General features: G+C 42.1%; 55 protein-coding genes and 3 pseudogenes. 53 read left to right on the forward strand and 5 right to left on the reverse strand.

Annotated elements, in window-relative coordinates; all coding sequences use genetic code 11:
- Positions 1–299: 299 nt before the first annotated feature.
- From DWW43_RS01415 to DWW43_RS01460, 10 genes and pseudogenes are all read left to right on the forward strand, one after another.
- Complete coding sequence (locus DWW43_RS01415; RefSeq protein WP_008402222.1) at positions 300–935, forward strand: CHC2 zinc finger domain-containing protein; 636 nt, start codon at positions 300–302, stop codon at positions 933–935.
- A 16-nt stretch (positions 936–951) separates the two neighbouring features.
- Positions 952–2,175 carry a virulence-associated E family protein gene (locus DWW43_RS01420; protein WP_119962648.1) on the forward strand — a complete coding sequence of 408 codons (1,224 nt, stop codon included), beginning with the start codon at positions 952–954 and terminating at the stop codon, positions 2,173–2,175.
- Between the two features lie 266 nt (positions 2,176–2,441).
- Positions 2,442–2,606: a transposon-encoded TnpW family protein gene (locus DWW43_RS01425; RefSeq protein WP_004853612.1), complete on the forward strand. Its 165-nt coding sequence runs from the start codon at positions 2,442–2,444 to the stop codon at positions 2,604–2,606.
- 112 nt (positions 2,607–2,718) lie between these two features.
- Positions 2,719–3,165: a hypothetical protein gene (locus DWW43_RS01430; protein ID WP_226801020.1), complete on the forward strand. Its 447-nt coding sequence runs from the start codon at positions 2,719–2,721 to the stop codon at positions 3,163–3,165.
- Positions 3,166–3,312: 147 nt separating this feature from the next.
- Positions 3,313–4,215 (forward strand): annotated as a pseudogene (locus DWW43_RS01435) (TraM recognition domain-containing protein); the annotation flags it as partial.
- A gap of 237 nt (positions 4,216–4,452) precedes the next feature.
- Positions 4,453–4,731, forward strand: coding sequence for a Maff2 family protein (locus DWW43_RS12230; RefSeq protein ID WP_347475237.1), 279 nt, complete (start codon positions 4,453–4,455; stop codon positions 4,729–4,731).
- A pseudogene (locus tag DWW43_RS01445) lies at positions 4,680–4,898 on the forward strand (SDR family oxidoreductase); the annotation flags it as partial. The gene DWW43_RS12230 and the pseudogene DWW43_RS01445, both read left to right, overlap by 52 nt.
- 92 nt (positions 4,899–4,990) lie before the next feature.
- The gene (trxA, locus tag DWW43_RS01450) at positions 4,991–5,296 is read left to right on the forward strand and encodes a thioredoxin (protein WP_008402246.1); all 306 of its coding nucleotides are present in this window, start codon (positions 4,991–4,993) and stop codon (positions 5,294–5,296) included.
- A gap of 12 nt (positions 5,297–5,308) precedes the next feature.
- Positions 5,309–5,629 carry a rhodanese-like domain-containing protein gene (locus DWW43_RS01455; protein ID WP_117808620.1) on the forward strand — a complete coding sequence of 107 codons (321 nt, stop codon included), beginning with the start codon at positions 5,309–5,311 and terminating at the stop codon, positions 5,627–5,629.
- 1 nt (position 5,630) lies between these two features.
- Positions 5,631–7,322, forward strand: a complete 1,692-nt coding sequence (locus DWW43_RS01460; protein WP_008402248.1) for an FAD-dependent oxidoreductase — start codon at positions 5,631–5,633, stop codon at positions 7,320–7,322.
- Between the two features lie 121 nt (positions 7,323–7,443).
- Here DWW43_RS01460 and DWW43_RS01465 read toward each other — a convergent pair whose 3' ends face one another.
- Positions 7,444–8,103: a Crp/Fnr family transcriptional regulator gene (locus DWW43_RS01465; protein ID WP_226801021.1), complete on the reverse strand. Its 660-nt coding sequence runs from the start codon at positions 8,101–8,103 to the stop codon at positions 7,444–7,446.
- Positions 8,104–8,221: 118 nt separating this feature from the next.
- Here DWW43_RS01465 and DWW43_RS01470 point away from each other — a divergent pair, with 118 nt between their 5' ends.
- The 20 genes and pseudogenes from DWW43_RS01470 to DWW43_RS01570 all read left to right on the forward strand — a co-directional run bounded on the left by DWW43_RS01470 (position 8,222) and on the right by DWW43_RS01570 (position 27,093).
- Positions 8,222–8,995 (forward strand): DUF134 domain-containing protein, encoded by a 774-nt coding sequence (locus DWW43_RS01470; protein WP_008402250.1) that lies wholly within the window; start codon positions 8,222–8,224, stop codon positions 8,993–8,995.
- A gap of 188 nt (positions 8,996–9,183) precedes the next feature.
- A complete protein-coding gene (locus DWW43_RS01475; protein ID WP_008402252.1) occupies positions 9,184–9,393 on the forward strand; it encodes a DUF6219 family protein in 210 nt (69 codons plus the stop codon).
- Between the two features lie 3 nt (positions 9,394–9,396).
- Complete coding sequence (gene bcp, locus DWW43_RS01480) at positions 9,397–9,852, forward strand: thioredoxin-dependent thiol peroxidase (RefSeq protein ID WP_008402253.1); 456 nt, start codon at positions 9,397–9,399, stop codon at positions 9,850–9,852.
- Entirely contained in the window at positions 9,852–10,601 is a 750-nt protein-coding gene (gene yaaA / locus DWW43_RS01485) for a peroxide stress protein YaaA (protein ID WP_008402255.1), read from the forward strand. The genes bcp and yaaA overlap by 1 nt, the downstream gene beginning before the upstream one ends.
- Positions 10,602–10,728: 127 nt before the next feature.
- Positions 10,729–11,136 carry a transcriptional repressor gene (locus DWW43_RS01490; RefSeq protein ID WP_008402256.1) on the forward strand — a complete coding sequence of 136 codons (408 nt, stop codon included), beginning with the start codon at positions 10,729–10,731 and terminating at the stop codon, positions 11,134–11,136.
- A complete protein-coding gene (gene rbr, locus DWW43_RS12370) occupies positions 11,129–12,310 on the forward strand; it encodes a rubrerythrin (protein WP_008402258.1) in 1,182 nt (393 codons plus the stop codon). Before DWW43_RS01490 ends, rbr begins: the two co-directional genes overlap by 8 nt.
- A gap of 27 nt (positions 12,311–12,337) precedes the next feature.
- The gene (locus DWW43_RS01500) at positions 12,338–13,282 is read left to right on the forward strand and encodes an L-lactate dehydrogenase (RefSeq protein WP_119962529.1); all 945 of its coding nucleotides are present in this window, start codon (positions 12,338–12,340) and stop codon (positions 13,280–13,282) included.
- A gap of 27 nt (positions 13,283–13,309) precedes the next feature.
- Positions 13,310–13,684, forward strand: coding sequence for a desulfoferrodoxin family protein (locus DWW43_RS01505; protein WP_044945872.1), 375 nt, complete (start codon positions 13,310–13,312; stop codon positions 13,682–13,684).
- A gap of 598 nt (positions 13,685–14,282) precedes the next feature.
- Positions 14,283–14,456, forward strand: coding sequence for a hypothetical protein (locus DWW43_RS12245; protein WP_226801022.1), 174 nt, complete (start codon positions 14,283–14,285; stop codon positions 14,454–14,456).
- Positions 14,457–14,840: 384 nt separating this feature from the next.
- Entirely contained in the window at positions 14,841–15,269 is a 429-nt protein-coding gene (locus DWW43_RS01520) for a GNAT family N-acetyltransferase (protein WP_117808618.1), read from the forward strand.
- Between the two features lie 32 nt (positions 15,270–15,301).
- Positions 15,302–15,430 (forward strand): annotated as a pseudogene (locus DWW43_RS01525) (linear amide C-N hydrolase); the annotation flags it as partial.
- 231 nt (positions 15,431–15,661) lie between these two features.
- Positions 15,662–17,764, forward strand: a complete 2,103-nt coding sequence (locus DWW43_RS01530; protein ID WP_243104370.1) for a LacI family DNA-binding transcriptional regulator — start codon at positions 15,662–15,664, stop codon at positions 17,762–17,764.
- A gap of 472 nt (positions 17,765–18,236) precedes the next feature.
- Positions 18,237–19,253 (forward strand): sugar ABC transporter substrate-binding protein, encoded by a 1,017-nt coding sequence (locus DWW43_RS01535; protein WP_119962531.1) that lies wholly within the window; start codon positions 18,237–18,239, stop codon positions 19,251–19,253.
- A 168-nt stretch (positions 19,254–19,421) separates the two neighbouring features.
- Positions 19,422–20,921 (forward strand): sugar ABC transporter ATP-binding protein, encoded by a 1,500-nt coding sequence (locus DWW43_RS01540; protein WP_008402270.1) that lies wholly within the window; start codon positions 19,422–19,424, stop codon positions 20,919–20,921.
- 1 nt (position 20,922) lies between these two features.
- Positions 20,923–21,942: a ribose ABC transporter permease gene (gene rbsC / locus DWW43_RS01545; RefSeq protein ID WP_008402271.1), complete on the forward strand. Its 1,020-nt coding sequence runs from the start codon at positions 20,923–20,925 to the stop codon at positions 21,940–21,942.
- A 21-nt stretch (positions 21,943–21,963) separates the two neighbouring features.
- A complete protein-coding gene (locus DWW43_RS01550; protein ID WP_119962532.1) occupies positions 21,964–23,442 on the forward strand; it encodes a glycoside hydrolase family 32 protein in 1,479 nt (492 codons plus the stop codon).
- Between the two features lie 21 nt (positions 23,443–23,463).
- Complete coding sequence (locus DWW43_RS01555) at positions 23,464–24,429, forward strand: carbohydrate kinase (protein WP_117808615.1); 966 nt, start codon at positions 23,464–23,466, stop codon at positions 24,427–24,429.
- Positions 24,430–24,626: 197 nt separating this feature from the next.
- The gene (locus DWW43_RS01560) at positions 24,627–25,004 is read left to right on the forward strand and encodes a hypothetical protein (RefSeq protein WP_119962533.1); all 378 of its coding nucleotides are present in this window, start codon (positions 24,627–24,629) and stop codon (positions 25,002–25,004) included.
- Between the two features lie 159 nt (positions 25,005–25,163).
- Positions 25,164–26,498, forward strand: a complete 1,335-nt coding sequence (locus DWW43_RS01565; RefSeq protein WP_119962534.1) for an ATP-binding protein — start codon at positions 25,164–25,166, stop codon at positions 26,496–26,498.
- Between the two features lie 109 nt (positions 26,499–26,607).
- Positions 26,608–27,093, forward strand: a complete 486-nt coding sequence (locus DWW43_RS01570; RefSeq protein WP_021944548.1) for a YaiI/YqxD family protein — start codon at positions 26,608–26,610, stop codon at positions 27,091–27,093.
- Positions 27,094–27,223: 130 nt separating this feature from the next.
- On the opposite strand, the gene DWW43_RS12250 is transcribed toward DWW43_RS01570, so the two are convergent.
- Positions 27,224–28,498 carry an ATP-binding protein gene (locus DWW43_RS12250; protein WP_243104371.1) on the reverse strand — a complete coding sequence of 425 codons (1,275 nt, stop codon included), beginning with the start codon at positions 28,496–28,498 and terminating at the stop codon, positions 27,224–27,226.
- A gap of 15 nt (positions 28,499–28,513) precedes the next feature.
- Complete coding sequence (locus tag DWW43_RS01580) at positions 28,514–29,248, reverse strand: LytTR family DNA-binding domain-containing protein (RefSeq protein ID WP_119962535.1); 735 nt, start codon at positions 29,246–29,248, stop codon at positions 28,514–28,516.
- 247 nt (positions 29,249–29,495) lie between these two features.
- Here DWW43_RS01580 and DWW43_RS01585 point away from each other — a divergent pair, with 247 nt between their 5' ends.
- From DWW43_RS01585 to DWW43_RS01630, 11 genes are all read left to right on the forward strand, one after another.
- Positions 29,496–29,696: a ferredoxin thioredoxin reductase catalytic beta chain gene (locus DWW43_RS01585; RefSeq protein ID WP_119962536.1), complete on the forward strand. Its 201-nt coding sequence runs from the start codon at positions 29,496–29,498 to the stop codon at positions 29,694–29,696.
- Positions 29,697–29,891: 195 nt separating this feature from the next.
- Entirely contained in the window at positions 29,892–31,166 is a 1,275-nt protein-coding gene (locus DWW43_RS01590; protein WP_117808612.1) for a substrate-binding domain-containing protein, read from the forward strand.
- A 94-nt stretch (positions 31,167–31,260) separates the two neighbouring features.
- On the forward strand, positions 31,261–32,769 hold the full coding sequence (locus tag DWW43_RS01595) for a sugar ABC transporter ATP-binding protein (RefSeq protein WP_008402285.1): 1,509 nt from the start codon (positions 31,261–31,263) through the stop codon (positions 32,767–32,769).
- A gap of 18 nt (positions 32,770–32,787) precedes the next feature.
- Positions 32,788–34,440, forward strand: a complete 1,653-nt coding sequence (locus DWW43_RS01600) for a galactoside ABC transporter permease (RefSeq protein ID WP_117808611.1) — start codon at positions 32,788–32,790, stop codon at positions 34,438–34,440.
- 243 nt (positions 34,441–34,683) lie between these two features.
- On the forward strand, positions 34,684–36,288 hold the full coding sequence (locus DWW43_RS01605) for a response regulator (RefSeq protein WP_119962537.1): 1,605 nt from the start codon (positions 34,684–34,686) through the stop codon (positions 36,286–36,288).
- A 19-nt stretch (positions 36,289–36,307) separates the two neighbouring features.
- Entirely contained in the window at positions 36,308–38,203 is a 1,896-nt protein-coding gene (locus DWW43_RS01610) for a sensor histidine kinase (protein ID WP_207665983.1), read from the forward strand.
- Positions 38,190–39,164 (forward strand): substrate-binding domain-containing protein, encoded by a 975-nt coding sequence (locus tag DWW43_RS01615; protein ID WP_119962539.1) that lies wholly within the window; start codon positions 38,190–38,192, stop codon positions 39,162–39,164. The genes DWW43_RS01610 and DWW43_RS01615 overlap by 14 nt, the downstream gene beginning before the upstream one ends.
- Positions 39,157–40,197, forward strand: coding sequence for a galactose ABC transporter substrate-binding protein (locus DWW43_RS01620; RefSeq protein ID WP_119962540.1), 1,041 nt, complete (start codon positions 39,157–39,159; stop codon positions 40,195–40,197). Before DWW43_RS01615 ends, DWW43_RS01620 begins: the two co-directional genes overlap by 8 nt.
- A 24-nt stretch (positions 40,198–40,221) precedes the next feature.
- A complete protein-coding gene (locus DWW43_RS01625; RefSeq protein ID WP_119962541.1) occupies positions 40,222–40,791 on the forward strand; it encodes a DUF6553 family protein in 570 nt (189 codons plus the stop codon).
- 212 nt (positions 40,792–41,003) lie between these two features.
- The gene (locus DWW43_RS12050; RefSeq protein WP_156782873.1) at positions 41,004–41,180 is read left to right on the forward strand and encodes a hypothetical protein; all 177 of its coding nucleotides are present in this window, start codon (positions 41,004–41,006) and stop codon (positions 41,178–41,180) included.
- The gene (locus DWW43_RS01630; RefSeq protein WP_119962542.1) at positions 41,173–41,496 is read left to right on the forward strand and encodes a type II toxin-antitoxin system RelE/ParE family toxin; all 324 of its coding nucleotides are present in this window, start codon (positions 41,173–41,175) and stop codon (positions 41,494–41,496) included. Before DWW43_RS12050 ends, DWW43_RS01630 begins: the two co-directional genes overlap by 8 nt.
- 71 nt (positions 41,497–41,567) lie before the next feature.
- Here DWW43_RS01630 and DWW43_RS01635 read toward each other — a convergent pair whose 3' ends face one another.
- On the reverse strand, positions 41,568–43,055 hold the full coding sequence (locus DWW43_RS01635) for a DUF1846 domain-containing protein (protein ID WP_119962543.1): 1,488 nt from the start codon (positions 43,053–43,055) through the stop codon (positions 41,568–41,570).
- A 111-nt stretch (positions 43,056–43,166) separates the two neighbouring features.
- A complete protein-coding gene (locus DWW43_RS01640) occupies positions 43,167–44,111 on the reverse strand; it encodes a GTP-binding protein (RefSeq protein WP_119962544.1) in 945 nt (314 codons plus the stop codon).
- A gap of 417 nt (positions 44,112–44,528) precedes the next feature.
- Here DWW43_RS01640 and DWW43_RS01645 point away from each other — a divergent pair, with 417 nt between their 5' ends.
- The 12 genes from DWW43_RS01645 to DWW43_RS01700 all read left to right on the forward strand — a co-directional run bounded on the left by DWW43_RS01645 (position 44,529) and on the right by DWW43_RS01700 (position 57,609).
- Positions 44,529–46,085 (forward strand): ABC-F family ATP-binding cassette domain-containing protein, encoded by a 1,557-nt coding sequence (locus DWW43_RS01645; protein ID WP_008402300.1) that lies wholly within the window; start codon positions 44,529–44,531, stop codon positions 46,083–46,085.
- A 64-nt stretch (positions 46,086–46,149) separates the two neighbouring features.
- Positions 46,150–46,740 carry a M48 family metallopeptidase gene (locus tag DWW43_RS01650; RefSeq protein WP_119962545.1) on the forward strand — a complete coding sequence of 197 codons (591 nt, stop codon included), beginning with the start codon at positions 46,150–46,152 and terminating at the stop codon, positions 46,738–46,740.
- Positions 46,741–46,766: 26 nt separating this feature from the next.
- Entirely contained in the window at positions 46,767–46,991 is a 225-nt protein-coding gene (locus tag DWW43_RS01655; RefSeq protein ID WP_117823027.1) for an aspartate dehydrogenase, read from the forward strand.
- A gap of 153 nt (positions 46,992–47,144) precedes the next feature.
- Positions 47,145–47,705, forward strand: a complete 561-nt coding sequence (locus DWW43_RS01660) for a GNAT family N-acetyltransferase (protein WP_119962546.1) — start codon at positions 47,145–47,147, stop codon at positions 47,703–47,705.
- Positions 47,706–47,716: 11 nt separating this feature from the next.
- Positions 47,717–49,237: a glycoside hydrolase family 32 protein gene (locus DWW43_RS01665; RefSeq protein ID WP_119962547.1), complete on the forward strand. Its 1,521-nt coding sequence runs from the start codon at positions 47,717–47,719 to the stop codon at positions 49,235–49,237.
- 231 nt (positions 49,238–49,468) lie between these two features.
- Entirely contained in the window at positions 49,469–50,224 is a 756-nt protein-coding gene (locus DWW43_RS01670; RefSeq protein WP_044945919.1) for an exodeoxyribonuclease III, read from the forward strand.
- 104 nt (positions 50,225–50,328) lie between these two features.
- A complete protein-coding gene (locus DWW43_RS01675) occupies positions 50,329–51,813 on the forward strand; it encodes an AAA family ATPase (RefSeq protein WP_119962548.1) in 1,485 nt (494 codons plus the stop codon).
- Between the two features lie 57 nt (positions 51,814–51,870).
- Complete coding sequence (locus DWW43_RS01680; RefSeq protein WP_119962549.1) at positions 51,871–52,668, forward strand: HAD family hydrolase; 798 nt, start codon at positions 51,871–51,873, stop codon at positions 52,666–52,668.
- 73 nt (positions 52,669–52,741) lie between these two features.
- Entirely contained in the window at positions 52,742–54,271 is a 1,530-nt protein-coding gene (locus tag DWW43_RS01685; protein WP_119962550.1) for a C69 family dipeptidase, read from the forward strand.
- A gap of 47 nt (positions 54,272–54,318) precedes the next feature.
- Complete coding sequence (locus DWW43_RS01690; RefSeq protein ID WP_119962551.1) at positions 54,319–55,674, forward strand: sodium-dependent transporter; 1,356 nt, start codon at positions 54,319–54,321, stop codon at positions 55,672–55,674.
- Positions 55,675–55,726: 52 nt separating this feature from the next.
- Positions 55,727–56,167 carry an SseB family protein gene (locus DWW43_RS01695; RefSeq protein ID WP_119962552.1) on the forward strand — a complete coding sequence of 147 codons (441 nt, stop codon included), beginning with the start codon at positions 55,727–55,729 and terminating at the stop codon, positions 56,165–56,167.
- A gap of 224 nt (positions 56,168–56,391) precedes the next feature.
- Positions 56,392–57,609, forward strand: coding sequence for an iron-containing alcohol dehydrogenase (locus tag DWW43_RS01700; protein WP_119962553.1), 1,218 nt, complete (start codon positions 56,392–56,394; stop codon positions 57,607–57,609).
- Positions 57,610–57,671: the final 62 nt, after the last annotated feature.

Below are 57,671 nucleotides of genomic sequence, written 5' to 3' on the forward strand. Positions count from 1 at the left end.
TAGTTTATAGAATCATTAAAACACAATAATTAGTCAAATTCCAGTTTGTAGGGAACAACAGATAAGACAATTTTATAATAAAACAGCGTCAGAGCATTTATGTGTAAAAAGCATGAATGCTCTTTTTTGTGCATTTATGGATAAAGAACAGGAAAGCAGCTTTTGGACAAGTTGTCCAGAAGTTCAAATAAAAATGAAGGAGGACACCTGATGTATAGCAAAAATGGTATTCCGTGGGTAAGACCACCCACACATGACAGAAAGCACAAAAAAGCAAGGGGAGAGGAATTGGGATAAGCATGAATGTATTTGCAGTAGTGAAAGAAAATGTCACTGCAAGGCAGGTGGCTATGCAGTATGGCATCAAAATCAACCGGAGTGGGCTGGCTTGTTGTCCGTTTCATAAAGACAAGACTCCCAGCATGAAGATTGATAAGAGATACTATTGTTTCGGCTGTGGAGATACCGGAGATGCGATAGATTTTGTGGCAAAATATTTCGGGCTTGCACCAAAGGAAGCTGCAATGAAGATTGCATCTGACTTTGGACTGAATTATGACGCAACCAACCGGGCACCACCGAAAAAGATGGCACCAAAGAAAACACCGGAGCAGATACTGGATGAAGAGCAGAAGCAGTGTTTTTGTGTTCTGTCAGACTATTATCATCTGTTAAGGAAATGGAAAACAGAATATGCACTGAAGAGCATGGATGAGGAATGGCATCCCTGCTTTGTAGAAGCTCTGCAGAATATCAGTAAAGTGGAATATCAGCTTGATACTCTCCTTGAAAAGGATATCCCTGACAGAGCTTCTGTTGTTTCTGACATTGGAAAGGGGGTGAAGTCGATTGCAGGAAGAATTGAAGAGTATCGGAGAAGTCAGGGCGATGCTGGAGAGCACAGAAAAGGGAGAAGTCAGGAAAACAGTCGGTAACTATCGTCTGATTTTGATGAATGACCCTAATCTGCAGGGTGCATTCCGTCTGAACATGTTTACGGATAAAATCGACATTACAAGGGATTTGGGATGGTATCGTGAAAGCGACAGCCTGACGGATGTTGATTTGAAATTCCTTGTTGTCTACCTTGAAAAGCATTATGGATTATCCAACGAAAAGCGGATTGAGGATGTGATAAAGGTCGTGGCAAATGAAAACAGATACCATCCGGTTCTTGACCGCATCAATTCCATAACATGGGATGGCAGGGAGAGGATACGCTATGCACTGCATCATTTCTTAGGGGCAGAGGTCAGTGAGTACACCTATGAGGTAATGAAGCTTTTTATGATAGGGACGATAGCAAGAATTTCATGCCCGGGCATCAAGTTTGAAGTAATGCTCTGCCTGGTAGGTGGTCAGGGAGCCGGTAAATCCACTTTTCTGCGTTTCCTTGTCATGGAAGATGACTGGTTTACGGATGACTTGAAGAAAATGGATGATGATAATGTATACCGAAAAATACAGGGGCATCTGATTATAGAGTTCCCTGAAATGGTGGCAATTCTCAATGCCAAGAATGTGGAAGATACCAAGTCCTTTATGAGCAGACAGAAAGACACTTACAAGACCCCATACGACAGGCATCCCAAAGACCACAAGAGGCAGTGCGTGTTTGCCGGTTCATCAAATTCGCTGGATTTCCTGCCTATGGACAGGTCGGGAAACCGAAGATTTCTGCCTATTCTTTGCAATATGGAAGAGGCGGAAACTCATATACTCGATGATGAAAAGACATCAAGGGAATATATCGACCAGATGTGGGCAGAGGCTATGGAAATCTACAGGAGTGGCAAATGCCAGCTGAGGCTTCCGAAAGAGATGGAAAAAGAGCTTTGTGAGTATCAGAAGCAGTTTATGCAGGAAGATACCAAGAAAGAGCTGATTCTTGACTATTTGGAGCATTACGAGGGAAGCATGGTATGTTCAAGGCAGTTATATTCTGAGGCATTGGGAAATGACGGAAATCCGGCACAATGGGAAATTCGTGAGATTAATGACATTATGAATAACTGCAGTGATTGGATTGCCTTTAGTAATCCAAGACATTTTCCTGAACCATACCGCAGGCAGAAAGGATGGGAGAAGCCTGACAACAGAGGTCAGGATTTTCAACCGATAACCAAGGAGCAGATGGAGCAGTTATCATTGCCACCGGAGTGGATGGAGAGATAAATGCCTGATAGGTTGTCGGCTGGTTGTCTATCCCGTTGCCAACCCCGTTGTCGGTTCTATGTTCTATAAAACCTTATATTTACTATGTTTTTAAGGGATATATATAGTTCTGACAACGAAAGCAACGGAATATTTGAGAAAAAGTAAATTTAGGAAAAGTAACTATAAATAAAAGGAATTGAGAGTTTTTAGAGGTCGGTTGTCAGCTTCCGGTTGTCAGCTGAAAGAGGCTCTTCCTTACCAGGCAGACATAAAGGAGAACACAAATGGAGAATAGAAAATCACACACACCGGTAGCACTCAGAAAGCAGATAGGTGGCACAATGTATGTTGTGAGAGTGCATTTCAATGAGGATGCCGAAGAAAGCATGAAGGACAAGATAAAGAGGCTGATTGAGAATGATGTTAGGGCAAATCAGCATACGGCATAGGTAGAAAAGCATATGGAAAACTTGCATATATTGTGGTATAATTAGTATGTTCAATAAGAGCGAAAAATAAGAATATTCTTAACAGATGAATTTATGGAAGGGGGAATTTATCATGAGGAAGAATGTAAAAATCATTGTTGGTGTCGTTGTGCTTATTCTTGTACTCGTTGTTGGTTCTTTTGTAGGACTCATAATTAACCGTACCAACGACCATAAATTTGGGAGATATGTATCAACGGAAGGTCCTTGGGGAATGACTGCCACCTGGGTATCGGAGGACAGTGCCAGTTATCTTGTCTGCAAGAAGGAAAACGATGAACCGTTTGCCAATGTTACAGCCTATTTTCAGGGTGTGGACGGTTGGCAGGCCTATGAGTTGAATAGCATCGATAGAATTGTTTATCTGGACATTGTAAAAGATGGCGTTGTTGTTGACGGCACCAGCGGCTATATGAAATTTGATGGAACTACATTTACTATTACAGATCTGGACAAAGATACCTTTGGTGCAGATGAATTTCATTATGTCATTACCGATAAGGAGTTCAGTCCCGAATAAAGTGTCAAACCTATTCCAGTTTGGGCATGAGGTTGCCGAAAATCAAAAGTGAATAAAAATGACTTTATAGCCATTGTGGAGAAATCTACAGTGGCTTTTTTCATGCAATGAAATGTATGGGTACTAAAAAGTCTTTGACATTTTGTTTCAGGTAAGACAGCCAAGAGTATTCTGGTTTCCTGTGGTGCGAGACTTGCACCATTTGACATCAAGGAAGTCAGGGAGATAACAGCATATGATGAACTCGACTTAGGGGACATCGGTAGAAGAAAGACAGCATTGTTTGTCATTATTTCGGATACAGATGATTCCCTTAATTTTTTGGTATCAATCATGTACACACAGCTTTTCAATCTGCTCTGTACGATTGCAGACGATGAATACCATGGAAAGCTCCCGGTACATGTTAGGTGTATCTTAGACGAGTTCACAAACATCGGACAGATTCCGAAGTTTGACAAGCTGATTGCAACCATACGAAGCAGAGAGATATCGGCTTCCATTATCCTACAGTCTAAGGCACAGTTAAAGTCAATTTATAAGGATAACGCAGAGACGATCGAGGGTAACTGCGATACATTTCTGTTTTTAGGTGGCAAGGAAAAGTCAACATTAAAAGATCTGTCGGAAGTGCTGGGTAAGGAAACTATTGACACATACAACACATCTGATACCAGAGGAACATCTCAGTCCTATGGTCTGAACTATCAGAAACTTGGACGAGAGCTTATGAGCCAAGACCGCCTGGCTCTTATGGATGGCGGCAAATGTATATTGCAGGTGCGTGGAGTAAGACCGTTCTTTTCAGATAAGGTTGATATAACCGCACACGAGATGTACAAAGAGCTTTCGGATTTTGACAAGAAAAATCAATTTGATATTGAGAAATATGTTTCCGAATATGGCAGACCGAAGTTTTCCAAGAAGGATAAGTTCATAGAACTTGACCTTACCGGAGTGAAGTATCCGGATGATCTGGTGAACTTTGCCATAGAGGAAGCCGGGATGATGAAGAAAGCAGAGCAAAACGAAGCAGCGGCTTTACAGTAAAAAGAATAAATGAGGGGAGAATCCTTCATGTGTGTATTTGCCGCTGCTCCTGATCTATCACCACAATAGACCGCTCTTATTATATCACGGAGGGTCGAAAAATAAGAGATTAAAAGGAGATTATTTATTATGAATTTACTTATGAATTATGCCATGACTGCCATGTCAGGCTCTAACTTACTTTCAAGTGTTGCGTCATTTTTTGCTTCACACAAGCTGCTTGCAAACCTGCTTATCCTGCTTGACTATACATCGTTCCTTACAAGCGGTGTATCAGCACTCAAGGTCGTTATCATTGCAGTAGGCGGTGGTCTTGCAGTTCTTGGCGTTGTAAATCTGCTTGAAGGTTATGGTAATGATAACCCGGGTGCAAAGTCACAGGGCATGAAGCAGTTTATGGCGGGTGCCGGTGTTATGCTGATTGGTGCGCTTCTTGTACCAAAACTTAAGGACCTTATCCCAGCAAAGGTATTCGTGTTAATGCTGTTGCACCTGGGATTACAGAAACTGATATGATGAAAGCTGTGCCAAAGGAAGTTATCGAACCTATGATTGAAAGAATTCCATTGCGTCGTCTTGGACAGCCAGAAGATATTGCCAATGCGTTTGTGTTTCTTGCTTCAGATGAGGCGAGTTACATTACAGGTGTTATATTAAGTGTAGATGGTATGGCAAGAAGTTAATTTAATGTTGTATGGTGATGTAATCACGGAAAACAAATGAAATTAAGACTATAATAAAGCTACAAAAAGAAAAAGATAAGGAGGACTGTAAAATGTCTGCTATTAATATCAATAAAAATAATTTTGAGAACGAAGTACTGAATTCCGATAAAACCGTTCTTTTAGATTTTTGGGCATCTTGGTGTGCGCCTTGCCGTATGGTAGTACCTATTGTAGAGGAGATTGCAGGTGAGCGTAGGGATATTAAAGTTGGAAAGATTAATGTAGATGAAGAGCCTGAACTGGCAAATAAGTTCAGTATTATGAGCATTCCGACTTTAGTGGTTATGAAGAATGGGAAGATTGTACAGCAGGTTTCAGGGGCGAGATCTAAGAATGCGATTTTAGAAATGCTTTAGAGAGGTGTGCTAATGGGATTTTTTAATTTCTTTAAACAGTCGAATATTAATCAAGGCATAGAAGAATATAAAAGGACTGCTGGTGCAGTTCTGCTGGATGTCCGTACTCCGCAGGAATATCAGGAAGGACATATACCAGAAAGTAAAAATGTGCCGTTGCAGCAACTAGACAATATTGTTTCTGTAGCGAAGAATAAGGATATCCCTCTGTTTGTATACTGTTATTCCGGTTCCCGGAGCCGTCAGGCAACTGGGATGTTGCAACGAATGGGATATTCTAAAGTAAATAATATCGGTGGCATTGCAGCTTACTCAGGAAAGGTGGAAAAATAAGATGAAGGTAATAATCGTAGGAGGTGTAGCAGGAGGAGCTACAGCCGCAGCAAGAATACGCAGACTGGATGAACATGCAGAAATTACTGTGTATGAAAGATCCGGATACATATCCTATGCGAATTGTGGGCTTCCATATTATATTGGAGACGTGATTACAGATCCGGAAGCACTTACACTACAGACACCAGAGAGTTTTTTTAAACGCTTCCGTATTAACATGAAAATTCATCATGAAGTTATCTCAATACATCCCGAATGTAAAACTGTTTCAGTGAAGAATTTAGAAAACGGTGAAATATTTGAAGAAAACTATGATAAGCTAATCCTATCTCCAGGTGCAAAGCCTACACAGCCGAGACTTCCCGGAGTAGGTATTGATAAACTTTTTACACTTCGTACTGTAGAAGACACTTTTCGGATAAAGGAATATATAAATAAGAATCATCCAAAATCGGCTGTATTGGCAGGTGGCGGTTTTATTGGTCTGGAACTGGCAGAAAATTTGAGGGAGCTTGGCATGGATGTTACGATTGTCCAGGGGCCTAAGCAGCTGATGAACCCTTTTGACCCGGATATGGCATCCATGATCCATAATGAAATGAGAAAGCATGGGATAAAACTGATACTGGGCTATACAGTAGAAGGATTTAAAGGAAATGACAACGGAGTGGAGGTTCTGTTGAAAGATAATCCATCCCTTCAGGCTGATATGGTAGTTCTGGCAATCGGAGTCACACCAGACACAGTATTAGCAAAAGAAGCCGGTCTGGAACTTGGCATCAAGGAAAGTATTGTAGTGAATGACAGAATGGAAACCTCTGTACCGGATATTTATGCTGCAGGTGATGCAGTTCAGGTAAAACATTATGTTACGGGTAATGATGCGCTGATTTCTTTGGCAGGACCGGCCAATAAACAGGGCAGAATCATCGCTGATAATATTTGTGGCGGTGATAGTCGTTACCTGGGCAGTCAGGGAAGCTCCGTTATAAAAGTGTTTGATATGATAGCAGCCACTACAGGTATCAATGAAACCAATGCCAAAAAGTCAGGATTAGAGGTAGATACAGTAATTCTTTCTCCTATGAGTCATGCCGGTTACTATCCTGGTGGAAAAGTGATGACCATGAAGGTGGTTTTTGAAAAAGAAAGCTATCGTTTGCTTGGCGCTCAGATTATTGGATATGAAGGAGTTGATAAACGTATTGATGTGCTGGCAACAGCAATTCATGCGGGGCTGAATGCAACCCAGTTGAAAGATCTGGATCTGGCATATGCACCACCTTATTCTTCTGCTAAGGATCCGGTAAACATGGCTGGATTTATGATAGACAATATTGCAAAAGGGACATTAAAGCAATGGCATTTGGAAGATATGGACAAGATTTCTAAAGATAAAGATGTGGAGTTGCTAGATGTGAGAACTGTAGGTGAATTCAGCAGGGGGCATATAGATGGATTCAAAAACATACCTGTAGATGAACTGAGAGAACGAATTAGTGAAATTGAGAAAGGAAAGCCTGTGTATCTGATATGCCAGAGTGGTCTGCGCAGTTATATTGCGAGCCGTATTCTGGAAGGAAACGGTTATGAAACGTATAATTTCTCTGGCGGATTCCGATTCTATGATGCAGTGGTCAATGACCGTGCGCTGATTGAAAGGGCATATGCATGTGGTATGGATTATTAAAAAATAATCACGATATTTTTATAATTTTCTTATAGCATAAAAAGATCCCCCATTTATTAGAATGACTTTCATAATTCTGATAAATGGAGGATTCTTCTTTATATGTTACAGAAAAACAGTTTTATGACCTTTGGAGTGTTTCCAGTCTTTTTGGATCAAGGATTGTGATTTTGCCCCGGGAGAGTTTGACGAGACCCTCGCCTTGAAAGTATCGAAGCATTCGAGTGATAACTTCCCTGTGGGAACCAAGATGGTTGGCGATAGTTTCGTGAGTGATTTTCAATTCATTTGTTTCTTCGATAGAGGTCTCTTCTAAAAGAAATGAAGCAACACGCTTATCCAAACTCTTCCACATGATTTGTTCAATCAGCCACATGACATCAGAAAAACGAGTAGCCATTAACTCATTGGTATAGTTTGCGACAGGAGCAGATTCATTCATGATGCCCTTATAGATTTCAGCAGGGATGATCCAAAGATCAGTATCTTTTTCTGCCTCAATGGTTACTTCAAATTGAATGGATCGTATGATACATGAGGCAGATAAAAGACATATATCCATATCGAACAGACGGTAGAGTGTAATCTCTCGTCCTTCATCTGATAATATATAAGTTCGAAGCTGCCCGGATTTAACCAGTAATAATCCGGTACAATCCATGTTCCCGTTGTGAATGATTGTTCCTTTTTTCACATGCTGTGTGATCAAATTGTCTGAAATTAGTTTTTTCTGTGCTGTATTTAAGTCATTCCATAGTGGAAAATAATTTTCGAAGCTCATAATAGTTATCTCCTTTATGAACATAGTATACTTGCTTTTTTAAGATGCGTCAATCGAATAATTGACATATGCCCTTTATAGGACTATTATATAAGAAAAGCGAGAAAGGAGCAATTTCATGCCGAGACCAGTAAAATGCAGAAAAGTCTGCCATTTCCCAAATGTTTTAGAATTCCTTCCGGCAGATGATACTGAGAAAAAAATGCCCATTGTTCTGACGGTAGATGAGTACGAGACAATCCGTCTTTTGGACAAGAAAGGTTACAGTCAGGAGCAGTGTGCGGAATCTATGCAGATCGCAAGAACGACGGTCCAACGGATTTACGAGATTGCCAGAAAGAAAATAGCAGATGCTCTCATTGATGGACATCCGCTTAAAATTGAGGGTGGGGATTTCATAATCTGTGACGGTCAGAGCAGCGACTGTAGCTTTGGAGGATGTTACAATCATGAGATTTATCAAAAATATGCAGTAGAAAAAGGAGAAGGTATCATGAGAATAGCAGTAACATATGAAAATGGACAGATTTTCCAACACTTTGGACACACAGAGACATTTAAGATTTACGATGTAGAGGAAGGAAAAGTGCTACATTCAGAAGTAGTAGATACGAATGGAAGCGGACATGGTGCATTGGCAGGAGTTCTTAATGCATTAAATGCCGATGTTTTGATCTGCGGCGGAATCGGAGGAGGTGCTCAGACTGCGTTAGCGGCAGCGGGTATTAAGCTTTTTGGCGGAGTTTCAGGAGATGCGGATAAAGCAGTAGAAGCTTTTATCAATGATACGCTTGATTATAATTCGGATGTGAAGTGTTCTCACCATGAGCACAACCATGAGGAAGGACATACGTGTGGTGAGCATGGATGCGGAAGCCATAGCTGTCATTAAGAAGAAAAAAATACAACACGAAAGGATGCGTCAAGGTAATGCCAGAATTATCGTGATACATCCTTTTGTATTTGGAATGATTATTTTTCTTTCACTACTTGTCGAAAGTAATGGATGGAATGTACAATATTGTTAATGATCCAGAGATATTTATTTTGGAAACAGCTTAATCAATTTGGAGGTATAAAATGAAAGCACATAAATATTGGTCAATCGGAGCAATAGTTACAATGGTTGGAACTTTTTATACAGGATATAAAGGGTTAAAAGCAGCACACAAATACTTTGCATTTGGCTCTCTGATATGCTTGATTATGGCAGTCTATTCTGGTCATAAAATGATTTCTGGCAATAAGAGGACAAGAAAACAGATGGGAATGAAAGAAGTGGAGGAATAAAATATGTTAGAAGTAGGAAAAAAAGCACCGGACTTTGAATTGCCGGATCAGAATGGAGAAATGCATAAATTAAGCGATTATGCAGGAAAAAAAGTGATCCTATATTTTTATCCAAAGGATAATACACCAGGATGTACGAAGCAGGCATGTGGCTTTTCTGAGCGTTATCCACAGTTTAATGAGAAGGGAGCTGTTATTCTCGGAGTGAGCAAGGACTCTGTAGCGTCTCACAAGAGATTTGAAGAAAAATACGGACTGGCATTTACGCTATTAGCAGACCCGGATCGTAAAGTTATTGAAGCATATGATGTCTGGAAAGAAAAGAAAAATTATGGAAAAGTATCTATGGGTGTAGTAAGAACTACTTATCTTATTGATGAGCAGGGAATCATTATAAAGGCAAATGATAAAGTCAAGGCGGCAGATGATCCTGAAAATATGCTTAAGGAATTGGCATAATGAAGATTATTTTATCACCTGCAAAAAAGATGATAGTAGATACCGATAACTTAGCACCGGTTGGACTGCCTGTCTATATTGATAAGACAGCAGAAGTATTAAACTGGATGAAAAGCAAATCAAAAGAAGAACTGAAAGCTATCTGGAAATGTAATGACAAGATTGCAGAGCAGAACTTTAACAGATTGGAAAATATGAATCTTTATAACGGGCTTACTCCGGCTGTTTTAGCATATGAAGGGATTGCATTTCAATATATGGCACCATCTGTGTTTGAAATCCAGCAGTTTGAGTATTTGCAAAATCATTTAAGAATCTTGTCTGCGTTTTATGGCATTTTAAAACCAATGGATGGTGTGACTCCTTATCGTCTTGAAATGCAGGCAAAGGTTGGAATTGGAGATGCAAAAAATCTGTATGAGTACTGGGGAGAATTGTTATACCGCTCAGTAATCGATGACAGTAGGATTATCATTAATCTTGCATCAAAAGAATACTCAAAATGTATAGAAAAGTATCTGACACCACAGGACAGATATATTACGATTGTATTTTGTGAGTTATCCGGAGATAAATTGGTAACAAAAGGTACCTATGCCAAGATGGCTCGTGGTGAAATGGTCAGATTCATAGCGGAAAATAATATTGAAAATCTGGTGGAGATTCAGAAATTTGACAGACTCGGATACTCGTTTAGGTCTGATTTATCTTCAGATTCAGAATATGTATTTGAACGCAAAATAAAATAGTTATTCAGGTAAAAGATGTTCAGTTTGGCAGCTTTTATAATAATGAGAATTATTACTATTTTTATTGACAACAGGATGATAGTGGCATATAATCCTTATTAAGAATTATTCCCAATAAGGAGGATGAATGACAAGAAGGAGAAATACCATTCAAAAAGATCTCGTAAGAAATACCGTATACGAAATGAGAAGACACGTTACGGCAAATGAAGTGTATGAATTTATAAAAGAAGCATATCCATCAATTGGAAAAGGAACTGTATATAGAAATCTTGATATATTGGTAGAGGAAGGTGCATTAAGAAAGGTTGAAGTTTTGAATGGACCGAACCGATTTGATTTTACATTGAAAAATCATTACCATGTAAGATGTATAAAGTGCGGTGAAATTTTTGATGTGGATATGGATCAAATACCGGATTTGCTGGAAAGAATTCATAACACTCATGGAATTGAATTTGTGGATTACGATATTTCATTTAAAGGCATTTGCCCGAAATGCAGGGAGAAGGTAAAGGAGGAACAGCATGGATAGGAAAGCAATGTATAAGTTGAGTTATGGACTGTTTATATTGACCGCTAAAGAAGCAGAAAAAGATAACGGATGCATCATTAATACAGCTATTCAGGCAGCTTCGGAACCAAACCAGCTAAGTATCTGTGTAAATAAGTCAAATTATACGCATGATATGATTCAAAGAACCGGAAAATTTACTGTATCAGTCTTAAGTCAGAAGGCACAATTTGAATTGTTCAAACATTTTGGCTTCCAATCAGGAAGAGATACCAATAAGTTTGAAACATTTGAGCAGTGTGCCAGAGGCACGAATGGTATTTATTATATTACAGAAGGTACAAATGCATACATTTCTGTGACAGTTACTAAAACAGAGGACTTGGGTTCACATACGATGTTTATTGGTGAGATAACCGATATGGAAGTTTTAAGCAATGTTCCTTCAGTAACATATGATTATTATCAGAATAATATTAAGCCTAAGCCACAGGAGGTTGGAAAAACAGAGGATGGTCAGACAATATGGCGTTGCAGAATTTGCGGATATGAATATGTAGGCGAGGAATTACCGGATGACTTTATATGTCCTTTGTGCAAGCACCCGGCATCAGATTTTGAAAAAGTAGTAAAGAAAACGGAGGTAAAAGAGATGGCAGAAAACAAATATGCAGGAACACAGACAGAGAAGAATTTACAGGAGGCATTTGCAGGGGAATCACAGGCAAGAAATAAGTATACCTATTTTGCATCTGTAGCGAAAAAGGAAGGTTACGAGCAGATGTCAGCATTGTTTTTAAAGACTGCAGATAATGAGAAAGAACATGCAAAGATGTGGTTCAAGGAATTAGCAGGAATTGGTGATACAAAGGAAAACCTGGCGGCAGCGGCAGAAGGCGAAAATTATGAGTGGACAGATATGTATAATGGCTTTGCTAAAACAGCTGAGGAAGAAGGATTCCCTGAGCTTGCAGCAAAATTCAGGGCAGTAGGTGAGATTGAGAAGCACCATGAGGAAAGATATCGTGCACTTCTTAAGAATATTGAAACTGCACAAGTATTTGAAAAGAGCGAAGTTAAGGTATGGGAATGCCGTAACTGCGGACATATTGTGGTAGGAACTAAGGCACCTGAAGTATGTCCGGTATGTAATCATCCACAGAGCTATTTTGAAGTACATGAAGAGAATTATTAAGGAGATGAGATTATTACGAAGAAGAAAGTGATTAATTCAAAAAAAGCAGTAATGATAGGCTGTGGCTTTGTTGGTTCTGCATCGGTATTTGCTCTGATGCAGAGTGGCTTGTTTACAGAGATTGTCCTTATCGATGCAGATAAGAACAAGGCAGAAGGAGAAGCGATGGATATCAGTCATGGTATTCCATTTGCGAGTCCGATGAAAATATATGCCGGAGATTATGATGATGTGGCTGATGCTGCAATTGTTGTCATATCTGCCGGAGCGGGACAGAAACCGGGAGAGACAAGGCTTGATCTCGTAAATAAAAATGTAGCAATATTTAAGTCAATCATTCCTGAAATAGCAAAGAGAAATTTTGCAGGTATCATGCTTGTAGTTGCGAATCCGGTAGATATCCTGACTCAGGTAGCCATAAAGTTATCAGGACTTCCAGAAAACAGGGTTATTGGATCGGGTACTGTGTTAGATAGTGCCAGATTAAGATATAAGCTTGGTGAGCATTTATCTGTGGACAGCAGGAGTGTTCATGCATTTATAATAGGTGAGCATGGAGACAGCGAAGTTGTAGCATGGTCATCAGCCAATGTATCTGGTGTTCCATTAAGTGAAATGTGTGAAATGCGTGGACATTATAAGCACAAGGAAAACACGGCAGAAATAGCTACAGAAGTCAAGAACAGTGCTTATGAGATTATAAACAAAAAGCACGCTACATATTATGGAATTGCAATGTCTGTAAAAAGAATCTGCGAAGTGATTATGAGAGATGAAAAATCAATACTTCCTGTATCACACATGATTCATGGAGTATATGACATTGACGGAGTATCGTTAAGTATGCCAGCTATTGTAGGTGCAGATGGTATTGAGTCTGATATACCTATTAATTTAAGTGGCGAGGAAGCGTTAAAGCTTAAGGAATCTGCAGATTCATTGAAAAAGATTATGGAGATAATTGAATTATAAATTTTACACATGGAAGGAGAAAAAGTCATGGAAGTAAGGTATTATATTTGTAAGCATTGTGGAAACATTGTTGAAAAGGTAAAGGATAAGGGTGTACCTGTAATTTGTTGCGGAGAACCTATGCAGGAATTAAAAGCCGGAGTGACAGATGCTGCTGTCGAGAAGCATGTACCTGTATATACGATAGAAGGCAGTCATGTTCATGTCGTGGTCGGAGAGACAAAACATCCAATGCTTGAAGAGCATTTCATTGAGTGGATTACATTAAATACAAACCAGGGAATATATAGAAAACAGTTAAATCCAGGGCAGGAGCCGGCAGCAGATTTTTGTCTTTGCGATGGTGAACAGGTAGAAGAAGTATATGCATATTGTAACCTGCATGGATTATGGAAATGCTAAAAGCATTTATACATATTAAGGTTACAGAACAACACAATGATGAGGTAGAAGATCAAGATGAACAGATTATGGGAACTTTAAAATATCTCACATAGCGGTTAGTTAATCACATTCTGTATGTCGATGGTCAAATTCCAAAAGGCTGATATAGTAAGAAAGGCTGTTATTTTTTAGAGAGTAGCAGCTTTTTTTATTTTGAATATAAAATATGACACATACACTTGACAATATGCATACATGGATGAAATAGGACATTTCTTACTAAAACAGTATGTTTATGGTATACTAGCTAGTAGTAATGCAGTTTCAACCGATATTACATATTATTATAAACAACAGCGTTAGAGCATTTATGTGATTGAAACATAGATGCTCTTTTTTTGTGCCCGTTGGGCAATGGATATGAATGTAACTTTAGGACATTTTGTCCAGAAGTTCAGATAGAGGAAATCAAGGAGGAACACGAGATGTGCATTAAAATGTGTATCTTATGGGTGAGAGCACCCACAGACAGAAGCAGCAGGAAAATATATAACAGGAGGACAGAACAATGGTCGATGAATTGACGCAGGAGTCGTTCTAGACAGGAAAGGCGATTGTGACTGTCAGCGTAGATCTGATTACTGCCATTGCAGATGCGTGCAAGCGGTCTGAACAGCAGAATCCTGGTATGAGCGAGGAACAGAAGGAGACATTGCTCGGCAAGGTTGTCGATAAGGTAATGTCGAATTATAAGGAAACGCATGGCTCATTAAAGGGATTTAACCGATAGGGCAAGGAGGTTATGTCGGCTGACTTTGTAAATAATAGTGAGATAAATATGGACGATGTGGAAACACTGTCAAGATTCTCTCCATATTTTAGGTGCCGGCAAATGCAAAGCACCCGATATTATTTGATATATGCTGTGCGTCATAAATGTGACCAAAGTCAGCCCGAAACATTTACATTATACTAAATAAATTAGGAAAATGTGACAAAAAGTCATGTAAGTATTGCCTAAGTATTTTCCGGGATATTTTATAATAAATTTATGGGTGGCGGTCTGTTAATAATCACTTTGATATTTTATAATGTAAGCATTGGTTGTAATTTAGTTGATGGTGCAAAGTCAGTTTAAGTGGTCTGAAACTCAGCGGGAAAGGAGAATATAATTATGGAGATCAGAAAAGCGGCAGCAGAGGATTTTGATATTGTATTTGATTTTATAGAGAAATTATGGACATATAATACATATGACAGGGAAGAAATACGCAAAGTATATATGGACGTCATAAATGACGAACGCAGCTTTGCGTTTTTATTATGGGATGAAGGCGTTTGCAGGGGCATGTGCCATGGAGACTATTTCAATACATTCTGGATGTCGGGACTCACATGCTATGTGTCAAGCCTTATAACAAGAGAGAAGGACCGCGGAAATGGCTATGGTGTGGCACTCCTGGATCATGCAAAGGAGCTTGCAAAGCAGAGGGGGTGCAAGGCCGTCACCCTTGATTCCGGTCTTCCGCGGACAGGGGCACATGGCTTCTACGAACACTATGGATTTGAAAAGAGCTGTTATGGCTTTGAACTGATGATATAAATTATCTGAGGAGATTGGAAAGAAGACAAAATATGTGTACAGCGGCGACATATAAGACAAAGGATTCCTATTTTGGAAGAACGCTGGATTATGAATTCTCGTACGGCGATGAGATCACCGTGACTCCGAGAAATTATCCGTTTGAATTCAGATATATGGGCAGGACGGCACAGAACTTGCCAGATATCCGTTGCTGCAGGGGGAGAACATCAACTGGCAGAACTAAGTATCTGCTGCCCCGGGACCCGGGAAATACCAGGAAATAACTTGGCGTTTTTATCTGCATTTCTGCATTTTGCGAAAAATTTGTGCTGTTTTATGTAATGGTGGAGCCGGCAACTGCATGGTGTCAGTAGCCATCGCAGAGCCAGTAGTCTGGATGATGACAGTGGTTGCACAAACATAGAAAAGTAGATTATAATATCGGAAAAGGGCGTTGCCAGTGGCAATGTACGGAAGCCAGAGTTATATCTGTGATAAAGGAGAAAGGACGAGATATGGGCAAGTCAAAGGTTACAATAAAAGAGATTGCGGATATGGCAGGGGTGTCCATAGCTACAGTTTCCCATGTTATCAATAGGACAAGGTATGTAAGACCTGAGCTTGTGGATAAGATAGAGAAGATTATTGTAGAGACGGGATATCAGAATAAGATAGCAGATAAGGAGAGAAAACTGCTGGTTGGCCGAGAGTCTACGATTGTTGCAGTCATTCCGAACATTGAAAGTACGATATACAGAGATATGGTAGCTTATGTGAAGCAGCTTGTCAGTGTACAGGGATATCAGTTCCTTGTGGCGATAACAGACAATGATCTTAAGGAGGAGACACAGGTGCTTGCCGGACTTCTGGTCAACAAGAAGGTTGCCGGTATCATACATGCGCCGGTGAGCGATGTGGCAACCAACTACACAAAGCTTATACAGTCAGGCGTTCCATTTGTCTGCGTGGAGAGAAATATACTTGGATCAGGGATAGACTCAGTTGAGTTCCGAGACAGGGAGGCTATATTTAAGGGCGCAGATTATCTGCTCGCGAGTGGACACAAGAATGTTTTGTTTTTCAGAGAGAGTACGGACAGTACCACCAGGGATGAGAGAACAAAAGGTTTCCTGAGTGCTCTGCAGAAATACAATATAAATACAAACGATGCGAATATAGTGGATGTGACACTGGAAAATGGCGAGGATGACTGTATGCTCGTCATCCAGAAGGCGCTCCGCAGATACAGACCGACCGCAGTTCTTGCGGGGGGCAACAGAATAACGCTCTACCTCATGAAGACACTGAGAGATATGGGAATCGACTGTCCGGGAGAGATATCTGTGGTTGGGTTTGGTGATGAGAGCTGGTCAGAACTTACATATCCTCCGCTTACCATAATCAGAAGAGATGTGAAGGGGTTAAGCACCAAGGCAGTTGGAATGCTTTTTGAGAAGATCAACACAGGTGCGGTCATATCCCATGACTGCTATGCCGATGTGGAACTGGTTGTCAGGAAATCCACCAAGATGCTGGATAATGGACCATTTGGAGATAAGGCAGCTGCCCCTGATTCCGTGGTGCTGACGAAGGAGGAAAAACAGAGGCTGAAGGCAGGACATTTCAGAGTTGCCATATCATTCCATTACACAGGTACGTCATGGGCTGAGCTTCATGAGAAGGGTATCCGTGAGGAGCTTGAGCAGTTCGGGATAGATGTGGTGTCGGTTATGGATGCGCACTTTGACTCGGAACTGCAGAATGCGCAGCTTGATGGAATAAGACTTCAGAAGCCGGATGCAGTTATAGCTATTCCGGCGGATGACAGCCGTACCAGAGAGAAGTTTCAGGAACTTTCCAAAGTGTCAAAGCTGGTGTTCATAAGCAATGTTCCGGATGGCATGTCCAAGAACAGCTATGTGTCCTGTGTATCAGTAAATGAGTCGGAGAATGGAACGAACACGGGAAGAATGCTAGGGGAATACTGCAAGGAGAACAAGAAAAAAAAGGCAGGTTTCATTATTCATGGTGCGGCATTCTATGGAACAAGAGTCAGGGATAACGCCGCTGAGAGGATAATCAAGGACAGTTATCCTGATATTGACATAGTTACGATCAGGAGTTTTGGAGAGATATCCAATGCATATCAGGTAGCCCGGGACGTGATAACTGCCAATCCTGAAATTGAGGTAATGTATGTGAGCTGGGATCGCCCGGCACTTCTGGTTATAAAGGCACTTAAGGAGCTTGGCAGGGAGGATGTGGCGGTGTTCACCACGGACCTTGATCATGGAATTGCCAGGTGCATGGAGGAAGGAATCGTCAAGGGACTCAGCACGCAGAGACCATACGAGCAGGGAAGAGCGGCCGCGGCAGTTGTTGCCAAGTCCCTGGTAAGTGAAGAACAGCTTCCAAAGTATGTGGGAGTTCAGCCGTATCAGGTTGAGCCAAAACAGCTCAGGCTTGCATGGAAGGAAATCTTCCATGAGTCCATGCCGGACAGATTGAGGTGATATGACATCTTTAGTTAGTCCGTGCCGGACAGATTGAGGTGATATGACATCTTTAGTTAGTCTGTGTCGTACAGAGTTAGAAACTGTATCTTTTTATCTAAAAAAGAATCCGTTAGAGAGAAAATTGTATCTTTCTGGCGGATTTTTTGCGTTTATACACGAGAGACAAGGTGACAAGTAACGGGTGTCAATCATACACTACAAATTCCATAAGTATGACATCTGGTAAACTATTTACGTAAAAAATGATAAAAGACCCGCGAACCCTATAATACAATAGAGCCTTATTTGTGCAAAATGATGAATAAATAATAAATAAAACACTTGATATTGACAATAACAGACAAAAGTTATATCATCAAAACATGCAAGGGACGAAAAACAGTTTAAAATTTACGTAAATAAACCGGTTAAGAACAGTTTTTCGACAACGAGTTAGCAAAGAAAACACATGATAGTGGAGGTAAAAATTATGAGAAAATTTAAAAAGTTATTAGCAGTTGGAGCATGCCTGTGCATGTCACTCAGTTTACTGACAGGTTGTGGATCAGGATCAGGAAACGCTTCGGGCAGCGGTTCATCTGATTCAGGTACAAAGCAGGAGAGCACAAAGTCATCTGACCTGTCATTTGCATTTTGTACAAACACACTCAACAATACATTCCAGAGTTCAATCGATGCCAAGCTCAAGGAGCTCTGCGATGCGAACGGAATATCATATACATGTCTTGATCCTGACTACGATCTGAACACACAGCTCAGCCAGTTATCAGACGTGGCAAATAGTGGATACGACGCAGTGTTCATCATCCCGGTTGATTCAGCAGGTATCACATCAGGTCTTGCAGAGATCAAGGATGCAGGAATCCCAATCTTCAATGTAGATACAGCAGTTATCGAGGATGACATAGAGAACTTCGTAACACAGTTCGTTGGAACAAATGCTTACATGGCAGGACAGCTTGTCGGTGAGCAGATGGCTAAGGATTATCCGGACGGAGCAGACATTGCGATCCTTGACTTCCCATCAAATGAGAGTTGTGTAGACCGTGTAAATGGTTTCCTTGACGGACTCGGTGATAACAAGGATAAGTTCAACATCGTAGCACAGCAGGATGGCGAGGCAGCACTTGATGCATCAATGAGCCTTGCAGAGGATATCATCACAGCAAACACAGATCTTCAGGCATTCTTCTGTATCAATGATCCTTCAGCACTTGGCGCTGCAGCAGCAGTTAAGGCAGCCAACAAGACAGGTCAGATTGGTGTATACAGTATCGATGCTTCACCAGATGGCAAGCAGGCACTCCTCGACGGCGAGTTCACAGCAGTTGCATGTCAGGTTCCTGTACAGATTGCTGAGTACGCATTCAATGCAGCACAGAAGTATGTGGGCGGAGATACAACGATCGATGAGAAGAAGGTATATCTTGACTCACACCTTGTACTCAAGGATGAGGCTGAGCAGACAGTTAACGATTGGCAGTAAGGCCGGATCGAAGCCGGCAGTAACAGCACGGGGCTGCCCCCGGCTGGACATACATGACACAACGTAGGTGTATATAACACGGGAGAGACCGGGGATCTTAGATCTCCGGCCAAGATCCCGAAAAAGCAGGATAACAAAAGATCTATTTTAGAAACTTGGAGGTTTAATATGGGACAGACAGTTCTGGAAATGATAGGGATAAAGAAAAGCTTCTCCGGAATATATGCTTTAAGTGGCATCGACTTTTCCCTTGAGCTGGGAGAGGTACATGCACTGCTCGGTGAGAATGGTGCAGGAAAGTCCACACTGATCAAGGTCCTCGGCGGAATTTACCAGCCCGACAGCGGAATCATCAAGGTAAATGGTAAGGAGGTCAAGATCAACGGAGTTCCGGCTGCCAGAGAAAATGGTATAGGAATAATACATCAGGAAATCGTACTTGTTCCATATCTTTCGGTGGCACAGAATTTGTTTCTCGGCAGAGAGATAAGGACAAAGCTTGGAACGCTGGACTTTGCAGAGATGAACAGAAGAGCAGAGGAGATGATATCGTCCCTCGGTGTGAATATAAAAGCAGACACGATAGTAGAGAATCTGACCATCGCACAGCAGCAGATGGTGGAGATCGTCAAGGCGGTCTCATTCAACGGTAAGATCATAGTTATGGATGAGCCTACCTCATCACTCTCAAATGAAGAGGTGGAGCAGTTATTTGAGATCATTGAGAATCTCAGAAAGAAACAGGTAAGTATAATCTACATCTCCCACAGAATGGAGGAGCTCTTCAGGATATCTGACAGAGTTACCGTCATCAGGGATGGTGCATACGTAGGAACAAAAAAGACATCTGAGACCAACCCGAATGAGCTGGTTGCGATGATGGTAGGAAGAGATCTGGAGAGCTTCTATGCCAGGGATTACTGTGACATGGACAAGGCAGAGGTTGCTCTGGAGGTAAAGAACCTTTCGCAGACAGGTGTCTTTGAAGATATAAGTTTTTCGGTACACAAGGGTGAGATCCTGGGATTCTCAGGTCTGGTCGGTGCCGGACGAAGCGAGATCATGGAGGCGGTATTTGGTGCCACACAGCCTACATCAGGCGAGGTGATACTCGGCGGAAAGCTGGTACACTTCAAGAATCCGATGCAGGCGATCAAGTCAGGCGTAGCCCTGGTTCCTGAGGACAGAAAGAAGCAGGGACTGGTGCTCGGCAACAGCGTGGCGTTCAACCTCACACTCTCATCCCTCAGATTCTATATGAATGGAATCGCCATAAGCGAGAAAAAGCGCGGTGAGGTCATAGACCATTATTCAAAGCGGTTGCGGATCAAGGCGGCGTCACCTGAGATCGAGGCGGGCAGCCTGTCAGGTGGAAATCAGCAGAAGGTAGTTCTGGGCAAATGGCTTGCAACCAAGCCGGATGTGCTCATTCTGGATGAGCCGACCAGAGGCGTTGATGTAAATGCAAAATTTGAGATATACACAGTAATCAATGAACTGGCAAAGGAAGGCATAGCGATAATCATGGTATCCAGTGAGCTTCCTGAGATCATCAACATGTGCGACAACGTATGTGTGGTCAGAGCCGGAAAACTCGTGAAGAAGCTGTCAAAGGACGAGCTCTCACAGGAAGAGATAATGAAATACGCTGCAGGAGGTATCGAATAATATGGGCGAGACAAAGAAGAATTCAAAAGCAACTTCTATATTAAAAAACAATCCCCTGACATCCATAGTCAAGGGCAACATAGGAATCATAGTGGTTCTGATAATCATGTGTGTGGCCGTAGCACTTGCCACAGACAAGTTTTTAACGACCAACAACATCATATCAGTGCTTAGACAGATATCGATCAACACATACATAGCACTTGGAATGACACTCATAATCATACTTGGTCACATTGACCTGTCAGTTGGATCGATAGTAGCTATGTCGGGAACTCTGACCGTAGGTTTTATAGTTAATCAGGGTCTTCCTCTCGGCGTAGCAATAGCAGCAGGCCTTCTGGTCGGCACAGCGGCTGGCTTTGTAAGTGGTTTCATAGTAGCCAATTTCAAGGTGCCTGCATTCATCATCACAATGGCCATGATGAACATAGCAAGTGGTATAGCTTATGTCTACACAGGTGGACAGTCAACACGTATCACAAACAAGCTCTTCATCGAGATCGGTACAGGATATCTGTTCAATGTGATTCCACTTCCGGTAGTGTACATGGTAGTGCTCATCATACTGTTCAGCTTCATCCTCAGTAAGACAAAGTTCGGAACATATGTATACGCGATAGGTGGTAACCGCGAGGCCGCAAGACTTTCAGGTGTACCTATCAAGAAGATAGAGATCATAGTGTTTACAATATCAGGACTTCTCTCAGCATTCGCAGGACTTGTACTCTGTTCAAGAATGTACTCAGGCCAGCCTTCAGTTGGAAGCGGATACGAGCTTGATGCCATCGCAGCCTGTGTACTTGGCGGAACCTCTATGACAGGTGGTAAAGGAAGGATCAGTGGAACAGTATTTGGTGCCATGGTCATCGGAATCATCTCAAATGGTCTTAACCTTATCGGAGTGTCATCATACTGGCAGCTCATCATCAAGGGTCTCATCATCGCATGTGCGGTACTCCTTGATGGACAGAAGGGCAAGCTTGAGCTCCTCAAAAAGAAGAAACTTGCAGCAAACTAGTAGAAAGAGAGGACTGATAATATGGAGATTTTTAGAAAGATGTCCTTCGCGGATTCCACGGGAGATGCAATACCTTTCTACCACGAGGGCAAATATCATATATTCTCACTGACTTCCCCTCCGGGAACAACAGTGTACCCGGCAAGACTCAGAACAACATGGAGCCACAGTGTATCAGATGATCTGGTGCACTGGGAGGAGCTTCCTACAGCGCTCTATCCGGGCGAAGGCGACGAGCCGGATGCATCAGGAGTATGGACTGGATCAGTCATATACGGTGAGGGCAAATACCATGCATTCTATACAGGCTACTGTCTCACCGCAGAGTATCAGCAGACCATATGCCACGCTACAAGCGACGATGGAATCACGTGGGTGAAGGATGCAGCCAATCCGGTCATCACACCTATGATAGAGCTTTACGAGAAACTTGACTGGAGAGATCCATATGTATTCTACAATGAGGAGGACAAATGTTACTGGATCCTCATATCAGCGAGAAGGTTGGATATGCCGATAACCAGAAGAGGATGTATAGTTCTCTACAGATCAAAGGATCTGGTCAACTGGGAATATTACGGACCGATATATTCACCGGGACACACCAACTGTCCTGAGTGCCCTGAGATGTACAAGATGGGAGACAATTGGTATCTCTCATACTCAAGATTCTCAGAATATGTAAATACAATATACAGAGTTGCAAAGTCACCATTTGGCCCATGGAGAAAGCCAAAGAAGGATGGAATAGGCGGAAGAAGATTCTACGCAGCCAAGTCCATGCAGGATGATGACGGCAGACGCTTCTACTTCGGTTGGGCTCACGACAGAGCAGACAGAAGCGACAGAGGTGAATGGTACTGGGGCGGAACCTTCTGCGTGCCGCACGAGGTAGTTGCCACAGCGGATGGAGGACTTGACGTAAAGCTTCCAAAGGAATATGAGCATGTATTTGAGAAGCCTGTGGCATGGGATTACATCCCTGTACTTGGAAATGCAAAGCTTCACGGAGACAGACTGGTTGAGATGGATTCAGTAAGCACATGTACATACGGATTCCTTGGACACAACGAGGAGAGCTACATGCTGAAGTGCAAGATCATGCCTAGAGAGGTGTATGACCATTTCGGTATACTGCTCAAGTCAGACAAGGAAGCAAGCGGATGCCTTCTCCTTGAGTTCGATGTGGCCATGCAGAGAGTGTCACTGGTAAATCTTCCTATGGGAGTTGACCCGTTCTGGGTTCAGTCCTGTCAGGCTGTGCCTCCTGCAACGGAGCCGGGCCCTGATGGAGTCAGAGTGTGCGAGAAGACATTTGACATAACAGAGGGCAGCGAGATAGATGTGAAGATCATCGTTGACCATGATATGGTGGAGGTATTTGTCGGAGAACAGGTGGCATTTACATACAGGATATATGCAAAGCCTGAGTTTGAGACAGGACTTCTGGCACAGGATGCAAGAGTAGAATTCTATGACATAGAGATCACAGGAAAGTAAAATTCACAAGGAGGATCCAACATGGAAAAGAAATATGATGTTGTGGCTCTTGGTGAATTCCTGATAGACTTTACCCCTGCCGGAAGCACTGATTCCGGGATGAAGCTCTTCGAGCAGAATCCCGGAGGCGCTCCGGTAAATATGCTCACGGCGGTCAGCAAGGCCGGACTTAAGACCGCGTTTATAGGAAAGGTCGGGGATGACATGCATGGCAATTTCCTTATTGAGACGGCAAAGCAGGCAGGGATAGATACCAGAGGTATAGTTGTCGATGACACGGTATTTACCACTTTGGCATTTGTCACTCTGGATGAGAACGGAGAGCGTGAATTCTCATTTGCCAGAAAGCCGGGAGCGGACACAATGCTCTGTTACAAGGAAGTGGATGCCGACCTGCTAAGAGACACAAAGGTGTTCCATATAGGTTCGCTGTCTCTCACGGATGAACCGGCCAGAACCACCACATTCCAGGCGGTGAGAGAGGCGAGAAAATACGGAGCGGTGATATCCTATGATCCAAATTACAGAGAGCCGCTGTGGGACAACAGAGAAAATGCGATGGAGAGAATGAAGAGTATTCTCCCATTTGTAGATATAATGAAGCTTTCGGATGAGGAGACGGCACTCCTCACACCATTTGAAGATCCGAAGGAGGCTGCGGAGTATCTCCTTGGAACAGGCGTCAGACTTGTTGCGGTCACCCTGGGAAGTGAGGGTGTGCTGATATGCAGCAGGGATGGCAGCAGAAAAGTTCCTGGATTTGTCAGCCATGTGGTCGACACAACCGGAGCTGGAGATTCGTTCTGGGGGGCATTTGTATCGCAACTTATAAGGGCGGACAAGAGCCTGGAGGAATTCAGTATAGACGAGCTTGAAGAATTTGCAAGATATGGAAATGCGGTGGCGAGCCTGTGTGTCGAGAAGCGCGGAGGACTCAGATCGATTCCTGAAGAGAGCGAGACATTTGAGAGACTCGCAGTAAAGTAAGTGTACTACAATTTTTCACATAAAATTTTCCCTTAACCCTGAAGGCCGGAGAGTTTCCGGTCTTCTTTTTTGTACAATCTAACATTTGGACAGTATAATCATTCAAAAGTGCATTGACTCATAATTCCATTTCCTATAATATGTGGTTGGTGAACAAAAAAATAATCATATATACCACATATTATTAGGAAGAAGAGATGATAAATTGGGAGGAGAGAAACAGAGCGAAAATACCAGGATCATATAAGGAGTGGCTTAGATTTTCAGGAAAATGTCGTATAGCAGGTAATACAGCAACATTTTGGGGACCGAATGAATTCCATTCTGAATATGTACCAGAAGGATTGGTTATAATTGGGGAAATTAATGGTGATGGAGAAGTGGTGTGCTTTTTAAAGAATGAAGGCGTTTTTGTACGGGTATTTGAAGGGAAAACAACAGAGCTTAATGATTTTGCGTGTGTTCTTAAGGAAATAATAAAATTAATGGATGATAAACCTATCTTATCTCAAGAAAGATATTTAGAAATATTGCAGAAAATCAAAGAAAAAAAGGATAGGGAGAAAAATAAATAAGCGAGCAGGGACGCAGCAGTAAATGGGTCCCATTTGTGATACAGGCGGAATGCAATAATAAAATGTGATTTTAATAATTATATACGCTCATAAAATGTGAAAAGGAAGTTAGTAAAAACTATAATTATGTGATATAGTATTCTGTGAGGAGGTGGAAGTATGTATTTTAAGAGAAAAATAGATGACTTTTTATTGAATTGGAAAGAAGATATATCGCATAAACCATTAATCATAAAAGGTGCAAGACAGATTGGAAAAACAGAGTCTATATTACATTTTGCAGGTAATGTCTATGCAAATGTTGTATATATAAATTTTGTGTTGGATAAAAGATTTCGTGCAATTGTAAGTGATGGCTATGATGTAGACACGGTAATAAAGAATATTTCTTTGGTTGATCCAAATTTGAAATTTGTTCCAGGGGAGACAGTTATAATTTTTGATGAAATACAGGAATATCCGGATGTAGCCACATGTTTGAAATCATTTAATATAGACAGAAGGTTCGATATTATTTGCAGTGGTTCTATGCTTGGGATTAATTATAAAAAGATTCATAGTAATAGCGTTGGAAACAAAACAGATTATGAAATGTATTCTATGGACTTTGAAGAATTTTTGTGGGCAAAAGGATATACGCAGGAACACATAGATGACATTTTAAGGCATATGATTGAGCTCAAACCATTTAACGAAACGGAGTTAAATGTGTATAAGGCGTTGTTTCTGGATTACTGTGTATTAGGTGGAATGCCGGATGTAATCAGAGGATATATAGAAACAGGTACATTTTCCGGATCGACTGCTGTGCAAGAACAGATCAGGCTTGATTATGAGGAGGATGTTCGTAAATATGCAGAAGGGATGGATCAGGCAAAAATCATAAGTGTATATAGAAGTGTGCCCTCTCAGTTAGCGAAAGAAAATAAGAAGTTTCAGTTTAATAAAATAGATAAAAATGCCAGATCAAGGGAATATACCGGTTGCATTGAATGGTTAATTGATGCAGGAGTTATTATAGAGTGTCAGTGCCTTGGGTATCCTGAGCTGCCACTTAAAGGAAATGTAGATGAAGGAAAATTTAAGTTGTATTATCCGGATACGGGATTACTGATTTCTGCACTTGATGAAGAAGCACAGGAGGATTTACGTGTAAATAAGAACCTTGGTGTTTATAAGGGCGCGTTATATGAAAATTTTGTAGCTGAAGCCTTTATTAAACAGAAATTGGGGTTATTTTACTATAAAAAAGAAAACTCAACTTTAGAGGAAGATTTTTTTGTCAGATCAAAAAGTGAGTTGCTGCCGGTAGAAGTTAAATCAAACAACGCCAGATCAAAATCTTTGTCTTCGCTGATAAAAAATGAAAATTATAGTGATATAAAAAACGGAATTAAGCTTGGTGATTTTAATGTTGGATATGTAAACAATATATATACGTTTCCGTATTTCTGTGCATTTATGATTAAGGCATTTGTAAAAAAATTGGATTAAATATAGTGTAATCTTTCTGTGCATTTTATTAGGCGTATTTGATTTTGCGAATAAGGCTTTTCTTAAGTGGGTGAAGGCTGATAAGGATGATTTAGATGGAGAAATAATAATGCAGATATTTGTTGATGCAGATGCGTGTCCGGTAGTGGACATTGTTGAGACGATCGCAGAAAAATATAATATACCAACTACACTTTTGTGTGACACGAACCATGTGCTGTATTCTGATTACAGTGAAGTTATAGTGGTTGGTGCCGGTGCGGATGCAGTAGATTATAAGCTGATCAGCATATGCCATAAAGGGGATATCGTAGTGTCACAGGATTATGGCGTTGCTGCTATGGCACTTGGTAAAGGGGCATATGCCATTCATCAATCCGGTAAGTGGTATACAAATGAAAATATTGACCAGATGCTGATGGAACGGCATCTTAACAAGAAAGCAAGGCGAAGTTGTCACAAGCATCATATGAAAGGACCGAGAAAACGTACAGAAGATGATGATTTACGTTTTGCTCAATCCTTTGAAAAACTCATACGGATGGCAAAGGCAAATGAAGGCAGTTCGAAGGAAAATGATGAACAAAGAAAATAGTTGCATGGCTATTTCTATATTGTATATTTGTTTGTAAAATGGAAAAATGAAGCTGAGAATGATGGCTGGCTGCTGATCATAGCGTGATATGATCATATATGAGCTTTTCGGACGGACAGAGTAAGAAGTATCAGGTTTCTACCAGTGGCAGTAATACTCTGACGGTGAAGATCTCGTCTTTTGCAAAGAACTGGAACTGACCATGATAGGAGTCGGCGATTGCGGCAATATTCTTAGTTCCGAATCCATGTCCTGTCTGTGTGGAGACAGGCATCCCATTTTGAAAAGAAACCGTTCCGATAAACGGATTGCTGATCTGGATCAGAAGCGTCTGATTCCGTTCGGCGAGCTGAACCTGTATGAATTTTTCCTCTGTTTCGATCGATGCATGGAGCGCATTTTCCAGAGCATTTGACAAAATGGCACATAGCTTTGTGTCGGACAGAGGAAGTTCCGCAGGGATAGAAGCCTGAACCAGCAGGGAGATGCCCTCTGATTCCGCTTTGGTATCATAGGCGGACAGAAGCAGATTGATCAGCTCGTTTGAACAGAAGCGTTTTGGAGTGATCGCATCTAAGTCGGATTGGGCGGTTTGTATATATTCCTGAATCTTATCCAGATTCCCGGTTCCTGCAAGTGCCTGCAAATAAGTAAAATGGTGGCGCATATCATGGCGGTAGGAGGCTGCCTGTGTCTGCATGGTGCGCATATGATTCAGATCAATGGCAGCATGTGTAAGCTGCATATGAAGAGATTCTGCCAGGCGTTCTGCCTGTTCCTGTTCTTCCAGTTTATGATAATAATAAAAGATAAAAACAAAATAGAAAATGCAGCAAATGGACGGCATGAACTGAACTACAAATTCGTTGCTGGTATAAAGCATATCGGTATAAATCGTAGAGGCATAATCGAAAAGATAGTAGCAGAGAGGAAGGATGCCAAGAATATAGACGGATTTATTTGCTTTTGGCATAAAATGCTGCGCCAGATTTGATTCATAGTGGTATAGGAAATAAAAGGTTACAAAGGCACATCCTACATAAACGATCGTATAGATGATCTTATTGTCAGAAAATAAGCGAACCGCCAGTCCGCACCAGAGAGGGATCTGACAGCACATATAGGCAGTCAAGACACTGACAATCGAAGTGATCCATGAGCATTTGTATATCAGCCAGAGAAAAAGCACCAACGGAAGATGTACAACGACCGGATACAGCCCTCGGGAAATCTCCTGTCCGAAGACTGCGAAAGAAATGATCTGAAGTATTCCGTCGAGGGCACAGAAAACAGACAGAGTGAGTATGTTTTTCCGGTTAAAAGGAACACCGGTAAAACATACGCTTGCTACTGTACCAAAGAGGAATACGGTAATAAAATAAATACTGTCGCAGAGAAAACTCATATCATTGTCTCCTTATTATTTCCCAAAAGAGTTTGTATAGGCAAAATTTAAAAACTGTTCCGAAATCTTCGTGTAGTTATTTCTGGAAAGCGGAATCTTCTGACCGTCTGTCAGGATGATATCGCTTTTCGTAACATATTGAATGTAATTCATATTTACCGCATAAGAACGATGTGGATATATAAAGTCCGGATAGGCTTTCAGAATATCCTGAAATTCCGTAAAGGTCATTACGGCAGAGATTATGGTCTGATCTGCCAGATGTAAGGTGATGGTTCTGTGTGTGACCTCACCATAGACCAGAGAGGATACCCGGATCCGGCTGTACTGCTTCTCTGTCGTATAAATGATGAAGCTTGCGGTATCTTTCTCATCCAGTTCGGCAAGAATGGAATCTATGGAGGCAAAAAATTTTTCTTCGGTTACCGGTTTTAACAGATAGTTCTGGGCTTTTACTTCGTAGCTGTCTACCGCATATTCCGGAGAACTTGTCAGGAATATGATCTCGGTATCTGTTCCGGAAGCTCTGATATTTCTCGCAATCTCAATTCCGTTTTCTCCTGGCATTAAAATGTCCAGGATCGTAATATCAAATCGTTTTCCCTGATCGATGGCATCCAGTAATGAGAAGCCATTTTGAAATATATGAATCTGAAGCGGTGTGGCATGAAGCTCCTGATATCGTTTGAAAAGCGCTGCCAGTATCTGCCGTTCCTGTTTGCTGTCGTCACAAATCGCTATATGTATCAAAAAATCTACTCCTTATCATGGCTTAACAAATATATGATAAGCCGATCGTTGATCGTCATTTGTACAGGCGTACTCATTGACCTGAGTTCATTATAGCATAGTTCTGATCAAATCGACGGACATTTCATGCACATATAGTGACAATTCATGTAGCGGATGCAAAAAAATGAAATCTGTTGTAGAATGCAGAGCTGCTTCATGATAGACTGAAAATATCAAGAAAACCCGGATCAATGGAGGCTTAGTAATGGGAAAAGTACGATTAAATGATAATACAGAAATAGTTGCAGCTGTAAAAGAAGGACTAAAAAGGAAGGATGGATATTGTCCGTGCAGGCTTGAAAAGATACCGGAGAATAAATGTATCTGTAAGGAATTCCGGGATCAGATCAATGATCCGGAGTTTGAGGGATACTGCCATTGTCAGTTATATTACAAAGAAAAGTAAAATAATATATGAATTATTATCAGGACATATAGACTGGTTCGTCAAAATAAACATAAAAATATTAATAAATCAAAAAAAATTGCTAATAAATCCAAAAATATTCTATTCTTTCTTCCTGCTTGTCACATTATAATGAATTTAGTCAATGAGACAGAGCGAAAAATAAACAAAATGTACAAACAGGAGGAATGAAATATGAGAAAGAAAAAAATTATAGCTGTCGTTGCAGCAGCAACACTTGCATTATCAATGGTAGGATGTGGATCAGGCGGATCAGGCGGATCAGGCGGAAGCAGCTCAAGCGGAGTTGCAAATAAGGATAAGCCACTTTGCTGGTTCAACCGTCAGCCATCCAACAGCTCAACAGGAGAACTTGATAAGGAGGCATTAAGCTTCAACAAAGATACTTATTATGTAGGCTTCGATGCTAACCAGGGTGCTGAGCTTCAGGGCCAGATGGTACTTGATTATATCAAAGCAAATGCAGCAACAATCGACCGTAATGGTGATGGTGTTATCGGATACGTTTTAGCAATCGGTGATATCGGACACAATGACTCAATCGCTCGTACTCGTGGTGTTCGTTCAGCACTTGGCACAGGAGTTGATGCAAATGGTGCAGTTGATTCAACACCTGCAGGTACAAACGTAGACGGATCAGCAAAAGTTGTTCAGGATGCAAAGCTTGATGTAGGTGGTAAGACATATACAATCCGTGAGCTTGCTTCACAGGAAATGAAGAACTCAGCAGGTGCTACATGGGATGCAGCAACAGCAGGAAACGCTATCGGAACATGGACAGCTTCATTCGGTGATCAGATCGATGTAGTTGTTTCAAATAATGATGGTATGGGAATGTCAATGTTCAATGCATGGGCAAAGGATAACAAGGTTCCTACATTTGGATACGATGCTAACAGCGATGCAGTAGCAGCTATTGCAGAAGGTTACGGCGGAACAATTTCACAGCATGCAGATGTTCAGGCTTACTTAACACTCAGAGTTCTTCGTAACGCACTTGATGGTGTAGACGTTGATACAGGTATTGGCACAGCAGATGAAGCTGGTAACTGCTTAACAGAAGGTGAAGATTACAGATACAGCGAAGAAGAAAGATCATACTACGCATTAAACGTAGCAGTAACTGCTGAAAACTATCAGGATTTCACAGATTCAACAAAGGTTTATGACAAGGTTTCAAAACAGCTTGATTCAAGCAAGAGCCCAACAAAGAAAGTATGGCTTGATATCTACAACGCTTCAGATAACTTCTTAAGCTCAACATACCAGCCACTTCTTGAGAATTACGATGATCTGCTCAACCTGAAAGTAGATTACATCGGTGGTGATGGTCAGACAGAGTCCAACATTACAAACCGTCTTGGTAACCCGGGCGAATATGACGCATTTGCGATCAACATGGTTAAGACAGATAATGCAGCATCATACACAACACTTCTTAACAAATAAGATAACGGATCGGCAGGCAATAATGATTTAACTCAGAGGGGTGTCAGATACAAGATTTGATACCCTTCTTTTACTAAGAAAGGGAAGTAGAGATATGGCAGAAGATAAGAATAAATACATCTTATCGATTCAGGGCATGAGCAAGTCATTCGGTAGAAACAAGGTTCTGGATCACATCAACCTGAATGTGAAACCGGGCTCGATCATGGGTCTTATGGGTGAGAACGGTGCCGGAAAATCGACAATGATGAAATGTCTCTTCGGAACCTATCAGAAGGACGAAGGAACTATAATATTAGATGGTAAAGAAGTAAACTTCTCAGGTCCAAAGGATGCCCTTGAAAACGGAGTTGCAATGGTTCATCAGGAGCTTAACCAGTGTCTTGAAAGAAGCGTTGTGGACAACCTGTTCCTGGGACGTTACCCAAAGAATTCCCTCGGTGTGATCGATGAGGGCAGAATGAAAAAAGAAGCTTCGGATCTGTTCAGAAAGCTCGGTATTACCGTAAATCTGACACAGCCGATGAAGAAAATGTCAGTATCGCAGCGTCAGATGTGTGAGATCGCAAAGGCTATTTCTTACAACTCAAAAGTAATTGTACTTGATGAGCCTACATCCTCACTGACAGCACCTGAGGTTGCAAAGCTGTTCAAGATGATGAGACAGTTAAAAGAGCAGGGAATTTCCCTGATTTATATATCACATAAAATGGATGAGATCTTCGAGATCTGTGACCAGATATCCGTTCTTCGAGATGGTAGTCTGGTAATGACAAAAGACAGTAAGGACACAAACATGAACGAACTGATCTCCGCAATGGTTGGTCGTTCTCTTGACAATAGATTTCCACCTGTAGACAATGAGCCCGGTGAGACAGTTCTCTCCGTACAGAACCTGTCAACAAAGTATGCACCAAAGCTCCAGAACATCACATTTGATGTTAAGAAGGGTGAGATTTTCGGACTGTATGGTCTGGTAGGTGCAGGTCGTACAGAGCTCCTTGAAACCATATTTGGTATGCGTACAAGAGCAGCAGGAAATGTACTTTATAACGGCAAGATGATGAACTTCTCATCACCAAAGGATGCCATGGATCATGGTTTTGCCCTGATCACAGAGGAAAGAAAAGCAAACGGACTTTTCCTGAAAGCAGATATCACATTTAATACAACAATTGCAAATATGAATCACTATAAGAGCGGAATCGCACTTAGCCATGACGATATGGTTCGTGCAACCGCAGAGGAGATCAAGGTCATGCATACAAAATGTATGGGACCGGATGATATGATCGCAAACCTCTCCGGTGGTAACCAGCAGAAGGTTATCTTCGGTAAATGGCTGGAGCGTTCTCCTAATGTATTTATGATGGATGATCCTACAAGAGGTATCGATGTAGGTGCCAAGTACGAGATCTATGAACTGATCATCAACATGGCAAAGCAGGGTAAAACGATCATCGTTGTATCCTCAGAGATGCCTGAGATCCTTGGTATCACAAACCGTATCGGTGTTATGTCGAACGGTCATCTTGCAGGAATTGTAAATACAAAAGAGACCAACCAGGAAGAATTATTAAGACTTAGTGCGAAATATTTGTAATAGAGAGGAGTTTTGGTTATGGCAGATAAAAGTAAGATCCTTTCGGCTGATGCAGAAGCAGCGCTTTTGAAGCCGATTGATGAATATGTAGGAAAAATACAGTCACAGATCGATGCACTCCGTGTAGACGGATCTGACAAGGTTCAGAGCTATAAGAACCAGATCGCAATTGCGAAGGAAGACAAGAACTTATCAAAGGATGAGAGAACAAAAGCAGTTGCAGCAGCAAAAGCCGGACTGGAAAAAGCAAAGAGTGTGGAAGCAGCAAACAAGGATAAAGTATCCAAGTTGATCGCAGAAGCAGAAAAGTACCTTTCCGAGAATTATAACAGTAAATATTATGATAAAGTAGTTGCAAGCTGCGAGGCAGAAAAAGCAGCAGAAAACGAAGCTTATGAGAAGGTTCGTGCAACGATCAAGACAGAGCACGAACAGACACTTGCCAAGCTGTCCGCTGCAGACGAGATCAAAGATGAGAAATATGTATATAAGAACAGATTGTTTGATGCACAGATGTCTCATGAATCCAGATTACAGGAGATCAAAGACAGAAAGCATGATGCATTTGCACATAAGTTCCATCTGATCGACCTCTTACGGATGTCCAAATACACATTTGGTCAGAAGCAGGCTCAGAAGATTGAGAATTACAAATACACATTTAATACATCCCAGTTCCTTTATAAGAACGGTCTGTATATCGTAATCATCCTGATCTTCATTGCACTTTGTATTATCACACCAATCGTTAAGAATACACAGTTATTAACCGTTACCAATATCCTGAATATCTTACAGCAGGCATCTCCTCGAATGTTCCTTGCACTCGGTGTTGCCGGTCTGATCTTACTTACAGGTACTGACCTTTCTATCGGACGTATGGTAGGTATGGGTATGGTTACAGCAACTATTATCATGCATAACGGCCCTAACACAGGTGGCGTATTCGGACATATCTTTGATTTCTCAAATATTCCGGCCGCTCCTAGAGCAATTCTTGCACTGGTAGCCTGTATAATTCTTACAACAGTATTTGCAAGTATCGCAGGTTTCTTCATGGCGAAGTACAAGATGCATCCTTTCATCTCGACCATGGCGAACATGCTGATTATCTTTGGTTTAGTAACATACGCAACAAAGGGTGTATCATTCGGTGCGATTGATTCTTCAATCCCTAGCATGTTCATCCCTACATTTGGCAGCTTCCCATCTATTATTCTTTGGGCAATTGTAGCAATCATTGTTGTATGGTTCATCTGGAACAAGACAACATTTGGTAAGAATCTGTACGCTGTAGGTGGAAACCCGGAAGCAGCAGCAGTTTCAGGTATCTCAGTATTCAAAGTAACACTTGGCGCATTCATCCTTGCAGGTATCCTTTACGGATTCGGTTCATGGCTTGAATGTAACAGAATGGTAGGTTCCGGTAGTGCTGCTTATGGACAGGGCTGGGATATGGATGCCATTGCAGCCTGTGTAGTTGGTGGCGTATCATTTACAGGTGGTATCGGTAAGATCTCCGGTGTTGTAACTGGTGTACTTATCTTCACATCATTAACATACTCACTGACAATCCTTGGTATTGATACAAACCTTCAGTTCATTTTCGAAGGTATCATCATCCTTGCGGCTGTAACTCTTGACTGTCTCAAGTATGTACAGAAGAAGTAAGGAAATGTAATAATCGCTCACAAAAAAACGATATAAATCAAAAGCCGCTCCGTTCGTCTTTGATGTGCTTTCTGTCAGGTTGACAGATGCAAGCTCCAGACTGAACGGAGCGGCTTTTAAAATATCAGGAGTACGCTGTTATTTTATTTGGATATATATAGTAAAACGGGATTTTGGGGTTCATTCTGAACGTAGATTTGTTATAATAAGGAACAGATAGAAAGAATAGAAGAGGAATGAGATATGGATAATTATAAAGTGGTACTCGTCGATGACGAGGTGGAAGTAATCGATGCGATCGAACAGAGGATTCATTGGGATATATTAGGATTTGAAGTTGTTGGAAGTGCGACAAACGGTGTGAAAGCACTGGAGCTCGTGGAGAAGCAGCAGCCGGATGTCGTGATAACCGATATCAAGATGCCATATATGGATGGACTGGAGCTTGCCAGGAGATTGAATAAAGAATATCAGAATATCCATATCATCATTTTTACAGGATTTGATGAGTTTGAATATGCGAAGGAAGCTGTTCATCTGGAAGTAGAGGAATACATGCTGAAGCCGATCAATGCTCTGGAGCTTACGGAATGTATGAAACGGTTGAAAAAGACTCTGGATAAGGAGAGAGAAGAGCGTCTGAATGTAACAAAGCTTGAGAATTATCTGAAGGATTCCCTTCCGGTGCTTCAGACGAATCTGTTTGTTTCGTTGATCGAGGGTCGTGTAAATGAAGAATATTGCGAGAAGTTTTTGAATGCGTATCAGATTGATATAAAAGGACCGTATTATTGCTGTGCGATCTTTCATACCTCGGAGCATCATGTTCCGGATGGTATGAATCCGTTGCTGCTTGCCATGTCAGTTGAGCATGAGATCAAGGATCGTTTAGCACCGGAATGGAAGAATCATATGTTCACATATCTGGGAAATGCGCTTATGATCATAGAACTGGAAACGGAAGAAATGGTCGTTGCATTTACAGATGCCTGTGACCGATTCTGCAAATGGGCATATCGTGTTATGGGAGCTGTTGTGACTGCGGGAATCGGAAGAGTCTGTGATAATCTGATCAGCATTAATTCTTCTTATGATGGAGCAAGAGAAGCAGTTTCTTATCGTGTATTATATGGAACGAGCCGTGCAATCAATATTGGTGAGATCGCACCGAAGGAGCAGGAGATCCTGATCCAGCCGGAGGATACAAAGATGCATGATCTGTTCAAGGCTATTCATCTGGGAGTACCGGAGACACTTGAACAGTCGGTGCGGAAGGAAGTGGAGAAGCTTCATAATAATGCGCAGACCGTGAACCAGTATAACCTTGCGATCATGGAGATGGTGGGAGCATTTTATCGATTCTGTGCTAATAATTTTATAGATTTTAATGAGTTTTGCGGTAATGTCGGAAATCCATACGAACGTGTACCGGAGATGGATGAAAGCACATTAACCGCGTGGATGATCGATTCGGCAAAAGCCATCAGTGAGGAGCTGAAAAATGCCAGAAACAGTACATCGAGACGTATGGTTACGGATGCGCAGAATCTGGTGCATGACAGGTATATGGAGCCGAATCTTTCCCTGGATACCGTGTGCTCGGCACTTGGAGTATCGAATTCTTATTTTTCCAGTGTATTTAAAAAAGAGACAGGAAAAGCATTTGTAACATATCTGACCGATTACCGGATGGATCATGCGGCAGAACTGATTCTCGAAACAAATGAGAAAAGTTATCAGATTGCAGAGCGGGTCGGTTATCTTGATGCAAATTATTTCAGTTATGTATTTAAGAAGCGTTTTGGGGTTTCGCCATCCAAATACAGAACGGAGCATCTGAAAAAATAAAGGATAAATAAGGGGAAGTGTGTTGAAGAATATAAGAAAGAATAAAAAGAAGAAAAATGAAAGTTCTATTATCGGACGTCTTCGGAGGTGGTTTTATCACGGCAGATTTATAGGTTTTGATATTCAGTCGATCATTATGACGGTGCTTACTGCCCTGACGATCATTACAACAGTTATCATGGGTCTGCTGTTGTATAATCGTTTTAAGATGGCGATTAAGCAGACAGCGGTCACGAATACGGAAAATATGGTGGAAAATACTGTTGAAAAGCTGGATGCAGATCTGTTAAATGTGCGTCAGATCACGAATGCGGTGAATTATAATATTATTCAGGAATATGATATTTCCAGCCGGGATTTTAACCGGCAGTTCAGTCTGTTATATGAGATCAATGCCGATAAGATCCAGAGTATGGCGCTATATGATGATAAAGGGAATCTTCTTACGGCAGAACCGGTCACGGTACAGAAGGATGCTGTGGAACCGTCGGAGCAGGACTGGTATCAGGATGCAGAGGAAGATATCGAGAATATTCATTTCTCTATACCGCATATCCAGAATCTGTTTGTCGATGGCACATATCGATATTACTGGGTTGTATCTCTCAGCCGTTCGGTTGATATCAACGATGGTGAGCAGCCGGGAAGTGGTGTCCTTCTGGTCGATATGAAATATTCGGTGATAGAGGATACATTGGCACGGATCAACGATGCGTCAAATGGCATCTATTATTACCTGTGCAACCGTGATGGTCAGATGATCTATCATCCGCGCGGAACCGATATGGACAGAGGATATTTCAAAGAAGAATACAGGGATGCAGCAACCTATGAGGATGGAACATATGAACTTACAGTCAATGGCAGGACAAGCAATGTGATCGTAAACAGTGTTGCTTATACCGGATGGAAGGTGGTCGGTGTAGTTCCGGAAAGTGTACAGATCGCGAGCATCAACCGGTTCCGGTATTATATCATTACAACGGTTATCATTCTTATGATGATGCTTTTAGGGGTGAACCGTATTATTTCGAAGAAGATATCCAGGCCGATTCTGAAGTTAAATGAATCAGTCAAAGCATATGAGGCAGGTGGTCCGACAGATATCTACATCGGTGGATCGTCCGAGATCCGTCATCTGGGATATTCCGTTCAGAAATCCTATGAACAGATCGAAGCTTTGATGCAGGAGATCATACGGGAACAGACGGAACGAAGAAAGAGTGAGATGGATGCGCTGCAGAGCCAGATCAATCCGCATTTCCTCTACAATACCCTGGAATCCATCACATGGATGGTAGAAGCAAAGAAGAACCTGGATGCGGTGTTTATGATCTCAGAGCTTGCAAAGCTGCTTCGTATCAGTCTGTCAAAGGGCAGAACGGTGATCAGAATATCGGATGAGATCCAACATAGCAGAAGTTATATGAATATTCAAAAAGTTCGATATAAGGAGCGTTTTCAGATTGAATTTGATATTGATGAAGAGATTAATGAGTACTGTACAGTAAAGCTGATCGTTCAGCCGATTCTTGAAAATGCCATTTATTATGGTGTAGGGAATATGGATGAGGATGACGGCGGCAAAATCACGATCCGGGGAGAGAAAAAGGACGACGATATATATATTTCCGTAGAAGATAATGGTATGGGAATGAATGAGGACATTGTAGAGAATATATTAAAAGATAATAACAAAGTGCCAAAACATGGTTCAGGTGTCGGCCTGATCAATGTTCATTCCAGAATTCAGTTGATGTTTGGAAATGAATATGGTCTGGAGGTTTACAGTGAGCCGGACGAGGGTACAAGGATTGTGATCCACATACCGGCTATTCCATATACAGAGGAGAATCGGGAACAGCTTGAAACACAGAATTATAGAAAGGGGAGAGTGACAGATGAAGAGAAATAGAATTACTTTCCTTATAGCAGAGCTGATCCTGGTTGCCATTGCCGGCATATTTATCAACCGGATCTTTCGGGAAGATAATCCACAGAAACGTGTGGCAGTTATTCTTCCGGATTCCGGTAATACCAGATGGGAAGGTCTGGTTAATGGACTGAAGCAGTCTGCGCAGGTAAATAACATTCATTTGATCATCTGTAATACAGATGAGATCGTAAGTGCAGATGATGAAAAAGAGCTGATCGATGAACAGCTTGAAAATGATGTGGATGCATTTATCATCTGTCCTGCTCCCGGAACAGATACAAAAGATATGCTTGCGTCTTTGCAGGCGGAGAAAGAGACCTTTGTTCTGATAACGGAGGATGCATATATGGCAGATGACACAGAATCGACCGGATTTGTAACGATAAAGCCGGATAACTATCAGATCGGCTACACTCTCGGCAGGCAGATCATAAAAAATGATACAGATAAGCAGGCAGGCAAGAAGGTCGGAGTGATTGTCGGACAGGCAGAGACTGAGGCAAGTGTCAGCCGTGTAAAGGGACTTACCGATGCACTTGCAGGATATAACTGTGAGCTTGCCTGGACGTATAATCAGAATAGCGGTAAAGATACCTGTAAGGCGGTGGATTCCCTGGAAGCGGTGGATTATATAGCAGCTATGGATACAGAAGCTCTTGATACACTCGGTGAAAATGCTGAAAATGGGTATTATAAAGGGGCAGAGATATATGGGGTAGGTACAAGCATGAAATCCGTTGCCCTGCTTGATTACAACAAGATTAAATGCCTTGTTGTACCGGATGGGTACAGCATCGGTTATGAGAGTGTAAATGAGATTGCAAAGGAACTTGGACGACCATTATATACATTAAAAAGTCATGAAGAAGCGATACGGGTAATCTATAAGGATGACCTGTTTTCGGAAGAGACAGAAAGGTTTTTATATTCGTATGAATAGAAAGAAAACAAGAAAAATAATAGCTTGTATATGCATATTGGCAGTTATGATGTCTCTGGTATCCTGCGACAGCAGGAAAAGTCAGAAAGACAGAACTCTGCGGGTCGGCGTTGTTACATATACGCCGGATGATCCGTTTATCAACGCGATGACAGATATATTGAAGGAGGATCTGAAAGCATTAGAAGCAAGTGATATGAAGGTTATCGTATCAGTCAGAAGCGGAGATAACAGTCAGCAGGAACAGGATGAAGTGGTGGAGGAAATGATCGATGCCGGATGCGATGTACTTTGTGTAAATCTGGTCGATCGAACTGCTCCGTCAAATATTATAAGACTCGCAAGACAGAATAATATTCCGGTGATTTTCTTTAACAGAGAGCCGGTAAGAGAGGATCTGCTGCAATGGGATAGGCTGTATTATGTTGGATGTGATGCAGCACAGTCCGGCGAGATGCAGGGTGAGATTGCTGCGGAATATATAAAGAATCATCCGGAGGTGGATCGCAATCAGGATGGTAAGATCCAGTATGTACTCTTAGAAGGTGAAGCCGGACATCAGGATGCGATCAGCCGGACAGACTGTTCGGTAAAGACCATTCTTGAAAATGGTGTGAAGCTTGAGAAACTGACCTATCAGTTTGCAGACTGGAACCGCGCACAGGCAGAGAACCGAATGAGCCGGTTGATCAGTCAATATGGGGATCAGATAGAAATGCTTATTTCCAATAATGATGAGATGGCACTCGGTGCAGTCGAGGCTTATAAGAATGCCGGATATATGCAGAGTGATTATCCGGTCATCTTTGGTATCGATGGATTAGATGATGCGCTGGAAGCTGTTCGGCTTGGCACTATGCAAGGAACTGTCTATAATGACAGAGAAGCTCAGGCGAGAAAGATTGCACTGATTGCAGTAGCCTTGTTCCGTGGAAATGATGTGAGCATATTAGGACTTGAGGATGAACGGTATTATATGGCACAGTACCGTAAGGTCGATGTCAATAATGTGGATGAGTTTTTGAAAAAATAACTATGCAGCAGGAGGTTTGCAGGTATGCAGGATATATGGATTGAATCTTTTTATAATGAAATTGATGCTGAGAAACGACAGGCATTTCTAAAAGAACATACAGGAGATCCAAAGGACGAATTGGACGCATTTCGAGAGAAGCTCTGGATTGCCCGGTATGGCAAACGAAAACCAAAGAATGATGCATTTGTGGGCTATCTGATGCAGATGAAATATATCGCAGAAGGTGGCGGCATGAGCCTTGGCGCACAGAAAAGAAAGCAGGCTGCGGAAGTTCTGACAGGTTTATTCCTCGGAAACTATGACAATCTGGATATCGAGAAGCAGGAAATGATATTTTATGAGATTAAAAATGCTTTCCTGAAGCTGATCGGTGTCAGCAAGAACGGACGTGGATTTACTTCTGTTGTATTTGGCATGGGGCAGTTATCCGATGAAAGTGTAGCAAAGAAGATCGCAGATCAGATCAGTACGATCGCATTTGCCACACCGCACATGCTTCATATGGATAAGGAGTTTGCGGTATTCCGGCAGGCGGCACTTGAGGCCTTTCGACAGGAATTCCCGAACCGGGAGCATTTTCTGAAGAAGTAGGGGTGTAGAATAGTTTGCTGCATTATAAAAACTTGTTTGTTTAGCTTGAACAAACAAGTTTTTTGCGGTATGCTCAATTTAAGAAAAAGATGAGCACTAATTTATCAGAATAAAGTATTTCTTTTTCGTGCATGATTTATAAGAATATGTTTATATTAGATACAAAATTAATTTGTAAATATAATACGGAATATTTTGAAGGAGTGATTATTATGGGAGCTTATGCAACAGTAAATCAGTCGGAATATATAAGGAATATGAAAAAAAATCAGGAGGATGTCCGTGATATGGTGTTGGATAGTTATCAGGACATGCAGGATGGAAAAGGACGAGATTACAAAGAATTTTTTTCAGAATTAGAAAGCAGGTATCACATTTCGGATGTATAAGGTAATGATTTTGCCATTGGCGGAGCAGGATATTATTCAAAATACAGATTATATAGCGTATGAGAAGAAAGCACCAGAGACAGCAGTCAAATTAGCGCAGGGATTGAGAAAAGCAATTGCAGATCTTGAATTTATGCCAATGCAGCATGAGGTGGATGAAGACGAAGAGTTGGCAGAAAAAGGAATTCGAAAGTGTTACTATAAAAATTATAAGATTTTCTTTTTTATAGATCTGAAGCGAGAAACGGTTTATATTTTGCGTGTGTTACATATGTTGGTAGATGCGAAAACGATATTGTTAAATATGCGGTTGTAAAAAGAGAGTTATATGGCAAAAAAGCCAGATAAACATTAATTATTGTGTTTATCTGGCTTTTTAATGATTCATTATGCATTTTCCTGCGTAGCAGCACCCTCATATACGGCTTCATTCGTAAGTTCAATGCCGAGCTTCTTGAAGGTTGTCATATCGACAGCAGAGAGGATCGATGATACATGGAGCTGGCAGCCGGACAGCTTTGGAAGCTGTTCCAATGCATGCTTTGCATTTGGATCGGAGACAGCGCACATGGATAATGCGATCAGAACTTCGTCGGTATGAAGACGAGGATTCTTGCTGCCGAGGTATCCGGTCTTTAAGTGCTGGATCGGTTCGATGAAGGTACGTGAGATCAGATGCGTGTTCTTATCAATGTTCCCAAGTACCTTAATTGCATTTAACAATACGGCAGATGCAGGACCGAGCAGATCGGAAGTGGAACCGGTAACGATCGTTCCGTCCGGCAGTTCTAAGGCTGCGGCGGCGGAACCATTTTCCTGTGCAAGGTTATTTGCAACCGGAACAACAGCACGATCATTGACTGTGATCTTCGCCTGCTTCATGATAAGTTCCTGTTTGTATACTTCGTCTTTGGTCGCTTCGTCTTTGACGAAACGGTTCAGAGACTGGTAATATCGTCTGATAATTTCCTGCTTGGATGCTTCTCTGCAGGCTTCGTCGTCAATGATGCAGTTTCCCGCCATATTTACACCCATATCGGTCGGGGATTTGTATGGACAGTAACCATAGATTCCTTCGAACATGGAAGCCAGAACCGGATAGATCTCGATATCACGATTGTAGTTGACGGTTGTTTCCCCATAAGCTTCCAGATGGAAAGGATCGATCATATTGACATCGTTTAAGTCTGCGGTAGCAGCTTCATAAGCCAGATTGACCGGATGCTTAAGTGGGATATTCCAGATCGGGAAAGTCTCAAATTTGGCATAGCCGGCCTTGATGCCACGCTTGTTCTCATGGTAGAGCTGTGACAGACAGGTCGCCATCTTGCCGCTTCCCGGACCCGGTGCGGTAACAATGACAAGCGGACGGGTTGTCTCTACATACTCATTTTTTCCATAGCCTTCATCACTTACGATATAGTCAATGTTATTCGGATAACCATCGATGGAATAGTGATGGTAGACCTTGATGCCGATCGCTTCCAGTTTCTTCTGGAAAATATCGGCGGATGGCTGTCCGGCATATCGTGTGATAACCACGCTGCTGACATACAGCCCTTTCTTTTTATATACGTCGATCAGACGGATAACATCCTGATCGTATGTGATTCCCAGATCGTGACGGATCTTGTTGCGCTCGATATCAGCGGCATTGATCGAGATGATCATTTCTGCCTGATCTGCAAGCTGTAAGAGCATCTGTAATTTGCTGTCCGGTGCAAATCCCGGAAGCACGCGGGAGGCATGATAGTCGTCAAATAATTTGCCACCGAATTCCAGATACAGTTTATCTCCAAATTGTTCGATACGTTCCCTGATGTGTGCGGACTGCATGGACAGGTACTTGTCATTGTCGAAGCCAATGCGTTTCATTTTTTGAAATTCTCCTTCGTAAATTAATCAATATACGGTGGACACTTAAGAAAATGAAGTGCCCTATAAGAGAATACCACAGAGAGGGGAGAAAATATAGAGAAAATTTACTCAAGGCTTCGATTTTCCCCAATATCCTTCTATAGCTTCCTGATTTAATCCTTCGCCGATGACGATCAGGATGGCTTGTCCATTTGGAATCGGCGCAATCTCGGTTTTCTGGTGTGTGACGTTGATGGATATCCAGCTTCCATCAGCGAGCTTCTGGAACCCTTTAATCCGGAAAACCTTACCACAGGCTGGATCGTGCAGGATTTTCTGGCAGCTTTCTTTTAAGAAATCCTCTGTAAAATCCATATTCATGAAGTACAGACTGTCGTAGGTCTGTTTGTCGTCAAACCAGAGTTTCGTATAATTGGCATCCTGATAGCCGGATGAGAGGATCGCTTTATAGTCTTCATCGGTCAGATCTTTCCAGTCTTTTTCCAGAACGACCTGCTTTGGTGTGGACTTAGAGTGCAGAATGTCAAATGACTGTTTTACATAATCTTTGGTAGAGGCTAACTGTTCCGGTGTGACTTCCTGTGAATGACTGTATAAGACAGTGCCGGCCTGTGCCACCTGAGAAGCCAGAAGATAACGGGAAGCTTCGGAGAGATTCTGCTCCAGTGTGGCATCAATGATCGTGATAACATTTCCAATCGTGTACCAGCGGTCAAGCGGATCTTCGTGCAGGACATCGAAGAATTCATCCATATCGAAGATGCCGGATGGCTCTACCAGAACGCGGTCATAGCCACACATTCCCATTGCGATCAGCTTGGTTTTGAATCGTCTGCGGTGACAGTCGGCATCACAACCGCCGGCAACCATTTCTAGTGTACAGTTATCACCAAGGATATCCTGTAACAGCATGGCATCGACATTGACTGCACCAAAATCATTTTCAAGAATGCCGATATTTAAGCCCTGATCGATCAGGTATTTAGCATATTTCCTTATAAAAGTAGTTTTACCGGAACCTAAGAATCCGGTGATCAAATCTATCTGAATCATAAAAATCACCTCTTGCTGTATTTGCAGATGATATTCGTGTGTGCATTCGTAACCTATATGTTATTTGTGTATCTTAACTTGCCAATACAGGGGCATTTGAGGTCGCCGGTACTTGATGGCACATAAGTGGCATCTTAGTACCGCTGCAGACCTAACTGAGACCTTACCGAGGTTTATCCGAGGTTAGTTCGAAGTTACACAGCGGGAAAACGAGCGGAAGCGTCCCCTGATTGGGAATGTTAAGGATACACAAATATAGAAGTAGATAAGTGCACACACGAATACCATCTGCAATCACATTCTAGCACAGGCGGGGGAAAAAGAAAATCGAAGGAATGGGAAAAAGTTATCTTGTCTGAATCCTATCCATAAGGTATAGTAACCTTATCACGAAATAAACGGAAAAGGGTAAGACGAATGATTTTAAATGTAGAAAATTTGACACATGGTTTTGGAGACAGAGCCATTTTCAATAATGTATCTTTCCGGCTGCTTGCCGGTGAACATATCGGACTGGTTGGAGCAAATGGTGAAGGTAAAAGTACCTTTATGAATATTGTGACAGGAACACTTGCGCCGGATGAAGGTAAGGTGGAATGGAACAAGCATGTGCGTGTTGGCTATCTGGATCAGCATGCGGTGCTGGAAAAGGGAATGACGATCGAATCTGTGCTGAAGTCAGCATTTTCCTATCTGTTTGAGATGGAGGAGAAGATCAACCAGATTTATGATAGCATGGCGGATGCAACGGATGATGAGATCATGGAAATGATGGAGGAAGTCGGCACGCTGCAGGATCTTCTGACAAATCATGATTTCTATATGATCGATGCCAAGACGGAACAGGTAGCGAGAGCGCTGGGGCTTCTGGAACTTGGACTGGATCATGACGTAACAGATCTGAGCGGTGGTCAGCGTACCAAGGTTTTGCTTGCAAAGCTGTTACTTGAGAAGCCGGAGATTCTGTTGCTTGATGAGCCGACAAACTATCTGGATGCAGAACATATCGAATGGCTGAAACGGTATCTGCAGGAGTATGAGAACGCATTCATCCTGATCAGCCATGATATTCCATTTTTAAATGATGTCGTAAATATCATCTATCATATGGAGAATCAGGAGTTGAACCGCTATGTCGGCAACTATGACAAATTCTTAGAAGTATACGAGGCGAGAAAGGCACAGCAGGAGGCTGCTTACCGGAAACAGCAGCAGGAGATCAGTGAATTGAAGGATTTCGTTGCCAGAAATAAAGCGCGTGTTGCCACAAGAAATATGGCGATGTCCAGACAGAAGAAGCTGGACAAGATGGATGTGATAGAACTTGCCAGGGAACGCCCAAAGCCGGAATTTTATTTTAAGGAAGCGAGAACACCGGGCAAGATGTTATTTGAAACTGAGGATCTGGTGATCGGATATGACAAACAGGCGCCGCTTTCCAAACCGATCAATCTTCGGATGGAGCGTGGAGAAAAGATCGCGATCGTTGGTACAAATGGTATAGGAAAGAGTACGCTGCTTAAGAGTTTGCTTGGAATCATCAAGCCGATATCCGGTACGGTGCATCTGGGTGATTATCTGTATAAAGGTTATTTTGAACAGGAAATGGCTGGGACAGAGAATACCTGTCTGGAGGAAATCTGGCAGGAATTTCCGGGATTTTCACAGTATGAGGTGCGATCGGCACTTGCCAAATGCGGACTGACAACCAAGCATATCGAGAGTAAGGTTAAGGTATTAAGCGGTGGTGAGCAGGCAAAGGTACGCCTGTGTAAACTGATCAATCAGGAGACGAATCTGTTGATCCTCGATGAGCCGACAAACCATCTGGATGTGGATGCAAAGGACGAATTGAAGCGGGCATTGAAAGACTATCACGGTTCGGTTTTGTTAGTCTGCCATGAGCCGGAGTTCTATTCAGATATCGTGACAAAGGTGTGGAATCTGGAAGAGTACAGTGTGTTGACACTGTAATAAAGAAATAAATTTATAATCATGAGGTGTAGACTGTCTATAATCGGATGGGAATATAGACGGCATGAATATGCTGACAGAGATAATACTGAATGACAAAGTGACAAATGAAAATATCCGGGTACAGGTTATAAGATCCGGGAGAAAAAGTCTCGGCCTGGAGGTGCGACCGGATGGAACGGTACTTGCAAGGATTCCGGCGAGATTATCTGACCGGGAATTAAAAGCATTTATAGAGAAACAACAGGATTGGATCTTAAAGAAGGTGGATCAGGTAAAAAAGCGTGCGGATGCACGAACGAAAATTAAGGTTCCATCTATGGATGCGTTATCAGATGCAGAGATTCAGAAGATCAAGGATAAGATAGCAGATCGGGTAAAGTATTATTGTGCGGTTATGCAGGTGACAGTTGGGCGCATCACGATCCGCAACCAGAAGACCAGATGGGGAAGCTGCAGCAGTGCCGGAAATGTGAATTTTAATTATCAGTTATATTATCTGCCGGATGAATTACTTGACTATGTGGTAGTGCATGAACTGGCGCACAGACGACATATGAATCATTCCAAAGAATTCTGGTCAGAGGTAGCGCGGTATTGCCCGGACTATAGAGCGAGACGGAAGCAGTTAAAAGAATATCAACTGGCGAATTAAAAATTGAAATGTAAAGGAAGTTTAATATGGGATTATTTCGAAAAAAGAAAGAGCAGGCATCATATGATAGTCAGAGTAAACGACCGGTCATCAAATGCAGTATCTGCACCGGTGAACAGGTCGCTGGTTTTCAGGATATTCATAACGGGATATTTGAAGATATCATGTTGATCCGTGGAAAAGAAGATCTGAAAGTCTTCCGGAAAAAATATGGAATCCCGCAGGATGCGGAGATTCCAAAGATATATTGATTTTCTTTCATGTTTTCAATATGATCGCCGAGTGTAACCCCGTTTTTGTTTATATCGATGCCTTTAATACCCATAATAGTTCCTCCTGAAAAATTAGTTCCTATATTATCTATAATACAGAGTTCATAACAAATAGTAAGAAGGAGTTTAACAGTGACACAGGAAAATTTAGTAAGATTTGAGTTTCGAAATATTAAAAAGAATGAAGCAGAGCAAACAGCAGAGATCGAACGGATCTGTTTTCCTCCGAATGAGGCCTGTACTCCGGAGATGATGCATTTGCGTGTGGAGAAAGTGCCGGAAATGTTTCTGGTTGCGGTAGATAAAGCAACAGGTAAGATTGCCGGATTTATTAATGGTCTGTCTACAAATGAAACGGTTTTGCGTGATGAATTTTTTCAGAATGCAGATCTGTATGATCCTGCCGGAAAAAATGTAATGATCCTTGGTGTTGATGTTTTGCCGGAATATCGCAGGATTGGGCTGGCTTCCGAGATGATGGAATGTTATAAGAACAGGGAAAGACAGAATGGACGAAAGCGACTGATCCTTACCTGTCTGGAATCCAGGGTTGCCATGTACCAGAAGATGGGATACGAGGATAACGGCATGTCGGTTTCTTCGTGGGGCGGCGAACAGTGGCATGAGATGACGTGTAAACTGGGAAAGGGTATCCCGGAGGCGATTGCAAAGACAACGTTGGAGCTTGGATAAGGAGAAAGAATATGTATACATTAGAAGCAGCCAGAAAATATGAAAAAGAATATGAAGTTGATGCTGATAAAAGACCGTTATTTCATGTGACACCACCGATCGGCTGGATGAATGATCCCAATGGATTTTCAGTATATAAGGGACAAATCCATTTGTTTTATCAATATCATCCATATAGCAATGTATGGGGACCGATGCATTGGGGGCATCAGGTAAGTGAAGATATGATAAGTTGGAAGCAGTATCCGACGGCACTTGCACCGGATAAGGAATACGATGAGGAAGGATGCTTTTCCGGTTCGGCAGTTATGACAAATCTTGGACATGTGTTGTTTTATACAGGAGTCAGTAAAGATAAGAATGGTGGCTGCAATCTTCAGAATCAGTGTATGGCAGTTGGAGATGGTGTAGGTTATAAGAAGCTGAAGAACAATCCTGTTCTCACAGGGGCGGTGATGCCGGAGGGATTCAGCCATATTGATTTCAGAGATCCGAAGGTATGGGAAGAAGATGGTATTTACTATATGCTGACCTGCAGCCGGGATGCTCAGAATAAAGGAATGATCGCGTTATTTTCAAATTCTGAAATACATCAATATCTGGAAAAAACAGAGCTTACCGAACAGGAGACAGAAGCCTTTGAGAAAGCAGCAGGTTGTTGGAAATATGAAGGTGTATTTGCAGAGCACATGGAACGGTTAGGAAGCGTATGGGAATGTCCGGATTATTTCAGGTTGGACGGAAAAGATGTGCTGTTGTTTTCACCACCTGATGTACAGGCGCAGGGAAATGAACTGCATAATGGTAATAATGCGATCTATGTTGTTGGAACATATGATCATGCAAAAAAGCAGTTTCAAATGGGGCAGCCACATACACTTGATAAAGGTCTGGATTTTTATGCATCACAGACGACAGAACTTCCGGATGGAAGGAGAATCTTGATCGCATGGATGCAGTCATGGCATAATTCATTTATCCCGGATGGACAGGGGTGGCAGGGCATGATGACAATCCCAAGAGAATTATATCTGTCAGATGGCAGGATCATCCAGAAACCTGTGAAAGAACTGGAGCAATATCGGGTTCGGCCGGTTTCCTATTCGAATGAAAAGGTAGAAGGCGGGCAGAACTTTGATGGGATAAAGGGAAGAACGCTGGATATGACAGTAACAATAAAATCCGGTGAATTTCAGGAGTTTTATATTGATGTAGCAAAAGATGCAGAGCATTATACCAGAATTACATATAACAGAAGAAAACGGGAGATCGAAGTTGACCGGACATTTGCAGGAATGAACCGGGATGTAGTCTGCATCAGGCGGGCAGAGGTAGAATCGGAAGCAGAACGGATAACATTACGGTTTATTCTTGACCGCAATTCGGTAGAACTGTTTGTGAATGACGGAGCGTTGTCAATGAGTACAACAATTTATACGCCGCAGACAGCAGATGGCATTTCGTTTTTCTGTGATGGAAATGCGATAATCGATATAGAAAAGTTCGATATTGAGATTCCGATGAACAGATAAATTCTGATACCGGTTATAGATATAGTAATCTGAAATACCGACAATGCAATGAATTTATTTGACGGATAAACCAGATGTAGTATAATAAACATGACCATTCGTTTAGAAATAAGTGCGGCATTTGCCGTATTACCCATGACTCTTTTTTCTATTGCGTAGGCAGAGCGGAGCTTTCAGGAGGTAGCGGATGGTCTTTTTATGTATATAGATCAGACAGGAGGAAGCACTACAATGAAGATGATATCGTGGAATGTGAACGGAATTCGCGCATGTGTTGGAAAGAATTTTATGGATTTCTTTAAAGAGGCAGATGCAGATATTTTTTGTATTCAGGAATCAAAAATGCAGGAAGGACAGCTTCAACTGGAGCTTCCGGGTTATTATCAATATTGGAATTATGCAGAGAAAAAGGGATATTCCGGAACTGCTATTTTCGCAAAGAAAGAGCCGTTGTCAGTGGCATATGGAATCGGTATAGAAGAACACGACCATGAGGGACGAGTCATCACACTCGAATATGATAATTTTTATATGGTCACTGTATATACGCCAAATTCACAGAATGAGCTTGCCAGACTGGACTATCGTATGAAGTGGGAGGATGATTTCAGAGAGTATCTGAAGCAGTTGGAACAGACAAAGCCGGTGGTAGTATGTGGGGATATGAATGTGGCACATACAGAGATCGATCTGAAAAATCCAAAGACCAATCGTAAGAACGCCGGATTTACAGATGAGGAAAGAGAAAAATTCAGTACCCTGCTTGACAGTGGATTTGTTGATACGTTTCGTTTTTTTAATCCGGACGCAGAAGGCATTTATTCCTGGTGGTCTTACCGTTTTAAGGCAAGAGAGAAGAATGCCGGATGGCGGATCGACTATTTTTTGACCTCAAAGGTTCTGGAATCCAGACTTGTGGATGCAAAGATCCATACAGAGGTGTTGGGTTCCGATCATTGTCCGGTAGAACTTGATATTGACCTGTAATGGTACCATTTATAAGAATAAATGCATACTAACAGGCGAAAGCAAAGATTACAGCACTTGCGGGTGTAGAAGAATAGAAAAAATGATAAAAGGAGAAATTATATATGCCAGTTTTTGATTTCAGTGATAAACCGGTAAAGAATGAGGATACGGTTTGTACCTATACGGCATTTCAGTCAAATGCAAAGGAAAAGACACCGGAGGAACCGATTCTGGTGTTAGATAACAGTGAGAGACAGTGGATCCATCATGCGCTGGGCGTTTTTACAAATCCGGCAAAGCGTACTACTTTTGAATTCAAGGAAAATGGGGAGACATTTTCAGCAGATATTTTAAAGATTGATTCCAGATTTGTCAGTCTGATCAAATGGCTGGGAGAAAATCATATCAGTGTACGTCTGTCCGGTAAAAATCTGGAAGACGGATATGCAGTATACAGAATCCGAGAGACAGCATTTGGTGGCGGAACCAAGTTATCTGCGGCAGATGGATTTTTACAGTTTATGATCGAACGACTGCTTGCAAGTACAGCATCAGAGGAAGTCGAGGAGGATGACGATGCAGACGAGGAAGGCGACGATATGAAGCTGACCAGTCTTCAGAGCATTTCTGATTTTATGACATGTGCGGGCAGAACGATGCCGGATAATATCCGTCTCTGGGCGAGAAGAAATCTTGCTGTTGCCAGATCAAATGAGGTGTCACCGGAGGAGCGTCGTCATGCACAGAGAGCACTCTCGATCATGATGAATATTCAGTGGAAGAGCAATTATTTTGAAGCGATCGATCCGGTTGAAGCAAGACGGATCCTGGATGAAGAATTATATGGAATGGAACGTGTAAAGCAGAGGATCATGGAGACGGTTATCCAGATCAACCGAACTCATACCCTTCCTGCTTATGGACTTCTGTTGGTCGGACCTGCCGGTACCGGAAAATCACAGATCGCGTATGCGGTTGCCCGTATTCTGAAACTGCCATGGACAACCCTTGATATGAGTTCGATCAATGATCCGGAGCAGCTTACAGGAAGCTCCAGAATCTATGCAAATGCAAAGCCGGGTATCATCATGGAAGCATTCTCGATCGCAGGAGAATCCAATCTGGTATTTATTATCAATGAGCTTGATAAGGCTGCATCAGGAAAGGGAAATGGAAATCCTGCGGATGTACTTCTGACTTTGCTTGATAATCTTGGATTTACAGATAACTATATGGAGTGTATGATCCCGACCGTTGGCGTATATCCGATCGCAACGGCAAATAATAAAGAAGATATCAGTGCGCCATTGATGTCACGTTTTGCGGTTATCGACATACCGGATTATACCTTTGAAGAAAAAAAGATCATTTTCAGTAAATTTGCATTGCCAAAGGTATTGAAGCGGATCGGTCTGAAAGAGAATGAATGTATCATCACAGAGGATGGTCTGGATGCGGTCATTGAAGAATTCAAGAATACCTCCGGTATCCGTGATCTGGAGCAGGCAGCCGAGCATCTGGCAGCAAATGCACTTTACCGGATCGAGGTAGATCATGTACCACAGGTGACATTTGATGCGGAAGGCGTAAGACATTTATTCCTATAGGAGAGAATGTTGCCGGACGGCTGTTTTTAGTTAAATGAAAATGGAGCGTAAGTAAAAATGATAAAATTAGTAGCAAGTGACGTGGATGGAACTCTTGTTCCTGACGGAACATTTGAGATCAATCCTGAGATCTATGATGTAATAAAGGCATTAAAAGAAAAGAATATAACTTTTGTAGCAGCAAGCGGCAGGCAGTATGCGAGCTTGAAAAAGTTATTTGCACCGGTTGCAGATCAGATCTTATATATCCCGGATAATGGCGGATTTGTCAGAGGAAGCAAGGGCGAAACATGGCTCAAACGTCCGATGGAGAAAGACCTGATCCGTGCGATCGTGGAGGATGCAGAGAAGCTGCCGGATGTAGAGCTGTTGCTCTGTGGAAGGGATTATGCCTATGTTGGAAGCGAGGATGGACGACTGTATAACTGGATGCGGGAAGCATATCGCTATGAGATCAAGGCAGTGCCGGATCTTACCGATATTAATGATGATATCGTGAAGATCTCGATATTTCACCCGGAGGATGCAGAGCGGATCGTAAAAGACTGGTTTTATGACAAATGGAAGGATACCATTCTACTGGCACCTGCCGGAGTTTACTGGGTAGACTGTTCGGAACCATCGATCAACAAGGGAAGTGCATTACAGTTTCTGCTTGATAAATATGAGATCAAACCGGATGAAGTTATGGTATTTGGTGATAATATCAATGACCTTGGTATGCTTGCCTGTGCAAAGGAAAGCTATGCGATCGGAAGTGCCAGAGATGAGGTAAAGCAGGCAGCAGCCCATGTAGCAGATACGATGCGCAATCAGGGTGTGATCAAGGTATTAAAAGAGAAGCTGTTACGATAACAGGCAGCAGCTATGAAAAGAAAACATACAGAACAGGAAAAAGAATTGTATCAGAAAAAAGGAGTGAAGCCTGATGGCATGTACAACGATATTAGTTGGAAAGAAGGCATCCTATGATGGATCAACGATCATTGCCAGAAACGATGATTCAGGATCCGGTCATTATATGCCGAAGAAATTTGTAGTCGTAGAACCGGAAGAACAGCCGAAGATCTACCGTTCGGTTCTGGCACATCTGGAAATTCCGCTTCCGGAAGAAGCGATGCGCTATACATCGATGCCCAATGCAATCGATGGGGAAGGCATCTGGGCAGCAAGCGGTGTAAATGCAGCCCATGTTGCAATGACAGCGACCGAAACCATTACATCGAATCCGAGAGTGCTCGGCGCAGATCCTCTGGTCGAGTATCAGCCGGCAGAGAACGGAAACGAAGAAATGCCGGGCGGAATCGGAGAAGAAGATATCGTCTGTCTCGTACTTCCATATATAAGAAGTGCGAGAGCAGGTGTAGAACGTCTTGGCAGTCTGCTTGAAACGTACGGAACCTACGAGATGAATGGAATCGCATTCCAGGATCAGGATGAGATCTGGTGGATGGAAACGATCGGAGGACATCACTGGATCGCGAAAAAAGTGCCGGATGATGTCTATGTTGTGATGCCGAATCAGTTCGGCATGGATGTATTTGATATGAAGGATGCACTAACGGATCAGAACGCACATATGTGCTCAAAAGATCTGCCGGAATTTATCGAGAAGAATCATCTGGATCTGACTATTAGAAGAAGCACAGAACGTAAGGCCGAAGATGCGGATCTGCCATTTGGCAGATTCATTAATCCAAGAGAGATATTTGGGAGTCATGATGATTCGGATCATGTCTACAATACGCCAAGAGCATGGTTTATGGAGCGGTATCTGAATCCGAAGACCTACCGCTGGGATGGTGAAAATGCAGATTACACACCGGTATCGGACGACATTCCATGGAGTCTGATTCCGGAGCATAAGGTGACGATGGAGGATGTCAAATATGTGTTGTCCGCGCATTATCAGGGAACACCATATGATCCATATCTCCCATATGGAGATAAGAAGATGGCAGGTGCATATCGTTCCATCGGTATTAACCGGACTGATTTCATGTCTGCGATCCAGATGCGACCATATGGAGCAGAGGACAGTCGTGTGATCGAGTGGGTGGCATTTGCTTCAAATGCGTTTAATGTCATGGTGCCATTTTATGCAAATGTGGACACGACACCGGAATATCTGGCGAACACGACCGCTGACGTATCTACCGATAATTTCTACTGGAACAGCCGTATGATCGCAGCGATGGCAGATGCCTCTTACAGCAAGTCTCTGTTCCATATTGAACGGTATCAGGAAACTATGCTTGCGAAAGGGCATGCAGTGATCAACCGATATGATGAGCAGATAGAAAAAGAAGCAGATGCCGGTAAACGAAGCGCGCTTCGGAAGCAGGCCAATCAGGAAATGGCAGATATTCTCCGGAAAGAGACCGGTAATACGCTTTCCAAAGTCTTATATGAACTGAGTAATCAGATGAAGAATTCTTATGCGAGATCGGATGCTTAAAGCAGCGGCATAGAGAAGCAAGAAATACAGGAGAAAAAGTAGAAAATATGAAACGAGAATCATTTAAATCCCGTTTAGGATTTTTATTAGTAAGTGCAGGATGCGCGATCGGAATCGGAAATGTATGGAGATTCCCATATGTAGTAGGGGAAAATGGTGGAGGAATCTTTGTATTGTTCTATCTGTTGTTCCTTGTGGTGATGGGACTTCCGGTTCTGACGATGGAGCTTGCTGTCGGACGAGGAAGCAGAAAGAGTGCAGTTCTGGCTTATAAGGAGCTTGAAAAACCAAAGAGCAAATGGCACATTCATGGATGGTTTGCGATCCTTGGCTGTTATGTACTGATGATGTACTATACAACCGTATCCGGTTGGATGGTATCGTATTTTTATAAATTCGTAACAGGCGAATTCAAGGCTGGTATGGATGCGGATTCAACCGGATCTGTATTCTCGAATCTGCTTGCCGATCCAAAGCAGATGGGCTTCTGGATGATTCTGACGGTTATTGTCGGATTTATCGTATGCAGCCGTGGACTTCAGAATGGTCTGGAACGGATCAGTAAGATTATGATGACAGCACTGTTGGTGCTGATCGTGGTACTGGCAGTTCACAGCATTACTTTATCAGGAGCCGGTGAAGGTTTACGGTTCTACCTGATCCCAAATCTGTCAACGGTTGAGAAAGTTGGTATCGGAAATGTGATCTCCGCGGCTATGAATCAGGCCTTCTTCACTCTGAGTCTTGGTGTAGCTGCGATGGAGATCTTCGGAAGTTATATGAGCAAGGATCATGCGCTGGCAGGCGAAGGTGTCAGGATCTGTGCGCTTGATACATTTGTAGCAGTTATGTCCGGTCTTATTATCTTTCCGGCCTGCTTCAGCTATGGAGTAGAGGTCACTGCAGGACCAAAGCTGATATTTGTAACGCTGCCAAATGTATTTGTCAATATGGCAGGCGGCAGGATCTGGGGTTCTCTGTTCTTTCTGTTTATGACATTTGCAAGCTTTTCTACGGTTATCGCCGTATTTGAAAATATCATGTCATTTGCGATGGATATGTTCGGATGGAGCAGGAATAAGACAGCCATCATCAATTGCGTTATTATTCTGATCGCAAGTCTTCCTTGTGTTCTGGGATACAACGTGTGGAGTGATCTGCACCTGATCGGTGGCAGAGATGTATTAGACAGTGAGGACTTCCTGGTAAGTAATCTTCTGCTCCCACTCGGTTCGCTGATCTATCTGTTGTTCTGTGTTACGAAATGGGGTTGGGGCTTTGATAATTATATTGAGGAAGTAAATACCGGTTCCGGATTGAAAATGTCCGTAAAATTAAAACCATATTTCCAGTTTGTACTTCCTGTTCTGATCCTGATCATTCTGATTCAGGGACTGTTATAAAGAAGATTTTCAAGATAAAATATGAGAAGATATTTGGGAGATCAGACGGTATATGGATACGAAAAAATATGAAGATCAGATACCTGTAGATGAAGGCTTACAGGGAAATGAGACAATTGAAGAAGCAATCCTTGTTTTACAGCAGGAACCGACAGAAGAAATGCTTGCACATACACTTACAGTGATAAGACGGCGTGCGAGAGCAAATGGACAGTTCATTGTTGCTGTTATACCACCGGCGGGTGCGGAGAGCAGTTTGCAGATCCAGGCGATCCAGACCGAGGATGAGCGGTACTGGTGGATGGCATTTACCAGCTTTGATGAGGAGATAAAGGGCGGTGAAACCGTAATGTCAACCTTTATGGCAGATATCAGCCATCTCTTTGAAGCAGTTTTAATGACGGACGATATAGAGGGCATTATTCTGAATCCCTGGAACCGTGCATTAATGTTGGATAAGGGTCTGCTTCAGCTGATTCTTGCAGGAAAGTAGCCAAACATTAGAAAAATGCCATTTTTTGTATAAAAAGTTTAGAAAATTTAATTTTTCACAAAAACAGTTGTTTAAATTTCACAAAAATATAATGAGAAATGAAAAGAATTGTGATATAATCAGAAAGTAGTGTAGTAGTACACTACTTTTTGTTTTTTATAGGCAAGAGTCGTTTGCGGCTTCTTAGGCGTACCAATAAGATAGAGTAATAGGAGGATGGAAAGATGGCAAGATTTACGTTACCTAGAGATATTTATCATGGAAAGGATGCATTAGATGCATTAAAAACTTTTAAAGGAAAAAGGGCGATGATCTGTGTTGGCGGTGGCTCGATGAAACGCTTTGGATTTCTGGATAAAGTAGAAAAGAATCTGAAAGAGGCAGGAATGGAAGTTCAGTTATTTGAAGGCATTGAACCGGATCCGTCTGTTGAAACAGTTATGAAGGGTGCTGCTGCCATGCTGGAGTTTGAACCGGACTGGATCATAGCAATCGGCGGAGGTTCTCCGATTGATGCGGCAAAGGCAATGTGGATCAAATATGAATATCCGGACATTACATTTGAAGATATGTGTAAGGTATTTGGTATTCCGTCCCTTCGTAAAAAAGCTCATTTCTGTGCAATTTCATCTACTTCAGGAACTGCAACTGAAGTAACGGCCTTTTCAATTATCACGGATTATCAGAAGGGCATCAAATACCCGATCGCTGATTTTGAGATCACACCGGATGTAGCGATCGTTGATCCTGAGCTGGCAGAGACGATGCCGCAGAAGTTAGTTGCTCATACCGGTATGGATGCAATGACACATGCGATCGAGGCATATGTATCAACCGCAAACTGTGATTTCACAGATCCGCTTGCATTACATGCTATTAAGATGATCCAGAATGATCTGGTTGGTTCTTATAACGGAGATATGGAAAAACGTGATGCGATGCACAACGCTCAGTGCCTTGCAGGTATGGCATTCTCAAATGCGCTTCTGGGTATTGTTCATTCTATGGCACATAAAACAGGTGCAGCATTTGCGGATTATGGCGCACACATCATTCACGGTGCGGCAAATGCAATGTATCTGCCGAAGGTCATCGCATTTAATGCAAAGGATGAAACTGCAAAAGAAAGATATGGAGTGATCGCAGACTTTATGGGACTTGGCGGTGATACATTAGATGAGAAGGTAACACTTCTGATCAACTATCTGCGTAAGATGAACGATGATCTGAATATCCCACACTGTATCAAACATTATGGTGCTGACAGCTATCCGGCAGAGCAGGGCTTTGTACCTGAGAATGTATTCTTAGAGCGGTTGCCTGAGATCGCAGCAAATGCAATATTGGATGCATGTACAGGATCAAATCCAAGACAGCCGAGTCAGGAAGAGATGGAGAAACTCTTAAAGTGCTGTTATTATGATTCAGAGGTTGATTTCTAAAAGTAATTGATTTATAAGAGGTACAATACTGATATAAAATAAGAAACCAGGGTATTTTTGGA

The organism is Clostridium sp. AF15-41, from assembly GCF_003604095.1.
Taxonomy (GTDB): domain Bacteria; phylum Bacillota; class Clostridia; order Lachnospirales; family Lachnospiraceae; genus Coprococcus.

Bases quoted from the DNA above. Each gene is read 5' to 3' on its own strand.
- DWW43_RS01665 (WP_119962547.1), top strand. From the start codon at position 47,717: ATGTATACATTAGAAGCAGCCAGAAAATATGAAAAAGAATATGAAGTT.
- DWW43_RS01685 (WP_119962550.1), top strand. From the start codon at position 52,742: ATGGCATGTACAACGATATTAGTTGGAAAGAAGGCATCCTATGATGGA.
- rbsC (WP_008402271.1), top strand. From the start codon at position 20,923: ATGGGCGAGACAAAGAAGAATTCAAAAGCAACTTCTATATTAAAAAAC.
- DWW43_RS01550 (WP_119962532.1), top strand. From the start codon at position 21,964: ATGGAGATTTTTAGAAAGATGTCCTTCGCGGATTCCACGGGAGATGCA.
- DWW43_RS01595 (WP_008402285.1), top strand. From the start codon at position 31,261: ATGGCAGAAGATAAGAATAAATACATCTTATCGATTCAGGGCATGAGC.
- yaaA (WP_008402255.1), top strand. From the start codon at position 9,852: ATGAAGATTATTTTATCACCTGCAAAAAAGATGATAGTAGATACCGAT.
- DWW43_RS01635 (WP_119962543.1), bottom strand. From the start codon at position 43,055: ATGAAACGCATTGGCTTCGACAATGACAAGTACCTGTCCATGCAGTCC.
- DWW43_RS01670 (WP_044945919.1), top strand. From the start codon at position 49,469: ATGAAGATGATATCGTGGAATGTGAACGGAATTCGCGCATGTGTTGGA.
- DWW43_RS12050 (WP_156782873.1), top strand. From the start codon at position 41,004: ATGGGAGCTTATGCAACAGTAAATCAGTCGGAATATATAAGGAATATG.
- DWW43_RS01695 (WP_119962552.1), top strand. From the start codon at position 55,727: ATGGATACGAAAAAATATGAAGATCAGATACCTGTAGATGAAGGCTTA.
- DWW43_RS01460 (WP_008402248.1), top strand. From the start codon at position 5,631: ATGAAGGTAATAATCGTAGGAGGTGTAGCAGGAGGAGCTACAGCCGCA.
- DWW43_RS01675 (WP_119962548.1), top strand. From the start codon at position 50,329: ATGCCAGTTTTTGATTTCAGTGATAAACCGGTAAAGAATGAGGATACG.
- DWW43_RS01645 (WP_008402300.1), top strand. From the start codon at position 44,529: ATGATTTTAAATGTAGAAAATTTGACACATGGTTTTGGAGACAGAGCC.
- DWW43_RS01430 (WP_226801020.1), top strand. From the start codon at position 2,719: ATGAGGAAGAATGTAAAAATCATTGTTGGTGTCGTTGTGCTTATTCTT.
- DWW43_RS12250 (WP_243104371.1), bottom strand. From the start codon at position 28,498: ATGAGTTTTCTCTGCGACAGTATTTATTTTATTACCGTATTCCTCTTT.
- DWW43_RS01690 (WP_119962551.1), top strand. From the start codon at position 54,319: ATGAAACGAGAATCATTTAAATCCCGTTTAGGATTTTTATTAGTAAGT.
- DWW43_RS01470 (WP_008402250.1), top strand. From the start codon at position 8,222: ATGCCGAGACCAGTAAAATGCAGAAAAGTCTGCCATTTCCCAAATGTT.
- bcp (WP_008402253.1), top strand. From the start codon at position 9,397: ATGTTAGAAGTAGGAAAAAAAGCACCGGACTTTGAATTGCCGGATCAG.
- DWW43_RS01620 (WP_119962540.1), top strand. From the start codon at position 39,157: ATGAATAGAAAGAAAACAAGAAAAATAATAGCTTGTATATGCATATTG.
- DWW43_RS01585 (WP_119962536.1), top strand. From the start codon at position 29,496: ATGGGAAAAGTACGATTAAATGATAATACAGAAATAGTTGCAGCTGTA.
- DWW43_RS01475 (WP_008402252.1), top strand. From the start codon at position 9,184: ATGAAAGCACATAAATATTGGTCAATCGGAGCAATAGTTACAATGGTT.
- DWW43_RS01555 (WP_117808615.1), top strand. From the start codon at position 23,464: ATGGAAAAGAAATATGATGTTGTGGCTCTTGGTGAATTCCTGATAGAC.
- DWW43_RS01535 (WP_119962531.1), top strand. From the start codon at position 18,237: ATGAGAAAATTTAAAAAGTTATTAGCAGTTGGAGCATGCCTGTGCATG.
- DWW43_RS01600 (WP_117808611.1), top strand. From the start codon at position 32,788: ATGGCAGATAAAAGTAAGATCCTTTCGGCTGATGCAGAAGCAGCGCTT.
- DWW43_RS01455 (WP_117808620.1), top strand. From the start codon at position 5,309: ATGGGATTTTTTAATTTCTTTAAACAGTCGAATATTAATCAAGGCATA.
- DWW43_RS01565 (WP_119962534.1), top strand. From the start codon at position 25,164: ATGTATTTTAAGAGAAAAATAGATGACTTTTTATTGAATTGGAAAGAA.
- DWW43_RS01415 (WP_008402222.1), top strand. From the start codon at position 300: ATGAATGTATTTGCAGTAGTGAAAGAAAATGTCACTGCAAGGCAGGTG.
- DWW43_RS01680 (WP_119962549.1), top strand. From the start codon at position 51,871: ATGATAAAATTAGTAGCAAGTGACGTGGATGGAACTCTTGTTCCTGAC.
- DWW43_RS01605 (WP_119962537.1), top strand. From the start codon at position 34,684: ATGGATAATTATAAAGTGGTACTCGTCGATGACGAGGTGGAAGTAATC.
- DWW43_RS01655 (WP_117823027.1), top strand. From the start codon at position 46,767: ATGGGATTATTTCGAAAAAAGAAAGAGCAGGCATCATATGATAGTCAG.
- DWW43_RS01630 (WP_119962542.1), top strand. From the start codon at position 41,173: ATGTATAAGGTAATGATTTTGCCATTGGCGGAGCAGGATATTATTCAA.
- DWW43_RS01520 (WP_117808618.1), top strand. From the start codon at position 14,841: ATGGAGATCAGAAAAGCGGCAGCAGAGGATTTTGATATTGTATTTGAT.
- DWW43_RS01650 (WP_119962545.1), top strand. From the start codon at position 46,150: ATGAATATGCTGACAGAGATAATACTGAATGACAAAGTGACAAATGAA.
- DWW43_RS01540 (WP_008402270.1), top strand. From the start codon at position 19,422: ATGGGACAGACAGTTCTGGAAATGATAGGGATAAAGAAAAGCTTCTCC.
- DWW43_RS01615 (WP_119962539.1), top strand. From the start codon at position 38,190: ATGAAGAGAAATAGAATTACTTTCCTTATAGCAGAGCTGATCCTGGTT.
- DWW43_RS01590 (WP_117808612.1), top strand. From the start codon at position 29,892: ATGAGAAAGAAAAAAATTATAGCTGTCGTTGCAGCAGCAACACTTGCA.
- DWW43_RS01490 (WP_008402256.1), top strand. From the start codon at position 10,729: ATGACAAGAAGGAGAAATACCATTCAAAAAGATCTCGTAAGAAATACC.
- DWW43_RS01570 (WP_021944548.1), top strand. From the start codon at position 26,608: ATGCAGATATTTGTTGATGCAGATGCGTGTCCGGTAGTGGACATTGTT.
- DWW43_RS01465 (WP_226801021.1), bottom strand. From the start codon at position 8,103: ATGAGCTTCGAAAATTATTTTCCACTATGGAATGACTTAAATACAGCA.
- trxA (WP_008402246.1), top strand. From the start codon at position 4,991: ATGTCTGCTATTAATATCAATAAAAATAATTTTGAGAACGAAGTACTG.
- DWW43_RS01425 (WP_004853612.1), top strand. From the start codon at position 2,442: ATGGAGAATAGAAAATCACACACACCGGTAGCACTCAGAAAGCAGATA.
- DWW43_RS01700 (WP_119962553.1), top strand. From the start codon at position 56,392: ATGGCAAGATTTACGTTACCTAGAGATATTTATCATGGAAAGGATGCA.
- DWW43_RS01505 (WP_044945872.1), top strand. From the start codon at position 13,310: ATGGAAGTAAGGTATTATATTTGTAAGCATTGTGGAAACATTGTTGAA.
- DWW43_RS01560 (WP_119962533.1), top strand. From the start codon at position 24,627: ATGATAAATTGGGAGGAGAGAAACAGAGCGAAAATACCAGGATCATAT.
- DWW43_RS01420 (WP_119962648.1), top strand. From the start codon at position 952: ATGAATGACCCTAATCTGCAGGGTGCATTCCGTCTGAACATGTTTACG.
- DWW43_RS01625 (WP_119962541.1), top strand. From the start codon at position 40,222: ATGCAGGATATATGGATTGAATCTTTTTATAATGAAATTGATGCTGAG.
- DWW43_RS01640 (WP_119962544.1), bottom strand. From the start codon at position 44,111: ATGATTCAGATAGATTTGATCACCGGATTCTTAGGTTCCGGTAAAACT.
- rbr (WP_008402258.1), top strand. From the start codon at position 11,129: ATGGATAGGAAAGCAATGTATAAGTTGAGTTATGGACTGTTTATATTG.